The sequence below is a fragment of the Streptomyces typhae genome, from assembly GCF_009755605.1.
GTDB classification, from domain to species: domain Bacteria; phylum Actinomycetota; class Actinomycetes; order Streptomycetales; family Streptomycetaceae; genus Streptomyces; species Streptomyces typhae.
This window is the reverse complement of record NZ_WPNZ01000018.1, coordinates 115,344-173,014: the sequence shown is the minus strand read 5'-3', so window position 1 is coordinate 173,014 and position 57,671 is coordinate 115,344. Positions and strand designations below refer to the sequence as shown.

Sequence of the window (57,671 nt, the reverse complement as noted above, 5' to 3'; positions counted from 1 at the left end):
ACCGCTCCAGCAGGCGGGCGGCTCGCTGTGCCCCGTCACCCGGCGCCCACGCGGCCCAGCGACCGCCGGGGCGGCGCGCCGTCCGGTCGAGCAGGTCCTGCCACTCCCGCGGCGCGGGCCAGGACATCCGTACCGTCGCGAGACCGGCGGTGGCCAGGGCCCGCGCGGTGGCCCGCTGCTCGCCGTGCGGACGGTCCTGCGGGATGACGAGGGCGGGTGTGCGGGCCGCGGCGCACTCGGCGACGGCGTTCTGCCCGGCGTGGGTGATGACGGCGTCGGCCCCGCAGAGCAGCGGCCACGGATCGTCGACCCACCGCCCGTGCGGGCCGCCCAGGAACGTCCAGGCCCACCCGGTGGTGCTCGCCGCGGCCTCACGGAGTGCGGCGGCGTCGACGTCCGCGCCGCCTCCGCCGAGCAGGACGACGACTTCCCGGCGGCCGGGGACGCGGTCGCCCGCGCCGGGACGTGGCCGGCCGTCGTAGCGCGAGAAGGCGCCGGTGTACACCGTCTTGGCCCGCCAGCGCTGGGGCCAGTCCGGCTCGGGGACGGCCTCCGGCCAGGGAGCCAGCAGCGCGTCGGCGATGTCGTACCCCAGCCGGTGGGCACGGTCGAAGCGGTCGCCGCGCATCGCGGCGACGACCACGGGGGTGCCCGTGAGGCGGGCGAGGAGCGCCACTTCCACGGAGACGTCGCTGACGAACAGGCGGGGCCGGGCCCGGTCGATCCAGCTGGTGATGGCCTCCATGCGGCCGCACAGGCCCGGGTGGTGGCGGGGAGCCCAGTGCAGTCTGCCGCCCGCGGTCGGGTCGTCCCCGTCCTCGGAGCGGCCCGCGGACGGAGCATTCCCGTCCCGGGGGGCGTCCGGGGCCTGGTCCGTGTCGAGCGGCAGCGGAATCCACTCGCCCCTCCAGCCCGCGGGCCGGGGCAGGGAGGAGAGGCCCACGACGGGAACGCGGAGCCTGCGGGCCACGCACACGGCCCGGTGGAGATGTCCACGCCCCTGGTGGTGCACGTAGTAGCCGATCACGCGGCCACCTCCCGGTGCAGGGAGGCGTAGCTGTCGGCCATGGCGTCCAGGGAGCAGAAGCGTTCGGCGCGCTCCCGGGCCGCGCGGCGGTCGAGGCGCGTGACCGGGCCGATGAGGTCGGCGAGTGCGCCGACGTCGTCCCGCGGAGCCAGGGCACCGCACTCCGGGGTGAGTATCTCGCCGAGGGCACCGCGGTCCAGGCCGCACACCGGGGTGCCGCAGGCCAGCGCCTCCGCGACCACCAGGCCGTACGGCTCGTCCCAGCAGGGGGTGACCAGGGCGGCGGCGGCACCGCCGACGAGAGCGGCGAGGTCGCGGCAGCCGAGGTGGCCGACGTAGACGATGTCCCCGCCGAGCAGCGGTGCCACACGCTCCGCGAAGTAGCGCTCGTCGCCGACGGGTCCTGCCAGGCGCAGCGGCCATCCGGCCTCGCGGGCCGCCGCGATCGCCAGATGCGGCCCCTTCTCCGCCACGATCCGCCCGAACCAGACCAGGTGCCGCCCGCCGGGCCCCGCGGGCCACCGCTCGGTGTCGACCCCGTTATGGATCACGCGGGCGGCGGGGACGAGGGGACGCCAGGCGGACGCGGTGTGCTCACTGACGGCGGTGAACGTCACCGGGCAGCGCTCGCCCGCCTGGATGGCCGACTCCAGCCAGGGCGTGGGCGGTGTGTGCAGCGTCGTGACGACCGGGGCGCGGACGGCCGAGGCCATGGCGATCGGCAGGTAGTGCAGGCTGTTGTTGTGGACCACGTCGTAGCGGTCGCCCGCGCCGCCGGCCAGGTCCAGCATCAGCCGCAGGTACGCGTGGTGCTCCTGCATCCAGGTGGCGTCCGGCATGCTGACGTCCGACCGGGCGGCGCGGCTCAGCGACGTGCGGTGCACCGGCAGTTCCACGACGTCCAGAGCCGGGTCGGAACCCGGGGCGGCGAAGAGCTCCACCTGGTGGCCCCGCGCGCGCAGCGCACGGGCGAGCGACCAGGTGTGCGCTTCGAGCCCGCCCGTGAACGGCTCCCTGACGGGGAAGCGGGCCGAGGCGATGAGGGCGATGCGCAGGGGTGCGCTCATGCGAGGAGCTCACGGTAGGCCGCCCGGTGCGCCGCGGCCACCCGCGCGCGTTCGGCGGTGCGCACGGCCGCGGACGCGCGCCAGCGCGGTCGGGTGCGGTACGCCTCACGGACCGCCGCGGCCAGGGAGACCTCGTCCAGGCCGTCCTCCTCGGTGTGGCCGTAGGACAGACACGGGCGCTGCTCGGCGTAGTAGCCGCAGGACGGCGCCGCGACAGCGGTGCCCAGGTCGTGGCAGGCCTCCAGCCAGCCGGAGTGCGTGCCGAAGGTGTACGGCAGGACGGACAGGTCGAGGCCGGTGAGGTAGTCCCACAGCTGGTCGTCGTCGAAGTAGTCGTGCACGTGCAGCCGCAGTACGCCGCTGCCGGCGAGGGCCCGCAGTCCGGCGAGCACATCAGGAGCGTGGGCAGGCGCGCCCGGGTCGCCCACCTCACGGTGGATGTTCACGTGCAGCTCCGCGTCGGGGAGATCCGCGGCGGCCCCGGCGAGGGCCCGCACCACCGGCAGCAGGGACATGTTGGGCCGCAGGCTCTTGGCGTGCACACCGATACGGAAGACGGTGCGCTCCGGGCGGGGTCGGGCGAGGCGGGAGAGGCCCACGACATGGGGGTGGGGCAGGACCCTGGCCCCGCGGTCCCAGCGCCGCCGGATCTCGCGGGCCGCTCCGGGAGTGAGCGTGATGAGGTGGTCGGCCGCCGGTATCAGCACATCCAGGGCCGCGTCGTGGAGCCGGGCGTCGGGCTGATGGGGGTTGCGCAGGTCGTGCACGGTGTAGACGAGCGGCTTGCCGTGCCGCCGCAGGGCGGCCACCAGCGACGACAGCTCCGCGGGGGTCTGGGCGTCGAATCCGAAGTGCAGATGGAACACGTCGAAGTCCGTGTGGTGTGCGCGCACCCAGTCCGGGTCGAGCATGACCGGCGGCCACCATCGCTGAGAGGTGCTCGGTGCCCCGTTGGGGCGGGGGTCCCTGAGCCGTACGACGCCGTCCGCGTTCCGCTCGTCGGCGCAGTGCCGTACGTAGACGTGCCCGGCGGGCACCGACGCGATCCGCACCGGGTCGGCGGACGGGGGCGCGGCCCGGGGGCGGGGCGCGGAAAGGGCAGCCGGGTCATCCATGGCCATGGTGCTCCTGTATCGCTGCAAGTGGCTACAGGTGCCGCTCCTGGCCTGACGGCGCCTCCTTGGTCCCTCCCGTCTCCCCCGAGTATGTGGTGCCAACCGTGAACACGCATGACGGAGCGAACGTGGGGGGTGGAAAGCCGAGGGGTTGGGCACGCCACCGCGGGCAACCCGCAAGGCATGGCAGGCACAGACAAGCAGGAACGCGGCTTCACAGAGCCGGAGACGGTACGCGGAGAGCCGGGGGCGGGCGCCGGGCCGGGGCCCGAGGTGGAACGGAACGCGCCGGAGGGGCCCACGCAGGTGCCTGCCCGTGCCTGGGGGCAGGTGCTGCGGCGCACGGGCAAGGAGTTCATGGAGGACGAACTGCCCGACCGAGCGGCGGCGTTGACGTACTACGGGGTGCTGTCCCTCTTCCCCGCCCTGCTCGTCCTTGTCGCCCTCCTCGGCGTGGCCGGGCAGGAGGCGACCCGCAACATCGTGGACAACCTCCAGCAGCTGGCCCCCGGAGCCGTCCGCGACATCATCAAGGACGCGGTGCGGCAGCTCCAGCGCAGCAGCGCCACCGGCGGTGTGCTCGCCATCGTCGGCCTGGTCGGGGCGCTGTGGTCCGCCTCGGGGTACGTCGCCGCGTTCATCCGCAGCGCCAACGCCGTGTACGACCTCCGCGAGGGCCGGCCGGTGTGGAAGCTGACGCCGCTGCGGCTCGGGCTCACCGTCGTACTGATGCTGCTGGTGGCTGCCAGCGCGGTGATCGTGGTGTTCACCGGGCCCGTGGCGAAGCGTGCGGGCGATGTGCTGGGCGTGGGGGACGTGGCCCTGACCGTGTGGGCCGTCGCCAAGTGGCCGGTGCTGGTGCTCCTGGTGGTCCTGATGATCGCCCTGCTCTTCTGGGCCGCACCGAACGTCCGCGGCAGGGGGTTTCGTTGGGTGAGTCCCGGAAGTGTCCTCGCGGTGCTGCTGTGGCTGGCCGCCTCGGCCGGGTTCGCTCTGTACGTGGCGAACTTCGGCTCGTACAACAAGACATACGGAGCCCTTGCGGGCGCCATCGTCTTCCTGGTCTGGCTGTGGGTGTCGAACCTGGCGATCCTGCTCGGCCTGGAGTTCGACGCCGAACTGGCCCGTGAACGGTCCATCGAGGGCGGCCAACCCGAGGGGGAGGAGCCCTACGTGGAGCCGCGCGACACCCGCACCTGGCCGCAGGAACAGACCGGCTGAGAGCCGGGAGGCGAGGGCGCTGCCACCGACCCGCCCGAGCGACCTCGGCCGGGGCAGTCAGGCCCCGCCCGACGTGCCACGTTACGGTGGAGAGGTGCGGACGAACAGCGAGGGCGATTCCCCCGGAGGATGTGCTGCCGTGCTGGTGGCCGCCTCCGCCGGAGGCCATGAAGGCCTCAGGAAGCTGCTCGGCGGCCTGGACGCCGCCCTGCCCGTGCCGGTGCTCGTGGTCCAGCACCTCAATCGCAACCGCGAGACACTCATCGTGCGCGTGCTCTCGCCCCATACCCCCTTGAAGGTCAAGCTCGCGGAGGACGGAGAGCAGGCACAGCCGGGGACCGTCCACATCGCCCCGCCCGACTGGCACCTGTGTGTGCGAGCGTTCGGCATGTTGTCCCTCACCCAGGAGGACCGGGTCAACTTCGCCCGCCCGGCCGCTGACCCCCTCTTCGAGTCGGCAGCGCAGACGTACGGATCCCGGATCGTCGCCTGCGTTCTCACCGGCACCGACGGGGACGGTTCCCGGGGCGTGCGGGCCGTCAAGGCCCGCGGGGGCACGGTGATCGTTCAGGATCCCGAGACGGCCGAGTTCAAGGGCATGCCCAAATCCGCCATCGAGACGGGGCAGGTGGACCTCGTCCTGCATCTCGAAGCCATCGGGCGGGTCATCGACCGTCTCGTCCAGCGCGCCTGAACCGCGCTCCCGGGCAGCGGGTGCGGGGCAGGCGCGCGCCGGTTGGCTTGACCCAAGGCTTGTCGCCGCGTGACGAACCGGTCTACGCTCCGTGACAGACCAGGCGTCACTGCCTTGGCCGGATCTCCCGGACCTCGAGATCTCCGAGCGTCACAGCACGCACACCAGACTGGTCGGAGACCCGCGCCGCAGCGGACACACGCGGCTCCGGCCCCGCCCTTCCCGGTCCGACGCGCCAGGGGACACTCCCGCTGTTCCCGGCCTCCCAGGAAGGGCGGACCACGCCGGGGCGGTGAAAGGGGAGGTCCTGCTCCGGCACCGGCGGCCGTCGCCGGTTCTCGGGTTCTCACGGCGGCGGCCGCATCCCTCGGCTTCACCGAGGACGAGCACGCGCCGGGACGCGACGGCTCACGGCGAGGGGCCCGCGAGTTGCTCGGCGGGGTTCTGGATCACTTCGAGAGCCAGCGCGGTCAGGCGCTGCCGCCGGTGCCGGGCGTGCCGCCGCAGCCGGTCGAAGGCCTCGTCCATACTGAGCCCCGTGCGGGCGGCGAGGGCGCCCTTGGCCTGTTCGATGACGATCCGGCTGTCGAGGGCGGTCTGCAACTGCTCGGTCACGAGGCGCTGGTCGTGCAGGGTGCGCTGGGTGAGGATGGCGATGGCCGCCGCGTCCGCGAGCGCCTGCGCGAGGCGCAGATCGACGAAGGGCATGGCCCGGCTGTGCCGGTGGAAGAGGTTGAGGGCACCGACGGTCTGGCCGCGCAGCCGCATCGGCAGCGCGACGATCCCGCTGAACCCCTGGGCGAGCGCGAGCGGGGTGAAGTCCGGCCACCGCCGACGCGTCGCGTCGCTGTCCAGGAAGGTGTCGAGGACGGGGGCGCCGGACTGGACGCAGTCCCAGCACGGGCCCTGCTCCAGTTCGATCTGGGAGAGTTCCAGGCGCCGCGCGGACTCGCCGGACGCGGTGGCCTGCACGACGTGGCCCTGCGCGCCGATGAGCATGGCGCCGCAGTCGGCGAGGTCGAGGAGTGCGACCGCGTGATCGGCGAGGCGGTGCAGGAACTCCATGATGTCGAAGTCTTCGGTCAGGATGTCGGCAAGGTCGACGAACGCGGCGACCAACCGCTCCTCACGAGTCGTGCCCATGATCGGGCCACCTTCGATAGGGGGTGCTGCCCGACGCCGGAAGGCTCGCGCCGTCCTGTGCGCCGTGGCCATCCTTCCGTGCCGGCCCGCCGTTGGGAAGACGGCCATGAGCCGGTCCCGGGAGCCGTCGGTCCGGTACGGCCGGGCCCGTGCCGTCCGTCGCACGGACCCGGCCCGAGCAGGCGCCGCCCGCGGGGCCCGAATCCGTCAGTGCGCGAGGGTCGCCAGGAGTTCCTCGCGGGCCGAGACGCCGAACTTGCGGTAGAGGGCCTTGAGATGGTCGTTGACCGTGTGCGGGGAGACGTCGAGGCGGCGGGCGATCTGTTTGGCGGGGAGGCCTTCGACGGCCTGATGCAGGACTGCGGCCTCGCGGGGGGTGACGCCGTACCAGGCGGTGAGCGCGGGCAGCAGGGTGCGGGTGGTGGCGGGCTGGATGGTGAGGGCCACCTCGCCCGTGCCCGTTCCCGCGAGGAGCTGCGCCCGGGTCTCGATCCAGCCGTCGGGGTGCGGCACGCGGTTGACCACGGGACCTCTGCGGCTGCGGGCCATGAACGTGCTGTGCCAGTACGCGACGGGCAGGACGTCATCCGATCCCAGGAAGCCGGGCAGGCAGGCCCGGAGCCAGTAGGGGCTGTCCGGGGTCGCGGCCCGGATGCGGTCGGCGCCGTCGACGACGATGACCGCGGGCGGCCGGACGGAGCGCAGCGGACGGGGGGTCCCCCGGGCCACGAACCGCCGCAGCGCCCGCGCGAGCGGCGTCACCAGGCACTGCGCGTGCACGGCCTCCGCGGCGGTGAAGCAGGCCCGGCCCCGCTCGCGCACCAGCGCCAGCGTCCCCCACAGCGGCCCGCCGCCGACCAGCGCGAGACGCATCTCGCTGCCGAACCCCTGCGGCACCATGACCTCGTGGAGACGCAGGCTGCGCCGCTCCTCCCGTACGCCGGAGCCGAGCACGCCCACCTGTGCGGCGCCGTACCACAGCTCCTTGAACGGATGGCGGTCGCTCGCCGTGAACTCGCCGAGCAGGACGTGCCGCAACGACGGGTAGCTGTAGGTGTGTTCGCCGCTGAGAAAGCAGCTGACCTGGGAGAGCGGGTCGAGTCCGGAGAGCATGAAACCGTCGTGCGGAATCAGGCGGCCCAGCGCGCGGGAGAGCCCGTGCCCCAACTCGTGCACGTCGGCGGCCTCGCCCGCCGCTGCCGCGATCCCGCCGACGGCCCGCTCCACCCCGAACGCCATGAAAGGAGTATGGCAAGGAGCGGCGCACGGTGCCCGAGAATTCAGCAGGACGCGTCACGAGGCCTGACGGTGTGTGACGACCCGGCGGGCGCCTGTGCTTGTGCGCCCCTGAACTGCGGCGACGGCACACGGCCAGATTGACTTTACGTGTCCTTTACTGTTGTCTGCCGCCATGAACAGACCCATTCGCACTGCTGTGTGCACCCTCGCCGCCGCCGGACTCGCGCTGACCCTCGGCGCCTGCTCCGAGGCCGAGGAGAAGGCTGTCGACGCGGTCGACAAAGCCGTCAACGAGAAGTACGAGGTGACCTACGAGGTCTCCGGCAAGAACGTCGACGAGATCGAGTTCTCCGCCGGCGAGGGCTCCGCGGCCAATCCGAAGCTGGAGAAGGAGACTTCGCCGGAGCTGCCGTGGAAGAAGACGGTGACACTGCGCGGCATCATGCCGCCCACCGTCGTCCCCGTGTCGACGGACCCGACCGGCGCCGACCTCACCTGCAAGGTGATCTACAAGGGCAAGGTCATCAAGGAGGCCTCCGGCGAGCACGTCGTCGCGGGCTGCATCGCGATCTCCCCGATCGGCGAGTAGACCGCGGGACGCACCGTCAGGGGCGGCCCCGCGCTCGCGGGGCGCTATCGGAACCGCACGCGGTCGCCCTTGCGTTGAAGTGGACTCCAGCTCGTACAGTCGCCGCATCCAAGAGGACGGCGTCCAAGGAGAGTTGCATGCGCCACCGTGTTCTGGGCGGCACCGGCATCGAGGTCAGCCCCTACTGCCTCGGCACGATGATGTTCGGGGCCGTCGGCAACACCGATCACGACGACTGCGTACGGATCGTCCACGCCGCGCTCGACGAGGGGATCAACTTCGTCGACACCGCCGACATGTACTCCGCCGGGGAGTCGGAGACGATCGTCGGCAAGGCCCTCAAGGGCCGCCGCGACGACGTGGTGCTCGCGACCAAGGTGCACTTCCCGATGGGCGAGGGTCCGGGCCGCGGCGGCAACTCGCGGCGCTGGATCGTCCGCGCGGTCGAGGACAGCCTGCGGCGCCTCGACACCGACTGGATCGACCTCTATCAGGTGCACCGCCCCGACCACACGACCGACGTCGAGGAGACGCTGTCCGCCCTGACCGACCTCGTGCGGCAGGGCAAGATCAGGGCGTTCGGCTGCTCCACGTTCCCCGCGGACCAGATCGTCGAGGCCCACCACGTCGCCGACCGCCGCGGGCTCCAGCGGTTCCGCACCGAGCAGCCGCCCTACTCGCTGCTCGCCCGCGGCGTCGAGCGGCATGTCCTGCCGGTGGCGCAGCGCCTCGGCATGGGTGTCCTCACCTGGTCGCCGCTGGCCTCGGGATTCCTGACCGGCCGCTACCGCAAGGGCCGCACCCTCGATCTGAGCAGCGGACGCCCCACCCTGAACCCGGCCCGCTTCGACCCGGCGGCCCCGCTCACCACCGCGAAGCTCGACGCCGTCGAGCAGTTCGTCACCCTGGCCGGGGAAGTGGGCTGCTCACTGCCGGAACTGGCGATCGCCTTCCCGCTCGCCCACCCCGCCGTCACCTCGGTGATCATCGGCCCGCGCACGATGGAGCAGCTGCGGGACACGCTCAAGGGCGCCTCGGTGGTCCTCGACGACGCGGCCCTCGACCGGATCGACGCGATCGTGCCGCCCGGCACCGACGTCTATCCGCCGGACGGCGTGTGGTCCCCGCCGGCACTCACCACCCCCGCGCTGCGGCGCCGCACGACCGGCAGCAGGGCCGCCACCGCCTGACCGCACCCCCGCGACCGCACCTGGCGCCTTCGCCTCCGCCGCCGCACAGCCCGTCACGGCCGACGTGGGCGACATCGGGGTACGTCCCACGGCGCACGCCTGGGACCCGTCGCCGGGGCCCGCCCCGGTCAGCCCCCGAAGCAGACGTACGCGGCCCAGTCCGCCGGGTCGACGGGACGGCCGGGCGGCAGGTGCCGCACCGCGTCCGCCGCCCCCGCGCGCAGGTCCGACGGCAGGCCGCGGTGCGAGTCCAGCATCCACATCTGGGCCGTGCGCAGCGCGGTCGCGGGTGAGGTGCCCCGGGTGCGCAGGAAGTGATGGGTCAGGGCGAGGAGCGCGGAGGTCGCGCTGTCGCGCACGGGCCACAGGGGGGCGACCACCGTACGCGCCCCCGCCCACTGGAGCGCGGCCGACAGGCGCAGCGCGGCCTCGTCGTCGCGGACCAGGCCGTCGCCGCGGCAGTCGGTGACCAGGACGGTGGCGGGCTCGCCGCCGCGGCGCCGGTGCAGGGCCTCGGCGACGGACGTGAGGCGGAGCGGGCCCCCGGGCAGCGTCAGTTCGGGGCCGAGGCTGCCGTCGCGGTAGTGCGCGGGCCCGGCCAGCGTCAGGACACCACCGGCGGCCGGTCGCACGGCACGCAGATGGCGCAGCGCGTCCTGCGGTTCGTACGCCACCACCGGAGCCGCGTCCAGCGGGTCCCGGCCGCCCGGGGCGCGGTCGCCGCGCACCTCGTCGCACAGCGCCCGCGCGGACACCGCGTAGGTGAACTCGGCGTACTCGAGGGCGTACTGGCGCCGTTCGCCGCCGCTCGTGTCGTGCCGGGACGCGGCGTGCCAGGGCACGGCGCCGAGACGGCCGAGCGGGACGAGGACGAGCCGCGGCAGACCGCTGGGGCGTGCGTCCGCCAGCGCGGAGAGGACCGGGCTCATGGCGGCCCGCGCCGCCCATCCGCACAGGTCGGACAGCGACGACCGGTCGCGGAGGTAGGCGGGGAGCGGCCCGGTGTCGTCGATGAGGTCGGGCAGCGGAATCGCGTACGTCCCCCCTGCGGCGGTGACGACGAGGGCGAGTCCGGCGGCGGAGTCCGACGCCGGTACCAGATACACCAGCGCGTCCCGGCCGGACACGGTCAGGGCCCGGCCGATCTCCGCCGGTTCCGGTGGCGTGCCCGGCGGCGTGCCCGGCAGCGAGGCTGCGCGCCACAGCTCCAGCGCGTGGACTAGTTCGACGAGCGCGCCGTCCTCGTAGCACCAGGCGGCGACCTCGCGGGCGGCGGACGCCGGGCGGGCGGCGTCCAGCTGGTCCTCCGTCACACGGCTCGGACCCGGGCCGGGCGTCGGGGTGGCGACCACCATGGCACCGGCCGCCCTGAGTCCCGTGCGCAGGCTCGACGTGCGGTCCCTGCGGTACCCCGCGTCACGGGCGCGGTACGCGCGCGCCAGCGCGAAGGCGATGTCTCCCCAGTCGTGCCGGTCCGTGTCCTCGGCGATGACGGCTGCGCGCTCCAGGATCTCGATGCCGCCCGCCAGTTGCGCCTCCCGTGTCTGCCTGCCCGAGCCCGGCGTGATGTGGAAGCACTCGGCGGACCCCAGGTAGTAGGCGTAGCGCAAGAAGCCCTGGTGGTCGTCGTCGAGGACCTCGTACGCCTCCCGCAGCAGGCTCCTCGCCTCGGAGCGTCGGTTCTCGCCGCCGCTGAGCAGGAGGCTGACCCCGGCCTCGCCGAGCAGCCGGGTGCGCTCGTCACCGGAGAGACGGGCGACTCCGTGCCGGATCTGGGCCGGGGTCGGCGGTGGTACCGGGCGGGGCGTGGGGGAGTGGCCCGTACGGCGGGCGAGGGAGTCACGCAGGAGGTGTGTGCGGCTCAGGAGCATCCATGTCTCCAGGCGCGCCGGATGGTCGGAGTCGAGCGTGGCGTGGATTCCGGCGGCTTCGGCGAGGTAGTGGTCCGTCGTCGCCAGGTCGCCCCGGCCCATGCACGACCATGCTTCCCGCACGGCTTCGTGGGCCGCGGCGAGTTGGGCGCGGCCGGCTGTCTGCCGGCGGCCGTCGCCGGCGAGGTCGCCCTTGTGGCCGGGAATCCACGCCGTCATGACGGGGATCCACGCGCGCGCGTCGTCCGGCCGCCAGAGGGGATTCCTGCTGAGGCTCCCCACGTCGTCGCGGTCGCGCTCGACAGACACGCGCCGCCGGTGGGCGGACAGATGGCCGAGAGGGGGCCGCCCGGAGGTCAGCCTGGACAGGCCGTCGAGCCACGAGCGGCGTGCGGCGCCCGCAGGCGCGTCCGCCGCGGCGTGCTCGGGGTGCCCCAGGAGGGTGATCGCCAGGCTGAGCGCCGGGACGCTCCAGCCCCGCGCGCCGCGGTGGTGCAGAAGCCGTTCGAAGGTCTCCAAAGCGCCCCGCGGAAGTCGGCGCACGGCGTCGGGAGCTCGCAGAAGCGTGCCGATCAAGGCCTCGACCTCGGCGGCGGGGATCTCGTCCCGTGTCTCGCGCCAGATCAGCGCCTGCCCGTACGCGGTGGCCGCCAGGGTCTCCCAGGTGGTTCCCGACGAGCCGCCGCCGGAGCGCGCGGGGCCCGGCACCGGGCTCGTCGTCCCGCCGAGCAGCAGATGGCGTTCCAGATGCAGCCGCGCGAGCGTCTCGATGAGGGCGGCGGCCTCCGGGGTGCGCGGCCGCACGGCGTCCGTCGCCGTGACGTGGCGGGCCAGGGCCTCGTCGAGCAGTCCCGGAAGGTGCGTGGGACGCCGGTCCGAGCGTGCGAGGTGTGCCTCGTAGCGCCGCAGCGCGCAGTGGGCGAGGAGCAGCAGGGCGAGCGTGCGCAGGTCGTCGTCGCCCGCAGGCAGCTTCGTGAGGCCGGTGGTGAGCAACTGCACGGCTTCGTCGAGCGAGTCGAGCGAGTCGAGGGCGTCGAGGAAGTCGAGGGCGGGGGTGACGCCGGTCCTGCTCCGCGTCTCGTACCGCAGCACGAGCGCGTAACCGTGGAGGATGCGCCAGCGGTGCCAGGAAGGGGCGTCCCGGGGGGCGCCGCCGGGAACATTCGTGCGACCCCGGAAGGCCTCGCGGAACGCGGTGAGGGCCTGGCGGAGGTCCCCGGGCGCTCCCTCGCCGTGGACGTAGGAGTGGAGTCTCAGTTCCCCGAGACGGCCCAGGCGCAGAGGTGCTTCCTCGCGCGCCTCACTGCGGGGCGGGACGGGTTCGGCTCCGGCACTCTCGGCTCCGGCGCGTCCGGCTCCGGTGGCCTCGGTTCCGGCGCGTCCGGCTCCGGTGGCCTCGGTTCCGGCGCGTCCGGCTCCGGTGGCCTCGGTTCCGGCGCGTCCGGCTCCGGTGGCCTCGGCCTCGGTGGGTTCGCCCGCGTGCGCCGGGGGCGGCACGGACCCGGCGGTCTCGCGCAGCAGCGATCCCGCCCGCTCGGCGGCGGCCTCCATCAACGCCTCGGCGTTGTCCAGGCGTCGGAGGGACCCCGAGCCGACGGCGGCCTCGTACTCGGCGGTCGCGTGGGCAAGCGTCGCGGAGACCGCCTGCGGGTGCTCGGGGCCCATCAGGGCCGAGGCCTTCTGCGCCGCGATGGCGAGGACGTCCGCGGCCCGCTCCTGGCGCTCGCGGTCGCCCGCCGCACCGGCCGCCGCGGACTCCGCCGAGGCCAGGGTGACGAGGGCCGAGAGGGACGAGGGGTGGTCGCTGCCGCGCTCGCGCACCACGTCCCGCACGGCGGCGTCGAGGCCGGGCAGCAGGGCGTCGGCCGTGGCGTCGTCGCCCACCGCGCGGGCCGCGGCCGTGCGGACGGCCAGGGCGAGCAGCGTCACGTCGACACGGCTCTCGGGGACGGTGACCGCGGGGAGCGCTCGGAGAGCCTCGCCCGCGTGCAGCGCCGCCTCCGCGAAGTCACCGAGCCGCAGGGCGACGGCGGCCGTGTTGGCCAGGGCGCGGGCCCGCAGCGCGGAGTCCTCGGTGCCGCCGGGCGGGTACGCGGCCCGGTCGAGGAGGTGTGCCGCCGCCGTCAGCCGGCCGCGCCCGGCGAAGGTCACGGCGAGCTGGTTGCGGGACGCGTTGTCGCCGCTCACCTCCAAGGTGCCGCCGAGCACACCCGCGGCCAGGTCGTCGAGGAGCGCCTGGGCCATCGCGTGCAGGCCGAGCGCGTCCAGGTGCGCGGTCAGGGCGGCGAGGTCGCGGGCGGCGCCCGCCGGGCCGAGGACGGCGGGGGAGTGGCGCAGCACGGACAGGACGGCGGGGAGCCCGGCTCGGGCCTCGGGGTCGCCGGCCACCGCCGCCCGCGCCAGGGACAGGGCGGTGCGCCAGATCCGCTCGGCCCTGCGGTGAAGGGCCGGGCTCGGCCGGGCTGCCCGGCGCCGGCTGGTCACGGCGTACCGTCCTCGCCGAACGTGGCACGGATCTTGTGCTGCCAGACCTGGAAGCGCAGCTCCGCGATCTGGGCCGCGTCCATGACTCCCTCGGCGGCGGCCGCGTCGATCTCCTTCAGATAGGCGTCGGCCGTCGCGATCAGCGGGTTGGGCGGCGCGTCGGTCACCACGGCGGTGGCGGCCCGCGGGACCGGTGGTGGCTCGGCGCCCTCGGAGGCGGCGTGGGCGTCCGGGGGCGGGCGGAGCACGTCGACGAGGTGGGCCACGCCCAGGGAGTCGAACCGGCGCATCGCCTCCGCGATGGTGGCCGCGAACAGGACGTTGGCGGCGCGGTCGGCGGCGACCCGGTCCGGCGCCTGCTCCAGGAGGATGCCGACCACCATGGGGTGCTGCCCGTCCGCGGTGCGCTCGGGGGCGTGGCCGTCGCAGGACGTGGTGTCCTCCACGGGACCGCCCGAGTAGCCGGAGTAGTCGCCGAGGAACTGGTCGGCGGAGAGTTGCAGCGCCTCGATGGTGCCGCCGCCCTCGCACAGGTAGGAGGCCGCCCGGGTGTCGATGCGGCCGCTGAGTTCCACTTCGTCGGCGGCTGGGCGGTACGGGCCGCGCCAGCGGCCCCCGATGCGGGCGGGCCCCGAGTTGGGTATCCGGGGAATGGCGCGCTGCGGGGGCGTGATGCCGATCAGCGCCAGGTCCGCCGCCGGTTCGAGCCGGCTGACGCGGGCGGCGAGCAGGGCGCCGTCGGCGAGGACGACGTCGAGACGGTCGTCGACCTGTACCTGGCCGCGCAGACAGTGCAGCGCCGTGAGCACGAGCCAGTTGGTCAGCAGGAAGCCGCCGCCGAGCCGCTGTCCGGCCCGGTGCAGATCCACCCAGTACGGTCCGCAGCCGGTCACGGGGCGTCCGACGTCCGCTCCACGGTGAGGGTGACCTCGAAGGACGCCTCCGCGGAGGCTTTGGAGAGGATGACTCCGGCCTCGGCGGCGAGGGTCAGGCCGAAGGTGACCTGCATGCCGGACACCTGCCACCCGCCCCGCGCGGGCACCTGCGCGAGGGAGTCCTGGGCGATGGCCGACGCCTGCACGATGGCCTCCTCCAGCTCGGCGGAGCGGTCGTCGAGCAGGGTCGTCGCGCGGGTCCTGGAGGCGATCTGCCGGGTGCCGACGGCGTCGAGGGCGACGGTCTCGACTCTGATCTGGGCCATGGTTCTTCCCGCTTCCCCCGCGCCCCTGTGTGCGCCCCACGACGCGCCACACGTTCCCTGCGCAGCACAAGTCCGCCGTGTGCGGCGGGCGTTGACGGCGCACTGTCTCCCGGGCAGCGTATCGACGGGCGGGCGTGTGCGCGACGACTTCGACCATGCCGGTCGGGCATGCCGGAGGCGGGTGCCCGCCGGATCGGACCACTCCCGGTCGGGGCGGCACCTGCCCCCGGTCCGGGGGCGGCACCTGCCCCCGGTCGGGACTCGGCCGCCCGCGGCGGTTCACCTCGCGGTCGGCGCGCGGCCCGTGCGGAGCATGTGCAGGACGGCCTCCTCGGCGGGGCCCTGGGTCGCCGGGGTGCCGTACGTGCCCTCGGCACCGAGGCGCGGCAGGACCGCGGCCACGGTGACGTCCTCCTCGTACAGCTCGATGACCTTCGGATTGATGTACGAGGCGCGGCAGACGGGGGCGGTGTTGCCGAGGTAGGAGGCGACCTCGCGGACCGCCCGGCCGACGGCGCGGCGCCGGGAGGTCTCGCTGTGCGCGGCGCCGCGGGACACGGCGAGCGCCACGGCGGCCATGACCGTGGCGTGCCAGGTCCGGAAGTCCTTGGCGGTGACCGGGAGTCCGGCGAGCTCTTGCAGGTACGCGTTGACGTCCCCGCCGCCCAGTTCGTGCCACTGCCGCCCCTCCCAGTAGGCGAAGAGCCGGTCGCCCTCGGCGCGGCGGCGCAGCAGCGCGGTGACGGCCCGGCACGCCGGGGGGTCGACGGTCGCCTGGACCCGCTCGATGCCGCCCTTGGCGGGGTAGGAGAACAGCACTTCGCCGCCCCGGCAGGTGGTGTGCTCACGCAGCAGGGTGGTCAGACCGTAGGTGTTGTTGCGGTCGGCGTAGCGGTCGCTGCCGACGCGGAAGAAGCCGAGGTCGAGGAGGCGGACGGCGGTCGCGAGCACCCGCTGCCGGGTGAGTCCGCGGTCACCGAGGTGCGCCTCCACCGCCGTGCGCACCTCGGGCAGGCGCTCCGCCACGTCCAGGACGTGCTCGTGCTTGGCCTGCTCCTGCTCGGCGCGGAACTGCGGGTGGTAGAGGTACTGGCGGCGTCCCGCGTCGTCGGTGCCCACCGCCTGCAGATGGCCGTTGGCCTTGCGGCAGATCCAGACCTCCCGCCAGGCGGGCGGGATCACCAGGGCCTTGACGCGGTCCAGCTCGCCGGGGTCACGCAGGGGACGGCCGCGCTGATCGAGGTAGCGGAAGCCGCGCCCGTGCCGCTTGCGCAGATATCCCGGCTCGGTGGGCCGGCTGTGACAGAGGCGCAACCGGATCTCCTTCGCTCGACACAGGGCGCCCGGCGCACCCGCCGACGCTCAACCAGCCGCGTTGTCGACCCGCAGCCGCACCTGCTCCTCCAGCCGCTCCAGGCTGGTGTCCAGGGCGTCGTGCACGGCCTTCTCGCCCGGGTCGTGGCCCGCGTCGAAGAACGACAGGTGCACGGTCACCTCGCTGACGCCGCCGTCCATGCCCGCGACCTGGAGCCAGCCGGTGTAGCTGCCCCGGTCGCGGGTGCCCCATTCGAGCCGCATCTGCTCGCGCCGGGCGCGCAGCACGGCGTCGGTGTCCTCGTCGGTGCGGTCCTCGTGCACGGTGACGGCGGGCGGGTCCTCAGGCCGCACGTGCAGGGCCTCCGGCAGCCAGGTGTCGAGCTGGTCGACGTTGGCCGCCTGGTCGAAGACGTGCTCGGGCTGTGCGGGCATGGTGCGCGTGCGTTCGTACTCGGTCATCGGAGTACCGTCCTTTGCCGGGTGGGCGTCCTGCTGCGGCTCGGGTCGCTGTCCGAGCGTCCTGCGGGGGCGCGGGTCGCTATCCCAGACCGCCGCCGCCGAAGCTGCTGCCGCGGCCCTTCTTGTGGTCGTTCGGGTCCTGCGAGGCGCTGGGGTGCGTACTCGAACTGCCGTATCCCTCTTTCAGCTCATGGGGCAGGAGCCGATTTCCGTCCTGCGGCACTTCGTCCGGGTCGCGGTACTCCCGTACCTCTCTGACAGGGCCGCCCTCGGGCAGGTGCGGCTGCTCCTCCGGAAGCGGCTTCCGGGATTCCCGTGACTGCACGCGGCGGCCCCAGAAAAAGGCGCCGAGAAGAACCGCGACCACGACGAGACCGGCAATCCACATAAGCAGTTCCGCGCCGGCCGAAACAGCGAGTTCCATGGTCTTCATGTGGCGGTTGTACCCGCCCCCGATCGAAAGATAGCCCGTCATCTACGCCTCCCGGTCCCATCCATCCAGTTCTCATTGAAAGTTCCAGCAGCGGGAATGGAAAATTCCAGCAGCGAGAATTCCTTGCCGCGGGTACCCCGACCCGCGTGGTGAAGGCCGGTTTCCCGAGATTCGGTGGAGACCTCCTGCTCACCAAGGGCGACCGGACCGCGGTGCGGCCCCGGACGCGTGCCCTTCCACTGTCCGGGTAAACGGGCGGTCCCGCACCACGACCCGGTGCGGGACGGCGGGGGCGGGCCGGGGACTACTCCCACCAGGTGGCCCCCAGGTTTACCGACAGATGTTCGGGTACCCATGCGACGCAGGCCGAGCGGGCAGCCGTCGCGGCCGGCCGGCAGGGGACGTGACACCGGAGTCCGGAGGCCGGCGTGGGCCGCGGCTCACGCCACACTGAGCGTTGGGAAAGTGATGACTGAGAAGAACCCGATCGAGAAGGCGGCGCGGAAGGCCGCGGATGCCGTGACCGGAGGGAATCCGGCGCACGACATCCCCGGACGGCCCGGAGCGGAGCCGCCCTCCTTCGACGAACCGACGGAGCCCAGGCAGCCCCTGCCGCCCAAACCCGACCAGCGGGCCCCCGCGCCGGTGAGCCCGACGGGCCGTCCCACCGGAGCCGGCGAAGGCGTCCGGGCACAGAGCGGGGAACGCCTGACGACCGCCCAGGGCAACCGGCTGTACGAGACGGACCACTCCCTGAAGGCCGGGCCGCGGGGACCCGTCCTGCTCCAGGACCACCACCTGCGGGAGAAGATCACCCACTTCGACCACGAGCGGATCCCGGAGCGGGTGGTGCACGCCCGGGGCGCCGCCGCGCACGGAGTGTTCCAGGGCTACGGCACCGCGGCCTCCGTGACGAAGGCGGCCTTCCTCGGCAAGGACGTGGAGACGCCGGTCTTCGTACGGTTCTCCACCGTCCTCGGTTCGCGCGGATCGTCCGACACGGTGCGCGACACCCGCGGCTTCGCGACGAAGTTCTACACCGGCGAGGGCACCTTCGACCTGGTCGGCAACAACATCCCGGTCTTCTTCATCCAGGACGCGATCAAGTTCCCGGACATCATCCACGCGGGCAAGCCGCACCCGGACCGGGAGATCCCGCAGGCCCAGAGCGCCCACGACTCGTTCTGGGACTTCGTCACGCTGCACACCGAGGCCACCCACCACACCCTGTGGAACATGTCCGACCGGGGAATCCCCCGCTCGTACCGCATGATGGAGGGCTTCGGCGTCCACACCTTCCGGCTGGTGAACGCCGAGGGCGCCACCACCCTGGTGAAGTTCCACTGGAAGCCGAAGCTGGGCGTCCACTCGCTGGTGTGGGAGGAGGCGCAGCTCGTCAACGGCATCGACCCCGACTTCCACCGGCGCGACCTGGCGGACGCCATCGAGGCGGGGGCCCACCCGCAGTGGGAGCTGGGCATCCAGACGTTCCCCGACACCCCCGAGCAGACCTTCGAGGGCATCGACCTGCTCGACCCGACGAACATCGTCCCGGAGGAGCTGGCGCCGGTGCAGCCCATCGGTCTGATGACGCTGAACGCCAATCCCACCAACTACTTCGCCGAGACCGAGCAGGTCGCGTTCCACCCGGGCCACCTCGTCCCCGGCATCGACGTCACCGACGACCCGCTCCTCGCGGGCAGGCTCTTCTCGTACCTGGACACCCAGATCAGCCGGCTCGGCGGCCCCAACTTCGCCCAGATCCCGATCAACCGCCCGCACGCCCCCGTCAACGACATGCTGCGTGACGGCATGCACCAGACGGCCGTGCACACGGGCGTCGCGCCCTACCACCCCAACTCCCTCGACGGGGGCTGCCCGTTCCTCGCGGGCGCGGACACGGGCGCCTACATCGAGACGCCGGTGACGGTGCCGGAGTCGCAGAAGGTGCGCGAGGCCGCCGCGTCGTACGACGACCACTTCAGCCAGCCCCGGATCTTCTGGCGGAGCATGAGCGCGGTGGAGCGTGAGCACATCGTCGCCGCCTACACCTTCGAGTTGGGCAAGTGCTACGAACAGGCCATCAAGGAACGGGGGCTTCAGGTCCTGGCCAACATCGACCCGGACCTGTGCGGCCCCGTCGCGGAGGGGCTCGGCCTGCCCGCGCCGGGACCCACGGTGGCGATCGAGTCCGCCGAGGCCAGCCCCGCGCTGTCCCAGCTGGGCCGGACCTGGCCGACGGACGGCCGCGTGGTCGCCGTCGTCACCGGCGGACAGGGCGACCTGGACGGCGTACGGGCCGCCCGTGACGCCCTGTCGGCGGCGGGTCTGGTGCCGCTCGTGGTGGCGCCCACGGGTGGCAAGCTCGATGAGGGCGGCGACCCGATCACCGTCCAGCGGACCTACGCCACCGCCCGCTCGGTCGAGTTCGACGCCGTCCTCCTCGCGGGCGCGCCGGGTCCTGGCAACGACGCGTACGGGGCCAGGGACGCCAAGGCGGGCGAGCCGGGCGCCACGGGCGTGGTGGACCCGCGGGTGCTCCTGATGATCGCTGAGGCCTACCGGCACGGCAAGGCGATCGGCGGCTGGGCCGACGCCGGTGACGCGCTCACGGCCGCCGGTGTGCCCGCGGACGACCCGGGCGTGGTGGTCACCGGCGCCGCCTCCGACACCCTGGACCAGGTCACCGGGTTGCTGGGGGAGCACCGGGTGTGGGAGCGGTTCGCGCCGCCGGCCTGAGCCGGCGGCCGGGCGGCAGCCCGAGGAAGCGGCACATGTGCCGCCCCTGATACGTGGAGGGCGGGCCTGGGACGGCCCGCCCTCCACTTTTTTGCCGCGACCACACCCCTGATCCACTTCGATGCAGATAAGGTTAGGCTTACCTTGCGATGTGGGGGCGGGGGTGCCGTGCTGCCAACTGCCCTTCGGTAGCCGTGGGTTGGGTGCGTGCGCCCACCCTCGGCACACGGCTGATTGGGGAGAGTCGCAAGATGCGGGTGGTCGTGTTCGGTGACCTGGCGTGGGGGCAGCGCACGCAAGGGGTGACAGCCCGGTGACCAGGACCGCGGCGCTCGCCCCCGCCCCGAAGCCCGGCCGGACGGAGGAGGAGGCCGGCACCGCCCGCAAGGTCCTGCGGGGCTCAGGACTGCTCGTCCTCGCCGGCGTCCTGCTGCTGCTCGTCGTCCTCAGTACGTGGATCGGCGCCAAGGACACCAGCCTCGCCGAGGTGTGGTCCGCGCTGTGGCACGACGACGGCTCCTACACCACCGACGTCGTACGCGAACTGCGCCTGCCCCGCACCCTGGTGGGCCTGATGGTCGGTGCGGGACTCGGGGTCGCGGGCGCGGTCATGCAGGCGACGACCCGCAATCCGCTCGCCGACCCCGGACTGCTCGGGGTGAACGCGGGCGCGTCCGCAGCGGTCGTCTTCGGCATCGGCGTCGTCGGCCTCTCCGGCTTCACCTCCCTGGTGTGGTTCGCCTTCCTGGGGGCCGCGGTGGCCACGGTGCTCGTCTATGTGCTCGGCGCCTCGGGCCGCGCCGGGCCGACCCCGGTCCGTCTCGCCCTGGCGGGCGCGGCGGTGAGCGCGAGCCTCGGCGGCCTCATCGGCGGCCTCACGGTCTTCAACGCGGCCAGCTACGACTACATGCGCTTCTGGATGGTCGGCTCCCTCGCGGGCCGCAGCTCCGGCCTGGTGTGGGACCTGCTGCCGTTCGTGGCGGCGGGCCTCGCCGTGGCCCTGCTCATCGCCCGGCCCCTCAACGCCCTGGCCCTCGGCGACGAACTGGGCAAGGCCCTCGGGACCCGGGTCGCCAGGACCCGGCTCGCCGCGGTCGTCGCGGTGACCCTGCTGTGCGGCGCCGCGACCGCGGCCGCCGGGCCCATCGGGTTCGTCGGGCTCGTCGTCCCGCTGGTGGCACGCTGGTTCACCGGGCCCGACCTGCGGTGGGTGCTGCCGTACTCCATGCTCATGGCGCCGATCCTGCTGCTCCTCTCGGACATCATCGGCCGTGTGGTCCTGCCCGACGGGGAGTTGGAGGTGGGGGCCGTGACCGCGCTCGTCGGCGGTCCCGTGTTCATCGCGATGGTGCGCCGCCGCCGGGAGGTCTCGCTGTGACCGGCACCGACACCCGCACCGGCCCCGCCGCCACGGCCCCGCCCCGGGAACTCCCCGTGGGCGCCGCCGGATGGCGGGTGCGCCTGTGGTCCGGGCGGCTCAGCCTCCGGCTGCACCGGCGGACGACCGTGGTGTGCGCCCTCGCCCTGCTGTGCGCGGCGCTGACCCTCCTCGTCAGTCTCTGTGTCGGGGCCTATCCGATCGCGCCGGGGGAGGTGGCCCGCGCGCTGTTCTACGGCACGGGCGACCGGCTCGCCGTGCACTTCGTGAACCAGGAGCGGCTCCCGCAGGCACTGCTCGCGATCCTGGCGGGCGGTGCGCTCGGCGTCAGCGGCGCGGTCTTCCAGAGCATCTCCCGCAATCCGCTGGCCAGTCCGGACGTCATCGGCTTCAACAGCGGCGCCGCGACCGGCGCCATCCTGGTCATCGTGACGCTGGGCAGCGGAGCGGGGGCCGTGGCGACCGGGGCGGTGTGCGGCGGGCTCGGGGCGGCGTTCGTGGTGTTCCTGCTCGCCAGCAGGGGCGGTGTGCACGGCGTGCGCCTCGTGCTCGTCGGTCTCGGGGTGACCGCGATGCTCGGCTCGGTGAACTCCTATCTGCTCACCCGCTCCCACCTCAACAACGCCCAGAGCGCTCACGTCTGGCTCGTCGGCACCCTCAACGGCCGCGGCTGGAGCTCGGTACGGATGATGGCGCTCGCGCTGCTCGTGCTGCTGCCCGCCGCCCTGCTGCTCGGCCGGCTCCTGCGGATGCTCGAACTGGGGGACGAGCTGGCGAGCGGGCTCGGCGTCCCGGTGGACCGCGCCAGGATCGCCCTGATCGTGCTCGGCGTCGGTCTGTGCGGGGTCGCGGTGGCCAGCGCGGGACCCATCCCGTTCGTGGCCCTTGCCGCGCCGCAGATCGCCGCCATGCTGACCCGTGCGCCGGGCGTCAGCGTGCTGTCCGCCGGTGCCGTCGGTGCCGCGCTGCTCGGAGCGGCGCATCTGGTGTCCGGTCAGTTCTTCACCGCACTCGCATGGGTGGGCGACCGGGTCGGCTGGCTGACCCTGGTGGACGAGTCGCAGCGCAACAACCAGCTCCCCGTGGGTGTCACCACGGCGGTTCTCGGAGGCGTGTATCTGGCGTGGGTGCTCTTCAAACGGCGTGGGACCGGACGCGCCTGACTTGGCGTGAAGTCGTCGCGACGCGGGCGCAGTTGATGCGGCTTTAGTTGAAGAGATTTCCGCTGGGGGTTGTTCCCCACAGATCACTAAGGTTAGCCTTACCTAACAACGAGGAGGATCTTGTGAGCAATCCGTTCGATGACGAGGACGGCACCTTCCTGGTGCTGGTCAACGACGAGGGCCAGCACTCGCTGTGGCCCTCCTTCGCCGCGGTTCCCGCCGGCTGGACCACCGTCCACCCGGAGGACACCCGGCAGGCGTGCCTGGAGTACGTGGAGCGGAACTGGACAGACCTGCGCCCCAAGAGCCTCGTGGAAAGCATGGCGACCGACCCGTCATGAGACCTGTGAACCGACTGGGCGACCGGCTCGCGCGCCGCGGGTTCCTCGTGGGGGCGGGCGTCGCCACCACCGGAGCCGCCCTCGGCGCCGGAGCCGTCCTCACCGGCGGGGGCACGGCCCGAGCGGCCGTGCCCCCGCGTCCCGACCTGATGACCGCGGCCCTCGGCACACCGCTGGAGGAACTGCCCGAAGCCGTGCGGCAGGCCCGAGCACGCGGCGACCGCGCGGATCCCGCCGCCGCCCGCGCGACGCGGGCGGCGAAGGAGCTGAAGCCGTTCCGGGACCCGCTCCCGGTCCCCCGCGTCCTGCGCGGGCGCGGGGGAGCCCTGACGGTCTCGATGCGGGAGGCACGGCTCAAGCTGCACGCGCAGCTTCCGCCCACCCGCCTGTGGACCTACGAGGGCAGCCACGTGGGCCCCACCGTCGAGGCCCGCCGCGGCCGTCGGCTCCGCATCGCCTGGGAGAACGACCTCAAGGGCGACTTCCCGGTCCCCGCGGTCCGGGTGCCCTTCGCCTACGACCCGGACCTGCCCCTGATGTGGGACCGGCCAGGGCGCGAGGGCGCGAAGGCCCGCGAGGACGTCGCCGCGCTCCCGCCGTGGACGGTGGTCCACCTGCACGGCGCGGTGACCGGCGGCGGCAACGACGGCTGGGCGGAGAACGCGCTGCTGCCCGGCGCCGCACAGCTCTCCGAATACCCCAACCGGCAGTCCGCGGCCGGACTCTGGTACCACGACCACGCCATGCACATCACGCACCTGAACGTGATGGCGGGCCTCGGCTCTGGCGCGTACCTCATCAGGGACGACGAGGAGGAGCGGCTGCGGCTGCCCGCCGGCGAGCGGGAGGTCCCGCTGGTCGTCTTCGACCGCAACCTCGACGTCGACAGCCGCGGCGAGTTCACCGGCGACCTGCTGTACAAGGGCATCGTCGTCGCCGACGACCCCTATGAGCTGGTACGGCCCTTCACCGGCCCGTTCAGCATGGTCAACGGTGTGATCTGGCCGTACCTGGACGTCGCCGCGGGCTGGTACCGCTTCCGCGCCCTGAACGCCGCCAACAACCGGCCCTACCTCCTGAAGATCCTCGACGAGGACGGCAGGGAACTGCCGCCCGAGGCGTTCGTGGTCATCGGCACCGACTCGGGGCTGCTGCCGAAGCCGGATCCGGTCACGGCGGGCGTGCCGCTCACCCCGGGCGAACGCGCCGACCTGCTCGTCGACTTCTCCCGCGTGCGCGGGCAGAGGCTCCGGCTCGTCAACGCCCACCCCGAACCGGGCGCCCGCGCCGACCTGATGCAGTTCCGGGTCGCGTCCAGGGCCGACCACGGCGGCTTCGTACCGCCCGAGCGGCCCTCGCCGTCCTTCACCCCCGTCCCCCTGCCCGCAGGCGCCCCCGAACGCCTGGTGGTCGTCACGCCCGTCTACCCCAAGGACCCCGAACTCTGGGAGATGGAGGAGGTCGCCGCGCCCGAGGGCGAGATGCCCATCGACGGCATCGTCCAGATCGAGGACGCGGGCGGCACCGTCCGTACGTTCAAGCGCGTCGCGGCCACCTTCGAGGACCCGGTGCGGTTCACCGTCGCCGCGGGCGCCACCGAACGCTGGAGCTTCCTCAGCCTGGAGAAGTCCGCGGGCGCCTACCCGCATCCCATGCACCTGCACGCGGTCGCCTTCCAGGGGCTCAGCCGCGACCTGTACGACGTCAGCGGCTTCACGTTCTTCGAGAAGGACGGCGGCGGCTACGGCGCGGGCACCGGCAAACCGCTCAAGCGGATCAAGGCGGGCGAGCTCACCGCGGCGGAACGCGGCCGCAAGGACGTCATCAGCCTGGCACCCGCCGAACTCGTCACCGTCGCCGCCCGGTTCGAAGGACCCGCGGGGCGCTTCATGCACCACTGCCACATCTACGAGCACGAAGACATGATGATGATGCGGCCCTTCGTCGTTCAGCCGAAGGCCGTCATGGACCTCGCTCCGCACGGCCCGAACGGCGGCCACGGAGCGCACTAGCGCACCGCGCCACCTCCCCAACTCCCACCCCCCTGCGGCCCCGGTCGCGGGCGCCACCGCGACCGGCACAGCGGGCCGGTCGCTCTGTCGCGCGCCCGCCTGCCGCCGTGCCACCACGCCGAGGAGATTCGCATGGCCACCAGCCCCGACCGACTGCCGCTCACCGCAGCACAGCTGGGACTGTGGTCCGCGCAACGCCTCGACCCGGCCAACCCGGTCCACCTCGCCGCCGAGTACGTGGAACTGACCGGGCCCCTGGACGAGGCCCTCTTCGCCGGGGCGCTGCGGCAGGCGGTGGGGGAGACGGAGGCCCTCGGCGTCGCCTTCGCCGCCGACGGGGACCGGGTGTGGCAGACCCCGGGCGCCGTGCCCCCGGCCGCGCCCGTCCTGCTCGACCTGCGGGGCGCGGCGGACGCCCGCGCCGAGGCCCTCGCCTGGATGGACCGGGACCGGTCGGTGCCGGTGGCCCTGGAGGGCGGCGAACTCTACCGGCACGCCCTGCTGCGCGTCGGCGAGCGGACCTGGCTCTGGTACCACCGCTGCCACCACATCCTCCTCGACGCCTACGGCTTCCTGCGGTTCGCCGAACGCGTCGCCGAGATCTACCGGGCGCGCGCGGCGAAGGAGGAGCCGCCCCCGTGCGGCTTCCGCCCCCTCGGGGAAGCCGTCGCCTTCGACCAGGAGTACACGGGGTCGCAGGCGGAGGCCGCCGACGCGGAGTTCTGGCACCAGCACCTCGCGGACCTGCCCCGCCCCGCCACCCTCGCCGCCGCCGAACCCCCCGGCGCGGCCCATCACTTCACCCGGCACCGGCTGACCCTGCCCGCCGGGGAAGCGGCGGCCCTGAACGCGTTCGCCGAGCAGTCCAGGGCGACCTGGCCCGAAGTCGTCATCGCCGCCTGGTCGCTGTATCTGACCCGGCTGACGGGCAGCGCCGAAGCCGTCGTCGGGCTGCCCGTGATGAACCGCATGGGCAGCGTCCTGTCCCAGGTCCCCACCACCGTCGTCAACGTCGTGCCGCTGCGCGTCCCGGTCCCCGCGCGCGACCCCTTCGGCACGCTGGTCAGGTCCGTCGTCCGGGGGCTGCGCCGACAGCGCCGCCACCAGCGCTACCGCGGTGAACAACTCCGCCGCGACCTCGGCCTGTTCGGGCAGGGCCGCCGCCTGGTCGGACCCCAGCTCAACCTCAAGCCCTTCCCTGCCGAACTGTCCTTCGGTGCCTGCGCGGGCACCACCCACTACCTGGCAGCCGGAGCCGTCGACGACCTCACCGTCACCGTCAGCGGCCAGACCGGGGCCCGCGGCCTCGACATCACCTTCGACGCCCACCCCGACCTGTACGACGCCGCCGACGTCGCCGCCCACGCGCGGCGCTTCACCTCGCTCCTGGAACGGCTCCCGTCCTTGGGCACCGGCCTCCCCACCGGCCGGGTCCGCGTCCTGGAACCCGCCGAGGAACAGCGGGTCCTCGACGACTTCAACGCGGCGGCCGACGCCGGGACGGACCACGCCCCCGACCTCTCCGCCGCGTTCGACGCACAGGCCGCCCTGACCCCGGGGGCCGTGGCGGTGCAGAGCGGCGACCGCCTGCTGACGTACGGCGAACTCCGCACGCGCGTCGACGCGTTGAGCGCGGTGCTGCGCGCCCGGGGGGCCCGCCGCGGCACCCTCGTGGCCGTCGCCCTGCCCCGCACGGAAGCCCTCCCGGTCACCCTGCTCGCCGTCGCCAGGACCGGCGCGGGCTATGTGCCGCTCGACCCCGACTATCCCGCCGACCGTATCCGGCACATGCTGGACGACAGCGCGCCGGTGCTCCTCGTCTCCGACCGGGCGGACCGCGCCGAGCCCTGGCGCACGGACGTGGCCACGGTGACGGTGGACGCCACCGGGGTGGCGGACCCGGCCGGGGTGGCGGACCCGGCCGAGGTGGCGGACCCGGCCGAGGTGGCGGACCCGGCCGAGGTGGCGGACCCGACCGGGGTGGCGGACCCCGCAGGGACGGCGACCGAGCCCCCCGCCCACCAGGAGCCCGCCGACGCGCGGGAAGCGGCCCCGGCGCCGCACCCCGCCGACACCGCGTACGTCATCTACACCTCCGGGTCCACCGGGCGCCCCAAGGGCGTCGTCGTCCCGCGCGGTGCCCTCGCCAACTTCCTCGCGGCCATGGCCGACCGGGTCCGGCTCACCCCGCGCGACCGGCTGCTCGCCGTCACGACGGTGTCCTTCGACATCGCGGCCCTGGAACTCTTCGTGCCGCTGCTCAGCGGTGCCCGCGTCGTGCTCGCCGGGACCGGCGACGTACGCGACCCCTTCGCGCTGCGCGACCTGATCGAGGTCTCGGCCCCGACGGTCATGCAGGCCACCCCCTCCCTGTGGCGGGTGCTCAGCGAGGCCGCCCCGCAGTCCCTCACCGGCGTGCGCACGCTCAGCGGCGGCGAGCCCCTGCCGCCCGACCTCGCCGCGAGGCTGCGGGAGCTGGGGGCGGGCCTGACCAATCTGTACGGGCCGACCGAGACGACGATCTGGTCCACGGCCGGCGCCCCGGCCGCGGGCGATGCCCCGCACGTCGGGTCCCCGGTGCGCCGGACCCGCGCCTACGTCCTCGACGCCACCCTGAACCCGGCCCCCGTGGGCCGCACGGGAGAGCTGTACCTGGCCGGGTACGGCGTCGCCGACGGCTATCTGCACCGGACCGCCCTGACCGCCGAACGTTTCCCCGCCGACCCCTACGGGCCGCCGGGTACCCGCATGTACCGCACCGGCGACCTCGCCCGCTGGCGCCACGACGGCGTCCTCGTCCTCGCGGGCCGCGCCGACGAACAGCTCAAGATCCGCGGCCACCGGGTGGAGCCGGGCGAGATCGAGGCCGCCCTCCTCGCCCACCCCGGCGTCCGGGAGGCCGCGGTGGTCGCACGCCCGGTGCCGGAGGGCGGGACGGCGCTGGTCGCCTACTACGTGGAAGCAGGTGCCGCGGGCGCCCCAGGGGCGGAGGGCGCGGACCCGTCCGCCGACGCGGCGGGTGCCCTCGGGACGGAGGAGGCGGGCGGGTCGGCCGCCCCGTCCGCCGATGCGTACGCCGACGCGGCGGGGCTCCGCGCCTGGCTCGCGCGGGGCCTGCCCGAGCACATGGTGCCCGGCCTCTTCGTCGCCCTGCCCGCGCTGCCCCGCACGCCCAACGGCAAGACCGACCGCGGGGCGCTCCCCGCGCCCGCCGCGGGGCCGGGCGCGGCGGGCCGGGCGCCGCGCGCGGGTGCCGAGGCGCTGCTGTGCGCGCTGTTCGCCCGTGTGCTCGGACTCCCCGAAGCCGGCGTCGACGACGACTTCTTCGCCCTCGGCGGGCACTCGCTTTCCGGCGCCCGCCTCGTCACCGCGGTACGGGCGGAGGCGGGCGTGGAACTGCCCGTCCGGGCCCTGTTCGACCACCCGACCCCCGCCGCGCTGAGCGCCCTCATGGATAAGGCCGCCGCGTCCACGGAACCGCTGCGGCCGCAGCCCAGACCCGGGCGCCTCCCGCTCTCCTTCGGCCAGCGGCGGCTCTGGTTCCTGTACGCGGCCGAGGGCCCGGACGCCGCGTACAACATCCCCCTCGCCGTACGGCTCACCGGCCGCCCCGACCTCGGCGCGCTGCGGCAGGCCGCGGGTGACCTGGCGCGCCGGCACGACGTGCTGCGCACCGTGTACCCCGCCACCGCGGGCGAGCCGTACCAGCAGGTCCTGCACGGGCCCGACGCGGACCCCGAAGTCACCGCCCACCGGGTGACCGAGGAGGAACTGGAGCGGCGGCTCACCGCGGAGGCCGCGCGGCCCTTCGCCATCGACCGTGAAGTGCCCCTGCGCATCGTGCTGTTCAGCACCGAAGGCGGCACCGGAGGCGGCGTCGCCGACGGCACCGGAGACAGCACCGGAGGCGAAGAGCACACCCTGCTCCTGGTGCTGCACCACATCGCGGGCGACGAGGCGTCCCTCGCCCCGCTCCTGAAGGACCTGGCCCTGGCCCACGCGGCCCGCAGCGAGGGCCGCGCCCCGGCCCTGACACCCCCCGCGGTCGACTACGCCGACTACACCCTCTGGCAGCGGCGCGTCGTCGCCAGGGACGACACCCGACACGCCGACCATTGGCGTGACCAACTGAACGCCGCACCCGCCCAGCTGACCCTCCCGTGGGCGAGGCCCCGCCCCACCCGGGCCGGAGGACCCGCCGCGACCCACGACTTCACCCTCGACGCAGGACTCCTCGCGCGGGTACGCGACCTGGCCCTGACCTCCCGTACCAGCACCTTCATGGTGCTGCACGCCGCCTTCGCCGCCACCCTGTCCCAGCTGGGCTGCGGCGAGGACATCGTGCTCGGCACCCCGGTCGCGGGCAGGGACGACGAGGCGCTGCGCGACGCGGTGGGCCTGTTCATCAACACCGTCGTGCTCCGCGCGGACCTCACCGGGGCACCGGACTTCAGGCAGCTCCTGGAGCGGGTCAGGGAGACCGACCTGGCCGCCATCGACCACCGGACGCTGCCGTTCGAGCGCGTCGTCGAGGCCGTCAACCCGCCGCGCGAGCCCGGCCTGAGCCCGCTCTTCCAGACACTGTTCGCGGTCCGCGAGGAGTTCTCCGCGGAGCCCGTGTTCCCCGGCCAGAGCGGCCGTCCGCGCCTCGTCGACACCGGCCTCGCCAAGTTCGACCTCCAGTTCACCGTCAGCGAGGACACCGCGCGCGGCACCGCCCGCGGACAGCTCGAGTACCGCCGCGACCTCCTCGACGCCCCCGCGGCCGTCCGCGTCGCCGACGCGTTCGTCCACCTCCTCGACCAGGTGACCGCCGCCCCCGACCGCCCGCTGCCCACGGTCGACGTCCTGCCCGCCGCCGAACGCGCCGGGCTCCTGGCGGCCGCGGACACCACCGAACGGGCCGTGCCCGCCGTCGGCCTCGGCAGGCTCTGCGCCGAACAGGCCGCGCGCACCCCCGACAGGACCGCCCTCGTCAGCGGCGCGGAACAGCTCTCGTACCGGGACCTAGACGACCGCTCGGCGCGCCTCGCCAGCCTCCTCACCCGCCACGGCGCCGCACCCGGCACCCTCGTCGGCGTCAGCCTGCCCCGCGGCACCGGCCTCCTGGTCACCCTCCTCGCCGTGGCCCGGACCGGAGCCGCCTATCTGCCCGTCGACCCCGACTTCCCCGCGGAGCGCGTCCGACGGCTGCTCGCCGACGCCGCCCCCGCGCTCCTCGTCACCGACGGCGCCACCGCGGCGGCCCTCCACCCCGCGCCCCGCACCGGTGACACAGCCCCGGAGCGGGACCTCCTGCTCCTCGACGACGAGCGGGTGCGCGACGAGCTCACCCGGTGCGAACCGCTGCCGCCCGCCACCCCCCTCCACGGCGACCAGCCCGCCTACGTCATCCACACCTCGGGCTCCACCGGCCACCCCAAGGGCGTCGTCGTCACCGAGCGGGCCGTCACCAACCTGCTGCTCTGCCTGGCCGAGACGCTGGATTTCGACGGCACCGAGCGGCTCCTCGCGGTGACCACCGTCGGCTTCGACATCGCCGTGCTCGAACTGTTCCTGCCCCTGGTCACCGGCGGCACCGTGATCCTCGCCGACCGCGACCAGGTCCGCGATCCCGCCCTGCTCGCCGCACTCCTCGGGGACCGCGACGCCACCGTCATGCAGGCGACGCCCTCCCTGTGGCGTGCGCTCCTCGACGCCGAGCCGCAGGCCGTGCGGGGGCGGCGCGTCCTGACCGGCGGCGAGGCCCTCACCGCCGAACTCGCCCGCGGACTCACCTCGTACGGCGCCGAGGTGGTGAACCTGTACGGCCCCACCGAGACCACCGTCTGGTCCACTCTCGCCGCCCTGTCCGCGGACGCGGCCGACGAGCCGCACGTCGGCAACCCGCTGTGGAACACCCGCGCCCACGTCCTCGGGCGCGGCCTCAGGCCGGTGCCCGACGGGATCACGGGAGAGCTCTACCTGGCCGGTGACGGACTCGCCCAGGGATACCTGGGCCGGCCCGGCGCGACCGCCGAACGCTTCACCGCCGACCCCTACGGGCCGCCCGGAAGCAGGATGTACCGCACCGGCGACCTCGCCCGGCGCCGCCCCGACGGCACCCTCACCGTCGTCGGCAGGGCCGACCACCAGGTGAAGATCCGGGGCCACCGCGTGGAGCCCGGCGAGGTCGCGGCGGCACTGCGCACCGATCCGCGCGTCAAGGACGCCGCCGTCGTCGCGCACACCGGACCGCGGCACCCGGCTCCGGTGCTCGTCGCCTACGTGGTGGGTCCCCGCGACGAGGCGCAGGCACAGCAGGTCCGCGAGGCCCTGAAGGACCGTCTGCCGGACTACCTGGTGCCCGCCGTGTGCGTCCCGGTGGACGCCCTGCCGCTGACACCGAACGGCAAGCTCGACCGTGCCGCGCTGCCCGAGCCGCGGCTGCGCGCCGGTGCCGGGCGGGCGCCGCGCGGACAGCGCGAGGAACTGCTCGCCGGACTGTTCGCCGAGGTGCTCGGCGTGCCGCACGTCGGAGCCGACGACGACTTCTTCCAGCTCGGCGGCCACTCGCTGCTCGCCGCCCGGCTCGCGGGCCGGGCCGCCGCCGCGCTCGGCCCCTCCGGGCCGACCGTCCGGCACGTCTTCGAGACGCCCACCGTCGCGGGGCTCGCCGAGAGGGCGCGGGCCGCTTCCGCCGCGGGCGCCGGGGCGGACATCGCGGACGCCGGAGCAGGCGCGGAGGCGGGCGCGGGTGCGCGAGCGGGCGTCGCGGGCGCGGGCCCCGTGTCCGGTGGCGTGCCGCGGCCCGTCCTCGCCCGGGTGCGACAGCGACCTGAACGTCCGCCGTTGTCGCCCGCCCAGGCCAGGCTCTGGTTCCTCAGCGGGCTCGAAGGCCAGGACACCGCCTACCACCTGCCGTTCCTGCTCACCCTCGAAGGGGACGTCGACCACACCGCGCTGCGCACCGCGATCCTCGACCTGGTCGAGCGCCACGAGGTGCTGCGCACCGTCTTCCCCGCCGCCGACGGCACCCCCCACCAGCAACTCCTCGACCCCACCGTGCCGTTCGAAGAGCGCACCGTCGCCGACGCCGACGCGCGCGAGGCCGCCCTCGACGACCTCTGCCTGCGCCCGTTCGACCTCGCCACCCGGCCGCCGCTGCGCGTCACCGTGCTGCGCGAACCCACCCGTACGACGGTGCTGCTGCTCCTGCACCACATCGCGGGCGACGAAGGGTCGGTGGAGCCGCTCCTCACCGACCTGTCCACCGCCTACGCCGCACGGTGCGCGGGGAAGCAGCCCGACTGGCCCGCCCTTGAGATCGGTTACGCCGACTACGCGCTGTGGCAGCGGGACCTCCTCGCGGGCCCGCACCACCGGGAGCACCTGGGCTTCTGGCGCGGCGCCCTTGCCGGTGCCCCGCGCGTCCTGGAACTGCCCACCGACCGGCAGCGCCCCGCCCGGCCCAGCGGCCGCGGCGGCTTCGTTCCCGTCGACGTTCCCGACGAGGTGGCGGCGGCGGTACGGCGGCTGGCGCGGGAAGCCGGAGTCACCCCGTTCATGGTGGTCCAGGCCGCGGTGGCGGCGCTCCTGCGCGCGGTGGGCGCGGGTGACGACATCCCCCTCGGCGTGCCCACGGCGGGCCGCGGCGAGCGCGCCACCGAGGCCCTCGTCGGCTTCTTCGTCAACACGCTGGTGCTGCGCACCGACCTGTCGGGACGCCCCACGTTCCGGGCCCTGCTCGACCGTGTGCGGGCCACGACCCTGGACGCCTTCGACCACGCGGACGTGCCGTTCGAGCGGGTGGTGGAGGACCTCAACCCGCAGCGCTCGGCCGCCAACCCGCTGTTCCAGGTGATGCTGACCTACCAGAGCCGCACCGCGCCCCCGTTCACGGCACCCGGCGTCGACGCCGCGTTCCGGCTGCGCGAGACACCCACCGCCAAGTTCGACCTGACCTTCGGCTTCACCGACCACCTGGACTCCGGGCGGCTCGAAGGCGCCGTCAACTACAGCGCCGACCTCTTCGACCCCGCCACCGTCGAACGCCTCGCCCGCTGCCTGGTCACCCTGCTCGGTGCCGCCACCGCCACCCCCGACGAACCCCTGGACCGCCTGCCCGTCCTCACCCCCGACGAGCACGCCGCCCTCCTGGACGCGGGGAACCCCGGCGCGGTCCTCGACGGTCCGGTCCACGACGGCGCACCGGACGTGGCCGCGCGCTTCGCCGCCGCCGCGGCAGCCCACCCGGACGCCGTGGCCGTACGCCACCAGGGGCACTCCCTCACGTACCGGGAACTCGACCGGCGCACCAACGCCACCGCCCGGCTCCTGATGGCCCGCGGCGCCGGACCGGAGCAGCGTGTGGCGCTGCTCCTGCCGCGCTCCCTCACCCTGGTCGAGGCCGTCGTCGCCGTCGCCAAGACCGGCGCCGCCTACGTCCCGCTCGACCCCGGCCACCCCGCCGACCGCCGCACCTGGACGCTCACCGACGCCGCCCCCGCCCTCGTCCTCACCGACGCCACCACCACGCACCTGCTCCCCGCGGGCCCGCACGCCTGGGACGCCCTCGACCTGGACGACCCGGCGACCACCGCGGCCCGGGACGCCCTGCCCGACGGTCCCGTCCACGACGGCGAGCGCCCCGCGCCGCTCGACCCCGAACACGCCGCGTACCTGATCTACACCTCCGGCTCCACCGGCCGCCCCAAGGGCGTCGTGGTCACCCGCCGCAACCTCGCCCGGCTCTTCGACGCCACCCGGGACCGCTTCGCGTTCGGGCCCGCCGACGTGTGGACGCTGTTCCACTCCTACGCCTTCGACTTCTCCGTCTGGGAGATGTGGGGCGCGCTCCTGCACGGCGGACGCCTCGTCGTCGTGCCCGCGGACGTCACCCGGTCCGCCCCCGACTTCCTGCGGCTGCTGCACGACGAGGGCGTCACCGTCCTCAACCAGACCCCGTCCGCCTGCTACCAGCTCACGGAGGCCCTGACCGCCGGCGAAGGCCCGCGCCCCGCCGCCCTGCGCTGGATCGTGTTCGGCGGCGAGGCCCTCGACCCGGGGCGCGTGGCCCTCTGGACGGCGCTGCCCGACGCGCCCCGGCTCCTCAACATGTACGGGATCACCGAGACCACCGTGCACGTCACCCAGTACGAACTGACCGGGCAGCGGATCCGCGACGCCGCCGCGCGCGGCGCGAGCCCCGTCGGCCGCGCCATCGACGACCTGCGCCTGTACGTCCTCGACGGGGCGCTGCGCCCGGTGCCGCCGGGCGTCACCGGTGAACTGTACGTCGCGGGCGGCGGCCTGGCCCGCGGCTACCGCGGCCGGTCCGCACTCACCGCGGACCGCTTCGTCGCCGACCCCTACGGCGCGCCCGGCACCCGCATGTACCGCAGCGGCGACCTGGCCCGCAGGACCGCCGACGGAGAGCTGCACTACCTCGGCAGGGCCGACCGGCAGATCGCCCTGCGCGGCTTCCGGGTGGAGACCGCGGAGATCGAAGCTGTCCTGTGCGGCCGCGGCGGCGCCCCCTCGGCCGCCGTCGTCCTGCGCACCGACCTGCCCACAGGGCCCGGCCTCGTCGCCTACACCACCGGCGGCATCGACCCACGGACCCTGCGGGCGGCGTGCGCGGAGACACTCCCCGAGTACATGGCCCCCACCGCCTTCGTCGCCGTCGGCGCACTGCCGCTGACCGCCAACGGCAAACTGGACACGGCCGCCCTGCCGCTGCCCGAGCAGCCCCGCGCCGAGGGCGGCAGGGCCCCGCGCACCGAGCGGGAACGGCTGCTCGCCGACCAGTTCCGGGCCGTCCTTGGCTGCGGCCCCGTCGGCCTGGACGACGACTTCTTCGTGCTCGGCGGCCACTCGCTGCTCGTGACCCGGCTCGCGGGCCGCATCCGCGACGCGCTGGGCGTCACCCTGCCCGTCCGCACCCTCTTCGAACGCCGGACCGTCGCCGAACTCGCCGCACACCCCGACCTCGCGGACACCCCGGATCCGACACCCGCGGCGACCGGCCCGGGGCACGCGACGGCATCGGCGCCGACCGGTCCGGGCCACGCACCCGCGCCGAGGCCGAGGGCGGCACGCCCCGAGCACCTCCCGCTCTCCCCGGCCCAGGCCCGCCTGTGGTTCCTGCACCGGCTCGCCGGGTCGGCCACCACGTACACCGTGCCGCTGCTCCTGCGCCCGCGCGGCGCCCTCGACACCGACGCCCTGACCCGCGCCCTCACGGCGCTGACCCGCCGTCACGAGATCCTGCGCACCGTCTACCCCGAGCACGAGGGCCGCCCCGTGCAGCAGGTCCTGCCCACCGCCGCCCCGGCGCTCGCGCCCGCCGCCGTCGCCCCCGACGACACCGTCGAGGACACCGCGCGGCGCCTGGCCGCCGTCGAGTTCGACCTGGAGCAGGAGCCGCCGCTCCGCGCCCACCTGCTCACCGCCCCGGACGGCACCCGGGCCCTGCTGCTCGTCCTGCACCACATCGCCTTCGACGAGCGGTCCACCGCACCCCTCACCCGCGACCTCGCCGCGCTGTACGCGAGCGCGCTGCACGGCACACCCGAGCCGCCCGCACCGCGCATGCAGTACGCCGACTACACACTCGCGCAGGTGGACGCCCTCGCCGCGCGCGAGGAGCGGCTGCTCGCCCACTGGCGCACGGCCCTCGCGGACGCACCCGCCGAGATCCGGCTGCCCCTCGACCGGCCGCGCGCCGCCGAGGTCGACCAGCGCGGCGACTCCGCCGAGTTCACCGTCCCCGCAGCCGTCCACCGCGCCGCGGCACAGCTCGCCGCCGACAGCGGGACCACCCTCTTCATGACCCTCCAGGCGACGCTCGCCGCGCTGCTCACCGCGCACGGCGCGGGCACCGACCTGCCCCTCGGCACCGTCCTCAGCGGCCGCGACGACGAACGCCTCCAGGACCTGCCGGGCCTGGTCGCCAACACCGTGGTGCTGCGCACCGACACCTCCGGCGACCCCTCGTTCCGCGACCTGCTCGCCCGCGTACGGGACACCGACCTGACCGCGTTCGAACACGGCGAGCTGCCCTTCGAACGACTGGTGGACGAGCTCGCCCCCGAACGGTCCCTCTCCCGGCACCCGCTCTTCCAGGTCGCCGTCATCCACCAGAACGCGCCCGCGCACACCGTGGACTTCGCCGCCGTGCCCACCGAGGTGCAGCTCGTGGAGACCCGCGGCGCCAAGTTCGACCTGACGCTCGCCGTGGTCGAGCGGCACGGCAGGGACGGCCTGCGGGCCGCGTTCAACTACCGCACCGCGCTGTTCGACCGGCGGACGGCCGCCGCCCTCGGCCGCCGGTTCACCGCACTCCTCGACTGGCTGTGCCGCCACCCCGACCGGCCGATCGGCGAGGCCCCCGTCACCGACGCGGAGGAGCGCCGGGCCCTCGCCCGCCGGACCGCCGAGGCACGGCACGACGTACCCGCCACGACGCTGCCCGCACTCGTGCGCCGCCAGTGCGCCCGCACCCCGGCGGCGGAGGCACTGCGCGACGGCGCCCGCCGCTGGACGTACGCCGAGTTCGACACCGAGGCCGACCGGATGGCCGGGCTGCTCGCCGAGCGCGGCGTGGGCCGCGGCGACGTGGTGGCCGTCGCGCTGCCGCGCTCCGCCGAACTCGTGCTCGCCCTGCACGCCGTGCAGCGGGCCGGCGCCGCCTACCTGCCGGTCGACCCCGACTGGCCCGCCGCCCGCGTCAGGTCGCTGCTCACCGACGCCGGGGCCGTGCTCCTGGTCGCCGCGTCGACGGCCCCCGGCCTCGGCTGCGCGCCCGTGCCCGAACCCGGCACGGACGGGGAACTCCCGCCCCTCGCCCCGCGCGACGGGCTGCCGCCACTGCTCGACCTCACCGCGCAGGCCGTGCCCGGCCGCAGCGCGAAGCCACGGGCCGCGGAGCCCGGCGACCCCGCGTACCTGATCTTCACCTCCGGCTCGACGGGCCGCCCCAAGGGCGTCGTCGTCCCGCAGTCGGCCGTCGTCAACCGGCTCCTGTGGGCCCAGGACACCTACCGCCTCACCGCCGACGACCGGGTGCTCCTGAAGACACCGGCCACCTTCGACGTGTCCGTGTGGGAGCTGTTCTGGCCGCTGCTCGCCGGAGCCGGCCTGGTGGTCGCGGGGCCCGACGACCACCGCGACCCGGCCCGCGTCGCCCGGCTGCTGCGCGAGCACGCCATCACCACGGTGCACTTCGTGCCGTCCATGCTGGCCGCCTTCACCGCCGCCGCCGAACCCGGCGACTGCGCCGCGCTGCGCCGCGTCCTCGCCAGCGGCGAGGCCCTGACCGCCGCGGTCGTCGCCGACACGCTGCGGCTCGCTCCGCACACCGCCGTGCACAACCTGTACGGACCCACCGAAGCGGCCGTCGACGTCACCGCCCGGCACGTCACCCCGCACGACGTCACCTCGGGCCGCATCCCCATCGGCCGCCCCGTGTGGAACACCGAGGCTCTCGTCCTCGACGACCGCCTGCGCCACCTGCCGCCCGGAGCCACCGGTGAGCTCTACCTCGCCGGCGCCCAGCTCGCCCACGGCTACCGGGGCCGCGCGGCCCTCACCGCCGAACGGTTCGTCGCCCACCCCTACGGCCCGCCCGGCGCCCGGCTCTACCGCACCGGCGACCTGGCCCGCCGCCGCCACGACGGCGAACTCGAACACCTGGGCCGCACCGACGACCAGCTGAAGCTGCGCGGCCAGCGCGTCGAACCCGGCGAGATCCAGACGGCCCTGGAGACCCATCCGCGGGTCGCCCACGCCGCGGTCGCCGCCCGCACCGACACCCGGACCGGCACGACGCACCTCATCGGGTACGTGGTCCCGCGCCCGGCGGACGCCCCCGAGGACCTGCTCGCCGCACTCAGGGCACATCTCACCGCCCGCCTGCCCGCGCACCTCGTCCCCACCGCCCTCGTCGAGCTCGATGCCCTGCCGGTCACGCCCAACGGCAAACTGGACCGCGAGGCGCTGCCCGAACCGGAGTTCACGTCCGGCGAGACCTGGGCGGAGCCGCGGACCGCGGCCGAACGGACCCTCGCCGGTGTCTTCGCCGACCTGCTGCACGTCGAGCGCGTCGGCCTCGACGACAGCTTCTTCGCCCTGGGCGGCGACAGCATCCTGTCCATCCAGCTCGTCGGCGCGGCCCGCAAGGAAGGGCTCCGCCTCACTCCCCAGGACGTCTTCCGGCAGCGGACGGTGCGCGGACTGCTGTCCGTCGCGGGGCAGGACGCGGCGGGCGCGGACGCGCTGGACACCTCGGCCCCGGACCCGGCCTCGGGCTCGGTGGCGCTGGTCCCCGGCGCCGACTGGCCGGTGACGCCGCTCCAGGAGGGACTGCTCTTCCTGTCGCAGTACGACGCGCAGTCCGGCCCGACGCACGACGCGCAGTCCGCTACGCACTCCGCCCCGCAGTCCGCTACGCGGTCCGGCTCGCGGGGCGACGCCGCCTCCGACACCCTCGACCCGTACCACGTACAGGTCGTGATCAGGCTGACCGGAGCCGTCGACCTGGCGCGGCTGCGCGCCGCCCTCGACATGGTGACGGAGCGGCACGTCCCGCTGCGCACGGCCTTCACCGGCGTCGACGGCACCTGGACGCAGCGCGCCGAGAGCAGTGTCCAGGCCGATCTGACCGAACTCGACCTGCGGCGCCGCCGCCCCAAGGAACGCGACCGGCGCGCCCGGCGGCGCGTCGAGGACGAGCGGATCCGCCGCTTCGACCTCGCCGCCGCGCCCCTGCTGCGCTGCGTCCTGATCCGCCACGACGACACCACCAGCGATCTCGTGCTCACCGCGCACCACCTCGTCGTCGACGGCTGGTCCGTGCCGCTCCTGGTGCGCGAGGTCCTGCACGGCTACGGCGGCACCGCCCTCGCCGACGCCCCGCACTACCCCGACCACCTCCGCTGGCTCGCCGCCCAGGACCGCGCGGGTGCCCGCGAGGCCTGGCGGGACGCGCTCGACGGGATCACCGGGCCGACCCTCCTGGCACCCGGACACTCCGGCGGCGACCTGCCCGAGGAGCACACCCTGCGCCTCGACGCCGAACTCACCGGCCGCCTCGGCGCGTTCGTGAGGTCCCGGGACCTCACCCTCAGCACCCTGCTCCAGACCGCCTGGGGACTGGTCCTCGGCGCCCACACCGGCCGCCGCGACGTGGTGTTCGGGACGGTGGTCGCCGGGCGCCCGCCGGAGGTGCCCGGGGCGACCGAGATGATCGGTCTGTTCGTCAACACCGTTCCCGTACGCGTCCGTACGCGCCCCGAGGAGACCGTGGAGGCGCTGCTCGCCCGGGTGCGGGACGAGTTCACGGCCCTGCTGCCGCACCACCACCTGGGTCTTGCCGACATCCAGCGCACCACCGGGCACGGCACGCTCTTCGACACGCTCACCGCCCTGGAGAACTACCCCGCCGACGAACTGTCCGCCCTGGGCGCCGCCGCGGGGCTCGGAGTCGACGACGTACGCGGCCACGACGCCACCCACTATCCGCTGACCTTCGTCGCCGTCCCCGGCCGCGAACTCACCCTGCGCTTCTCGCACAGGACCGGCGCCGTGCCCCGGGAGCGGGTCGTCGCCCTCGCCGGGCGCGTACGGCAGGTCCTGCACACCCTGGTGACGGCGCCAGGGACCCGGGTCCACACCCTCGACCTGCTCCTGGACGACGAGCGCACGGCACTCGCGGCAGCCCTGGCGGGGCCGCCCGCCGCACCCGTGCGCACCTGGGCGCGGCTCGTCGCCGAACAGGTGGCGGCGCGCCCCGGCGCGACGGCCGTGGACGCCCCCGACGGGGAGCTGAGCTACGCGCGGCTCGACGCGCGCGCCCGGCAGCTGGCGGCACGGCTCGCCAACGCGGGCGTCCGCCCCGGCGACGTCGTCGCCGTCGTGCTGCCGCGCTCCACCGAACTCGTCGTGGCGCAGCTCGCCGTGCAACAAGCGGGCGCCGCCCACCTGCCCGTCGACCCGGACTACCCCGACGAGCGGATCCGCCACATGCTGACCGACGCGGCACCCCGCCTGGTCCTCACCCACCGCGAGCTCGGCGCGCGCTTCACGGACGGGCTGTTCGTGGACGACGACGGCGACACGGCCGAGGACCATCCTGCGGGCTCCTTCCGGGACGTGCCGGTCACCGCCGGGCATGCCGCGTACGTCATCTACACCTCGGGCTCCACCGGCCGGCCCAAGGGCGTGGTCACCACGCACCGCGGGCTCGCGTCGCTGGCCGCCGCGCAGGCCGAGCGGCTGGCTCTCGACCCCACGAGCCGGGTGCTGCAACTCGCCTCGCCGTCGTTCGACGCCTCGGTGATGGAAACCCTCATGGCGCTGGCCACGGGCGCCACCCTGGTCGTCCCCGAACCCGGTCCGCTCGCGGGCGAACCCCTCGGCGAGACACTGGCGGCGCGGCGCGTCAGCCACGCACTGATCCCGCCGACCGCGCTCACCGGGCTCGCCCCGGACGGCCTCGACTCGCTGCGCACCCTGGTGGTCGGCGGCGAGGCCTGCGCCCCGTCCCTCGCCGCCCGCTGGGCGCCGGGCCGCCGCATGGTCAACGCCTACGGCCCGACCGAGGCCACCGCCTGCGTCTCCATGAGCGCCCCGCTCGACCCCGCGGCCCCGCCGCCCATCGGCACCCCCATGACCGGGGTGCGCCTGCACGTGCTCGACGGCATGCTGCGGCCGGTTCCGCCGCACGTGGTGGGCGAGTTGTACGCGGCTGGGCCCGGTGTGGCCGAGGGCTACCTGGGCCGCCCCGCACTCACCGCCGAGCGCTTCGTCGCCGAGCCGGGCGGCGCGCCGGGCAGCCGCATGTACCGCACCGGCGACCTGGTCTCCCGCGACGGGCACGGCGTCCTGCACCACCACGGCCGCGCCGACGACCAGATCAAGATCCGCGGCTTCCGGGTCGAGCCCGGGGAGATCGTGGCCGCGCTGCACGCCGCCGTTCCGCTGCGCGCGGCGGCGGTGACGGTGCACCAGGACGCGGCGGGCGGGCCGCGCAGGCTCGTCGGCTACTTGGTTCCGGCGGGGGAGCCTTCACCGGGGGAGTCCGCAGCGGGGCGGAACTCTGCGGGACCGGGGGACGGGGGAGCCGCCCTCGGTACCGACGAGGTACCGGGAGACGGGGGAGCCGCCCTCGGTACCGGCGAGGACTTCGGTGCCGGTACCGACGGGGGCTTCGGTGCCGACGTCCTGCGTGCCGCCCTCGCCCGGACCCTGCCCGACCACATGGTGCCGAGCGCCTTCGTCACCGTGCCCGCGCTCCCCGTCACCCCGAACGGCAAGCTGGACCGGGCCGCGCTGCCCGCGCCGGACTTCGCGTCGGCGGTCGGTGGTGCCGTGTGCGAGGGGCCCGAGGAGGAGGCCCTCGCGGCCGCCTTCGCCGAGGTGCTCGGGCTGCCGTCCGTCGGCGCCGAGGACGACTTCTTCGCCCTCGGCGGGGACAGCATCCTCTCCCTCCAGCTCGTCGCCCGCGCCCGCGCGGCAGGGCTGCGCGTCACCCCGCGGGAGATCTTCGAGCATCCCACCGTGCGCCGCCTCGCCGCGCTCCTGACGGCCCGTGGAGCCGCCCTCGCGCCGACGCGGACCGGCCCCGCCGTACCGGACATGCCCGGGACCGGCGCCGTCCCGCTGACGCCGATCATGCACTGGCTCGCCGGACGCGGGGGCCCCGTCGGCAGGTTCAGCCAGTCGATGCTCCTGACGCTCCCCGCGGGGATCACGCGGGACCGTCTCGGTGAGCTCCTCGCGGCGGTCCTGCGACGGCACGAGGTGCTGCGGGCCAGGGTGGACCTGACCGCCGGGACGTTCGAGGTGCCGCCGGTGGGCGACGGCGAGCACGTTGCGGCGGAGCGCGACACGGGGACGGCGGTCCTCGAACTGCGCACGTGCGACTGCCGGCTGAGTCCGGAGCAGCTGGACGCGGAGGTGTCCGAACTGGCCGACGGCCTAGACCCGGAGGCCGGGCGGATGGTGCGGGCTCGGGCCTACCTCCCCGCGGAGGGCGACGGCCGCCCCGGACACGCCGGTCGCGGCAGGCTGCTCCTCGTCGTCCATCACCTCGTCGTGGACGGTGTCTCCTGGCGCATCCTCCAGGAGGACCTCGCCCAGGCCTGGGCGGACATGGACGCGGGACGGCTCCCCGAACCCGCCCCCGTACCGACGTCCTTCCGCATGTGGAGCCACGCCCTGCGCCGGCAGGCGGCCCTGCGCGGCGGCGAACTCGCCCTGTGGCGCGACGTCCTGGACGCCCCCGGCTCGCTCCCGGGCGTCGCCGCGGGCCCGCTCGGCACGGTGGGCGACGCCCGGCACACCACCGTCACCCTCGCCCCCGAGCACACCCGGCCGCTGCTGACCCGGGCCGCGGAGGCGTACGGCGCCCGCGTCCAGGACGTCCTGCTCGCCGCGCTCGCCACCGCCGTGCGCGCCTGGAGCGGCGAGGACACGGTGCGCTTCCTCGCCCATGTCGAGGGGCACGGCCGCGAGGAGCACATCGAGGACGGCCTCGACCTGTCCCGTACGGTCGGCTGGTTCACCAGCCTCTACCCGGTGCGCCTGGAGGCCGCCGCCGACGAGCCGCCGGGGCGGACGGTCGCGCGCACCAGAGACCTGCTGGGGCGCCTGCCCGACAGCGGCATCGGCCACGGCCTGCTGCGCCACCTGGCACCGGAGCACACCGCCGGACTCGCCGCGCTGCCCACGCCGTCGCTCGCCTTCAACTACCTCGGCCGGTTCGGCGCGGGCACCGCGGCCGCCGAGCGGGCCTGGACCACGGCGCCGGAAGCGGGCGTCCTCGGCGGTGCCGTGGACGACGCGCTGCCGATGGCGCACGCGGTGGAGGTCAACGCCGTCACGCGGGACACCCCCGCGGGCCCCGCACTGCACACCCGGTTCACCTGGGCGCCGGGTGCGCTCGCCGACGCGGACGCCGCCGGACTCGCCCGGCACTGGATGACGGCCCTGGAGACCCTCGCGGCCCCCGGAGCGTCCGGTGCCCCCGGCGCGCGAGCGCAGTCGCTCTCCCCGCTCAGCCCTGAAGAGACAGCACAGCTCGACGCCCGTTGGAGGAACCGGTGAGTGCGGAGTACGGCATCCATGGCACGGACGCGGACGCGGACAGGGACCCGGCCACGGAAACGGGCCGAGGCAGCGGCGGCGGGCTGGAGGACGTCCTGCCGCTCTCGCCCCTCCAGGAAGGCCTGCTGTTCCACGCGGACCTCGCCACCGGGTCCCTGGACGTCTACACGCTGCGCCTGGTGTTCCGGCTCCGCGGCGATCTCGACACCGGCGCGCTGCGGGCCGCCGTCGACACCGTGCTGCGCCGCCACCCCAACCTGCGCGCCGCGTTCCTCCAGGACGGCCTGGAGCGCCCGGTGCAGGCCGTCCCCGCCGACTGGACGGTGCCGTGGCGGGAGCGCGACCTGCGGGACGCGTCCGCGCACGACCGGACGGCCGAGGAGGAGCGGGTGCTGGAGGAGGAGCGCGCCCACCGCTTCGACCTGACCCGCCCGCCGCTGCTGCGGGTGACGCTGCTCAGGACCGGCGACGCCGCGTACACGCTGGTGCTGACCGCACATCACATCGTGCTCGACGGCTGGTCGATGCCGCTGTTCGGCAAGGAACTGTTCGAGGCGTACGCGCGCCGGCGCGACCCCGCCGCGCCCGGCCTGCCCACGCCCCGCCCCTACCGGGACTTCCTCGCCTGGCTCGCACGCCAGGACCGGGCCGCGGCCGAGCACGCCTGGCGCGAGGCACTCGCGGGGCTCGCCGAACCCACTCTCCTCGCGCCCGCCCCCACCGGCGCGGTCGTCCCCGCGCCCCCGCGGGAACGCGAACTGCGGCTCGCCCCGGGGACCGCCGAACGCCTCGCGACCCTCGGCGCCCGGCACGGGCTCACCCCGGCAAGCGTCCACCAGACCGCGTGGGGCGCCGCGCTCGCCCGCGTCACCGGGCGCTCCGACGTCGTTTTCGGCACCACCGTCTCGGGCCGCCCCGCGGACCTGGACGGCGCCGAGGCGATGATCGGCCTGTTCATCAACACCCTGCCCGTCGCCGTGCACGCCCCGCCGTGGCGCGGACTCGGCGCGACCGCGCGCGCCCTCCAGGGGCAGCAGGCCGCGCTCCTCGACCACCAGCACCTCGGCCTCGCCCGCATCCAGCAACTGGCGGGCCTGGGAGAGCTGTTCGACACACTCCTGGTCGTCGAGAACTTCGGCGTCGACTCCGAGGGACTCGCCCGGGTGCAGGCCGCCGCCGGTCTCACCGTCGATTCCGTGACCGGCGAGGACGCCACCCACTACGCGGTGACGCTGGTGGTCCACCCCGGCCCCCGCCCCCGGATCGTCCTGCGCCACCGGCCCGACCTGATCACCGCGGACCGCGCGGCGGCCCTGGGCGCCGCCTTCGTCCGCGTCCTTGACGCCCTGGCCGCCGACCCCGAACAGGCCCTCGGAGCGGTCGAACTCCTCTCGGCACCCGAGCGCCGCAGGGTCCTGGAGGACGGCGACGCCCTCCTGGAGGAACCGTTCCCGGACGCCGCGGACGACGGGCGCGGGGTCACCGGCGGCAGCATCACCGAGCGGTTCGCTGCCGTGTCCGCCCGGCACGCCGGGCGCGTCGCCGTCACCGACGGAGCCACCCACCTCACGTACGCCGAACTCGACGAGCGGTCCAACCGCGTCGCGCACCTGCTGCGGCAGCGCGGCGCGGGCCCCGGCACCCTGATCGCCCTGTCCCTGCCGCCGTCCGCCACGCAGCTCTGCGCGATCCTCGGCGTCCTCAAGTCCGGCGCCGGATACCTCCCGCTCGCCCCGGACGCGCCCGCCGACCGCGTCGCCGGTCAACTGGACACCGCGCGCCCGCTGCTCGGCCTCACCCTCGGCGACGGCACGCGTCCGCCCGGCACCGACTGGATCGCCCTCGACGCCCCGGACACCGCCCGCGACCTCGCCGCGCAAGCCGCCACCGCGCCGGACGTCACCGGCGACCCGCGGGCCGTCGCATACGTCATCCACACCTCGGGCTCCACCGGCCGCCCCAAGGGCGTGGTCGTCGAGCACCGCAACGTCCTGCGGCTCCTGGACGTCACCGACGAGGAGTTCGGCTTCGACCACACCGACGTCTGGACGCTGTTCCACTCGTACGCCTTCGACTTCTCCGTCTGGGAGATCTTCGGCGCGCTCCTGTACGGCGGCAGGCTCGTCGTCGTGCCCCGCGCGGTGACCCGGGCGCCCGAGGAGTTCGCCGCCCTGCTCCGCCGGGAACGCGTGACCGTCCTGAACCAGACGCCCTCGGCCTTCCACCAGCTCGCCGAAGCCGTGCTCGGCGCCACCGAGGGGCTGCCCGACCTGCGGACCGTCGTGTTCGGCGGCGAGGCACTGGACCCGGCACGGCTCGACGCCTGGCGCGCGCGGCACGGCGCCGACGGCCCCGACCTCGTCAACATGTACGGCATCACCGAGACGACCGTGCACGTCACCCACCACCTGCTCGACGACGCGGCGGAGGACGGCACGCCTCAGGACGGCACGCCTCAGGCCGACAGGGGGAGCGAGGCGCCTCTCAGCCCCGTCGGCCGGCCCCTGGACGACCTCTCCGTACGGCTGCTCGACTCCGCGCTGCGGCCCGTCGCCCCCGGCGCGATCGGCGAACTGTACGTCGCCGGGCCGGGCCTGGCCCGCGGCTACCTCGGCGCGACCGCGCTCACCGCCACCCGGTTCGTCGCCCACCCCTTCGGCCCGCCCGGTGACCGCATGTACCGCACCGGCGACCTGGCCCGGTGGACGGCCGACGGCGAACTCGACCATCTGGGGCGCGCCGACGAGCAGGTGCAGATCCGCGGGTTCCGGGTGGAGCCCGGCGAGGCCCGCGCCGCCCTGGCCGCACTCGACGGGGTCGCCGACGCCGTCGTCGTCGCCCGCCCCGCCCCCGACGGCGGCACCCGCCTCATCGGCTACGTCACCGCCGCCGGACCCGAACCCCTCGACCCGGCCGCGCTGCGCGCCGCGCTCGGTACGCGCCTGCCCGACTACCTCGTACCCGCCGCCGTGATCCCGGTGGACCACTGGCCCCTGACCGGCAACGGCAAGCTCGACCGCGCCGCGCTGCCCGCACCCGAGGAGCGGACCGAGGACGGCGGCAGGGCCCCCGCGACACCGCAGGAGGAGATCATCGCCGGGCTCTTCGCCGACGTGCTCGGGCGGCCCGACGTCAGCGCGGACGCCGACTTCTTCACCCTCGGCGGGCACTCGCTCCTCGCCACCCGCCTCGCCTCCCGCGTCCGCGGCGCCCTCGACGTCGAGATCTCGGTGCGGGACGTCTTCGAGGCGCCGAGCGTCGCCGCGCTCGCCGCCCGCCTCCGCACGGCCACCGCGGCCGGCACCCCGCTGCGGGCCGCCCGCACCCGCCCGCCGGAACTGCCCCTCTCGGCGGCACAGCGACGGCTGTGGTTCCTGCACCACCTGCACGGCGCCGACGCCACCTACACCATCCCCTTCGTGGCCCGGCTCACCGGACCGCTGGACGTCACCGCGCTGCGCGCCGCCGTCGTCGACGTCCTGACCCGCCACGAGAGCCTGCGCACCGTCTTCCCCGCCACCGACGGCCAGCCGTACCAGCACGTCCGCACGCCGGACGAAGTGCCCCCGCAGCTGCCCGTGGTGGACACCGCGGACGGCGAACTCGCCGCGCGGGTCGAGGAACTGACACGCACGGTCTTCGACATCGAACAAGACATCCCGCTGCGCGCGACACTCCTTCGGCTCGCGCCCGAGCAGCACGTCGTCGTCCTCGTCGTCCACCACATCGCCGCCGACCAGTGGTCGGCGCGGCCCCTCCTCACCGACCTCGCGACCGCGTACGAGGCGCGCTGCGCGGGCCGGCCGCCCCATCTGCCGCCGCTTCCCGTGCAGTACGCCGACTACGCCCTGTGGCAGCGCGAGACCCTGGGCGAACAGGGCCCCGAGGAGCAGGTTGCCTACTGGCGGCGGCAGCTCGCGGGCCTTCCGCAGGAGCTGACGCTGCCCGCCGACCGCGGCCGTCCCGCCGTGCCGAGCCACCGCGGCGGCTTCGCCCGCTTCACCGTGCCCGCCGCCGCGCACCGCCGGATGCGGGAACTCGCCAGGTCCCGGGCGAGCTCGCTGTTCATGGTCGCGCACACCGCGCTCGCCGCCCTGCTCAGCAAGGTCGGCGCCGGACACGACGTGGTGATCGGCACGCCCGTCGCGGGCCGCGCCGACACCGCGCTCGACGACCTCGTCGGCTTCTTCGTCAACAACCTCGTGCTGCGCACCGACGTCAGCGGCGACCCCACCTTCCAGGAACTGCTCGGCCGGGTGCGGGAGACCGACCTGGCCGCGTACGCCCACGCCGACGTGCCCTTCGAGCACCTGGTGGACGTGGTCGGCGAGGAGCGCTCCCTGGCCCGGCATCCGCTGTTCCAGGTGATGCTCGCGCACGAGAACCACGCGGGCGAGGAGATCGGGCTGCCCGGCGTCACCACCACGACGGTCCCCGCGACCGGCGGCGCCGCCAAGTTCGACCTGACGTTCACCCTCGCTGAGCGGGACGGCGCCGACGGCATCGACGGCGTCGTCGAATACGCGCGGGACCTCTTCGACGCCGCCACCGCCGAGGCGCTCGCCCGCCGCTTCGTCCGCCTCGTCGAAGCCGCGTGCGCGGACCCGGACGCGCCGCTGCACCGCCTCGACGTCCTCGACCCCGCCGAACGCGCGGCCCTCCTCGCCCCCGCCCCGGCCCCGGCGCCCGCCGCGCCCGCGGGCGCCGCCACCCTGCCCGGACTCTTCGCGGCCCAGGCCGCGGCGCACCCGGACGCCCCCGCCCTGGCCGGCGAGTCCGCCCTCGGCACCGGCGGCACCGAACTGACCTACGCCCGGCTCGACTCCGCGGCCGACCGCCTCGCCGAACGGCTCGTCGCGCACGGCGTGCGCCCCGAGGACCGCGTCGCCGTCGTGCTGCCCCGCACCGTCGAAGCGATCGTCGCGCTGCTCGCGGTCACCAAGGCGGGCGCGGTCTACCTGCCCGTCGACCCCGCCTACCCGGCCGAGCGCATCGCGTACATGCTCGACGACGCGGCACCCGTGCTCGCCGTCGTCGCGCCCGGGACCGACCACCCCGGCCTGAAGGGCCTGCCGCTCCTGACCCCGGACGCCGCCACGGCCGCGGAACCCGGCAAGGACCCCGGGGTCTGGCGCGAGCTGCGGCCCGACGCCGCCGCGTACGTCATCTACACCTCGGGTTCCACGGGTCGCCCCAAGGGCGTCGTCGTCACCCACGGCGGTCTGCCCGCCCTCGCGCGCACGGTGACCGACGCGTTCGGCACCGGACCCGGCTCCCGGGTCCTGCAGTTCGCCTCGCTCAGCTTCGACACCTCGGTGTGGGAGATCGTCATGGCGCTGCTCTCCGGCGCCGCCCTGGAGATCGTGCCCGCCGAACGCCGCCTCGGCGCGCCGCTCGCCGCGTTCCTCGCCGAACGCCGCGTCACGCACCTGACCGTGCCGCCCGCCGTCCTCGCCGCGCTGCCCGGCGACGCCGTGCCCGCGGGCGCCACGCTGATCGTCGCCGGCGAGGCCTGCACCCCCGAGCTGGTCCGCGAACGGGCGCACGGCACCCGCATGTTCAACTCCTACGGCCCCACCGAGACCACCGTCGACGCCACCCTGTGGACCTGCGACCCCGACGCGCTGCGCGAAGGCCCCGTACCCGTGGGCCGCCCCGTCGCCGAGACCGGCGTCCACCTCCTGGACGCGGCTCTCCAGCCGGTGCCGCCCGGCACACCGGGAGAGCTGTACGTCACGGGCTCCGGGCTCGCCCGCGGCTACCACCGCCGCCCGGGGCTGACCTCCGAGCGCTTCCTCGCCGACCCCTACGGTCCCGCGGGCACCCGCATGTACCGCACCGGCGACCTCGCCCGCCGGAACCCGGACGGCGACCTCGAATACCTCGGCCGGGCCGACGGCCAGGTCAAGGTGCGCGGCTTCCGCGTCGAACCGGGGGAGATCGAGGCGGCGCTCACCGCCCGTGCGGGCGTCGCGCAGGCCGTCGTGGTCGTCCGCACGGACCGGCCGGGGCAGCAGCTCCTGACCGGGTACGTGGTGCCCGCCCCGGGCGCCGCCATCGACCCGGACGCCCTCCGCGCCGACCTCGCCCGCGAACTGCCCGACTACCTCGTGCCCGCCGTCCTGGTGGAGCTGCCCGCGCTGCCGCTGAGCCCGCACGGCAAGGTGGACCGCGCCGCACTTCCCGTGCCGCTGTCCGGCACGGCCGACGACGCCCCGCCGACCGGGACGGCCGGGCGGATCGCGGAGCTGTTCGCGCAGGTGCTGCGGATCGGCTCCGTCGGCGGACACGACTCCTTCTTCGCCCTCGGCGGCGACAGCATCTCCTCCATCCAGCTCGTCGCCCGCGCCCGGCAGGCCGGGCTCGCCCTCACCGCCCGGCTCGTCTTCGAGCACCGCACCCCCGCCGCCCTCGCCGCCGTCGTCACCCCGGCCGACGCCCCGCGGGACGCCGACGACGGCACACAGTCCGGTCCCGCCCCGCTGACCCCCCTCATGCGGTGGCTGGCCCGGCACCCCGGCCACTGGCGCGGATTCCACCAGTCGGTCCTGGTCTCCGTACCGGCGGACCTCGAAGAGGAGCGGTTGCGCGCCGCCCTCGACGGGCTGCTCGCCGCGCACGCGATGCTGCGTGCGCGCGCGGTCACCGCCCCGGACGGGACGGTGACGCTCGATGCCGGGGTGCGGGACGGCGCCGCGGTGCGGGACGGCGCCGTTGTGCGGGACGGCGCCGTTGTGCGGGACGGCGCCGTTGTGCGGGACGGCGCCGCTGTACGGGACGACGCCCTACGGGACGACGACGCCCTACGGGACGGCGCGGGCGCTGCCCTGGCCCCTTCCGCCCCGACTGCCCCGACCGCCCCTTCCGCCCCGACTGCCCCGACCGCCCCTTCCGCCCCGACTGCCCTGACCGCCCTCACCGTCCTTGACGCCACCGACGCCGGCGCGGCGAGGCTGCGGGAGCTGATCGCCAGGGAGTCGGAGCGCGCGGCCGCCGCTCTGGACCCGGACGCGGGGCGCATGCTGCGGGCCGTCTGGTTCCGGCGCGGCAGCGGCGACGGACGGCTGCTGCTCACCGTCCACCACCTCGCCGTGGACGGCGTGTCCTGGCGCGTCCTGCTGTCCGACCTCGCCGAAGCCGTCACCACGGGCCGCGCCCCGGCCCGCCCCACGACCTCCTTCGCCCACTGGTCCCGCCGACTGGCGGCCACCGCCGACGCGTACGAGGAGGAGCGGCCGTACTGGCGGACGGTGCTCGCCGCCGCGCCCGATCCCCTGGCAGTCTCCGACGGCGCGGCGACGACGGTGGACGGCGGCGCGGGCGAGTTCCTGACCCGTCTCCCCGCCGACCTCACCGCCACCCTCCTCACCGACGTCGCCACCGCCTTCCACGCCCGGCACGAGGAGATCCTGCTCGCCGCGCTGGCCCGCGCGGTCGGCGGCGGCGAGGACGGCCTGCTCGTCGACGTGGAGTCGCACGGGCGGCACGAGGAACTCGTCGACGGGGCCGAACTGTCGCGCACCGTCGGCTGGTTCACCACCCAGTACCCGGTGCGGATCGGGGCCGGGCCCGGTGACCTCGGCACCTGCGTCAAGCGGGTCAAGGAGCGGCTGCGGGCCGTGCCCCGCCACGGCACCGGATACGGGCTCCTGCACGACCAGGCGGCCAGCGGCGCCCGGATCGCCTTCAACTACCTGGGCCGGTTCGGCGCGGACACCCCCGACGGCCACTGGAGCCCCGCCCCGGAGTCCGACGCCGTGCACCCCGGCGACCTGCCCGTCCTCCTCGACGGCCACGTCCTGGACATCAACGCCTCCACCCTCGACGGCGCGCACGGCCCGGAGATGACGATCCGCTGGACGTACGCCCGCGACCGCGTCGGCCACGAGCGGATCGCGGACCTCGCGGAACGCTTCACCGGCGCCCTGACCGAACTCGCCGCCCGGCACGCCGAACCCGGCTTCGCCGGCCACACCCCGAGCGACTTCCCGCTGCTCGCCCCCGCCCCGGACGACCTCGCCGCACTGGAGCGGCTGCACCCCGGCCTCACCGACGCCCTGCCGCTGTCCCCGCTCCAGCAGGGCCTCGCCTTCCACGCCCTCGCCGAGCCCGACGCGCCCGACGTGTACGTGGTGCAGCTGGAACTGGAGATCACCGGTGCCCTGGACCCGGCGCGCCTGCGGGACGCGGCACGGACCGTCGTCGCCCTGCGGCCCGCACTCGGCGCCGCGTTCCGCCAACTCCCGGACGGAACCCTGGCGCAGGTCGTCACCGCGGACGGAACGGCACCGGAGTGGCGGGAGCACGATCTCCGAACGGGATATGAGGGGGCGGGCGCGGCGGGCGAGGCCTTGACCCTGGCGCGCAATGGGGCGGAGGTGGCTGGTGACGCCTTGGTGCGTAGTGGGGCGGACGTGGCTGGTGACGCCTTGGTGCGTAGCGGCTCGGACGCGGTCGGCCAGGCCTCGATACGCGGCGGCTTGGACGCGGCTGCTGACGCCCCTGCTCGCAGCGGATCGGACACGGCCGGCGAGGCCTTGGCAAGCAGCAGGTCGGACGTGTCCGGTGCGGCCTTGGCCGTGGCTCGCGGCGGCTTGGACGTGGCTGCTGACGCCCTGGCGCACAGCGGGCCGGACGCCGTAGGCGAAGCCCCGGCGCACAGCGGCCCGGACGCCGCCGGTGAGGCCCCGGCCCGCAGTGGCCCGGATGCCGTAGGCGAGGCCCCAGCGCGCAGTGGCCCGGACGCCGCCGGTGAGGCCCCGGCCCGCAGTGGCCCGGACGCCGCCGGTGAGGCCCCAGCGCGCAGCGGCCCGGACGCCGTAGGCGAAGCCCCGGCGCACTGCGGCCCGGACGCCGTTGGCGAAGCCCCGGCCCGCAGTGGCCCGGACGCCGCCGGCGAGGCCCTGGCGCGCATCGCCGAACAGGACCGTACCCGGCGCTTCGACCTGACCAGGCCGCCGCTTCTGCGCCTCACCCTCGCCCGCCTCGCCGACGACCGCCACCGCCTGCTCCTCACCAGCCACCACCTGCTGCTCGACGGCTGGTCGGCGCCCCTGCTGCTCACCGACCTGTTCACCGCGTACGCGGGCGGAACACCGGTGCACCGGCGCCCCTTCGCCGACTACCTCGGCTGGCTGGCCGAGCGCGACCAGGACGCGGCCCGCGACGCCTGGCGCCGGGCGCTCGACGGGGTGCGCGAACCGACCCTGGTCGCGCCGGACGCGCGGGACACCCCGCCGGGCCTGCCCGCCGAGGCCGAACTCGTCGTCGACCAGGGGCGCACGGCGGCCCTCGAAGAGGCCGCCCGCACCGCGGGCACCACCCTCAACACGCTCGTGCAGACCGGCTGGGGGCTCGTGCTCGGCCGCCTCACGGGCCGCGACGACGTGGTCTTCGGCAGCGCGGTCTCCGGCCGCCCCGCCGAACTCGACGGCGTCGAGGCCATGATCGGCCTGTTCGTCAACACCCTGCCCACCCGGGTGCGCTGCGCGCCCGGCACCTCGATCGGCGCGATCGCCGCCGACCTGCACGCACGCCAACTGACCCTCCTGGACCACCAGTACGTGGGCCTCGCCGACATCCAGCGCGCCGTAGGGCTGCCCGCGCTCTTCGACACGATGACGGTGTTCGAGAACTACCCCTTCGACGAGGAGACCCTCTCCGACAGCGAACGCTCCGCCGGGCTCCAGGTCCGCGGCGTCGGCGGCCGTGACGCCAGCCACTACCCGCTCACCCTCGCCGTGACCCTGCGCGAGGGCCGCCTGCGGCTCGTGCTCAAGCACCGCCCCGACGTCTGGCCCACCGCGGACGCCGACCACGTCCTGCACCTCCTGGCCGGAGCACTCGAAGCCCTCGCCCACCGCCCCGACACCCCCGCAGGCGCCCTCGACCTGACCGTCGGCGACCCGTCCCTGCTCCACGCCGGGCCCCACGAGCCCCCCGAAGGACCGGGCATCGCCGCCACCGTCGCCGCGACCGCCGCGGCCCGGCCGGACGCCGTCGCCCTGCGCCCCCTGGCGGGCGGCCCGCCCGTCACGTACGCCGAACTCACCGCACGCGCAGCCGGCCTGGCCGCCCGTCTGCGCGCCGCGGGGGCCGGACCCGAGCGGGTCGTCGGCGTCCTGCTGCCCCGCTCCACCGACCTGGTGACCGCCCTCCTGGGCACCCTGTGGGCGGGCGCCGCGTTCCTGCCGCTGCACCCGGACTGGCCCGCCGCCCGCAGCAGGACCGTGCTCGCGGACGCCGGAGCGGTGGCCCTCGTCGGGGACGCGGACACCCGCTCCCCACTGGACGGCCTGCCCGTCGTCCCCGTCGTCCCTGTCGTCCCTGTCGCCCCCGTCGTCCCTGTCGTTCCCGTGGCCCCCGTCCGCCCCGTGGCCTCCGTGGCCCCAGCCCTCCCCGTCGACTCCGCAGCCCCGCTTGCCCCTGTCGACCGCGGCGCGGCCCGGCCCGACCCCGGGCCCCTCGGAACCCCCGCCCCGGAGTCCGTGGCCCCGCCCGCCGCCGTCGGGCCCGACCACCTCGCCTACGTCATGTACACCTCGGGCTCGACCGGCGTCCCCAAGGGCGTCGCCGTGACCCAGGCCGACGTCCTCGCGCTCGCCGCCGACCGCCGCTACGACGGCGCGGCGCACCGCTCGGTCCTGATGCACTCGCCGCACTCCTTCGACGCCACCACCTACGAGCTGTGGGTGACCCTGCTGCGCGGCGGGGAGATCGTGCTCGCGCCCGACGAGGCCCTCGACCCCGCGCGCTGGCGCGAACTCCTCGACGGCGCGGAGGCCGGCGCGGCCTGGTTCACCGCGGGTCTCTTCGCGCTCCTCGCAGAGCAGGCGCCGGAGGCCTTCGCGGGGCTGCGCGAGGTGTGGACGGGCGGCGACGTCGTGCCGCCCGCCGCCGTCCGCGCGGCCCTCGCCGCCGCACCCGGCCTGCGCGTCGTCAACGGCTACGGCCCCACCGAGACCACCACCTTCGCCACGGCGGGCCCCGTCGACCCGCGAGCGGCGTCCGACGGCACCCCCCTGCCCATCGGCACACCCCTGGACGGCGTCGGCGCGCGGGTCCTCGACGGCGCGCTGCGGCCGGTGCCACGCGGCACCGCGGGGGAGCTGTACCTCGGCGGCGGCGCACCGGCCCGCGGCTACCTGGGCCGCCCCGGACTGACGGCGGAACGATTCGTCGCCGACCCGTGGGGCGGCCCCGGAGCACGCATGTACCGCACCGGCGACCTGGTGCGGCTCCGCCCCGACGGCTCCCTCGACTTCCTGGGCCGCGCGGACGACCAGATCAAGCTGCGCGGCCACCGCGTCGAGCCCGGCGAGACCGAGGCCGCCCTGCGGGCCCTGCCCGGCATCGCGCACGCAGCCGTCCAGGCGCGCGCCGATCTGCCCGGCGGCCCCGGCCTGCTCGCCCACGTGGTCCCCGGGACCGGGGCCCTGCTCCAGCCGGATGCCATCCGGAAGGAGTTGCTCCGTACCCTGCCCGCCTACCAGGTGCCGTCCGCGGTCCTCACCGTGGACGAGATCCCCCTCACCGCCCACGGCAAGGTCGACCGCGCGGCGCTCCCCGCCCCCGCCGCCCCCGCCGTGCCCGCGGAGGAAGCGTCCGCGGCACCGTCGGGCCAGCGCGAGGAGTTGCTGTGCCGCCTGTTCGCCGACGCCCTCGGCGTCACCCGGTGCGGGCCGCACGACGACTTCTTCGACCTCGGCGGGCACTCGCTCTCCGCCATGCGCCTGGTCGGCGCGGCCCGCGCCGCGCTCGACGCCGAACTGTCCGTACGGGATCTGTTCACCGCCCGCACCCCCGCGGCCACCGCGGCGCTGCTGCGCCCCGCGCACCGGCCCGCGCTGCGCCCGGTCCTGCGCTCCACGGACGCCGAACTGCCCCTGTCCCCGGCCCAGCAGCGGCTGTGGTTCCTCGACCGGCTGGCCGACGAGCCCACCGCCGCCTACAACGTGCCCATCGCCCTGCGGGTCGCGGGCCGTCTCGACGCGGACGCGCTGCGCGCCGCGCTCGGCGACCTCGTCGCCCGCCAGTCCGCGCTGCGCACGGTCTTCCCCGACCGCGAGGGACGTGCCGTGCAGCAGGTACTCGCCCCCGCCGAGGTGGCCGTCGACCTGCGCGTCCTCGACGGCTGCGCGGCGGGCGCGGACGAGGAGCTGGGCCGGGCGGCCCGGCGGCCCTTCGCCCTCGACCGGGAGATCCCGCTGCGGGCGACGCTGCTGCGCGAGCGCGAGGGCCACGACGTCCTCCTGCTGCTCCTGCACCACATCGCCGCCGACGAATGGTCGGTGCGGCCCCTGCTGACGGACCTAGCCACCGCCTACGCCGCCCGCCGCGAGGGCACCGCCCCGCGCTGGGACGCCCTGCCGGTCACCTACGCCGACTACACGCTGTGGCAGCGGGAGACGCTCGGCGGGGGAGAGGCGGGACCGGAGGGCCCGGCCGGGGAGACCGGGGAGACCGGGGAGACCGGAAAGAGGGGAGACGGGGCCCAGGCGTCGGGATCCGGGACCGAGGTGCCGGAAGGCGGGCCCGAGGTGTTGGGCGCCGGGCCCGGGGAGCCGGAAGGCGGGCCCGGGGCGGCCGGGGAGCCCGGTGAGTCCGGGGAGCCGGGGGCGGCCGGGAGTCAGATCGCCTACTGGCAGCGGCAGTTGGCCGGGATCCCCGCGGAGCTGCCGCTGCCGCTGGACCGCCCCCGTACCGCCGACACAGGCACGGACGGCGACGTCGTCGAGTTCGCCGTGCCCGACGCGGTCCGCGAGGGCATCGCGCGGCTCGCCCGGCGCGCCGGTGCCACGCCCTTCATGGTCGCCCACGCCGCGCTCGCCGCGCTCCTGCGGCGCATCGGCTGCGGCACCGACCTGCCCGTGGGCACGCTCGTCGCGGGCCGGGACGAAGCCGCCCTGCACGACCTGGTGGGCTTCTTCGTGAACACGCTAGTGCTGCGCACCGACGCCGGCGGCGACCCGACGCCCGCCGAACTCGTCGCGCGCGCCAAGGCCGTGGACCTGGCCGCGTTCGACCACGCCGACGTGCCCTTCGAGCGGCTCGTGGACGTCCTGGAGGTGCCGAGGTCGCTCGCCCGGCACCCGCTGTTCCAGGTGATGCTCAACCACCAGACCCGCACCCCGGAGGGCCCGCGCCTCGGTGGGCTCGCCACCGCACCCGTGCCCGTGCACACGCGCACCGCCAAGTTCGACCTGACCTTCACGCTGGTCCAGGACCCCGGCCCGGACGGCGCCCTGAGCGGCGGCATCACCTACCGCACCGGCCTGTTCGACGCCGCGACGGTACGGGACCTCGCCGACCGCTTCCTGCGGGTGCTCGCCACGTTCGCCACCGCGCCGGACGCGCCCCTGAGCAGCCAGGACCTCCTGGACCCCGCCGAACGGCACCGCGTCCTCACCCAGTGGAACGCGGCCGAGGAGCCCGTCGAGGCCCCGGACCTGCCCGCCGCGTTCGCCGCGCAGGCCGCCCGCACCCCGGACGCCCCCGCCGTCATCGGCGAGGACCGGACCCTCAGCTACGGCGAACTCCTCGCGCGGGCCGACGCCCTGGCCACCCTGCTGCGGCGGCGGGGAGTGCGCGGCGGCGACCTCGTCGCGGTGCTCCTGCCGCGCTCGGTGGACCTGGTCGTCGCCGCGCACGCCGTGCACCGCGCCGACGCGGTCTACCTGCCCCTGGACCCGGACCACCCCGCGCCCTGGCTGACCGCCGCCCTCGACCGCAACCCGCCCCGCGCGGTCCTCGCCTGCACCGCCACGGGACGGCTCCTGCCGGACGCGGCACCCTGGCCCGTCCTGCTGCTCGACGCCGACGCCGCCCCCGACGCGGGCCGGGCGGAACCTCACGACCGCGCCGCCCACCCGGACACGCCCGCACCCGATCCCGTACCCGCAACCGGTCTCGTACCCGCACCCGGTCTCGTACCCGCACCCGGTCCCGTACCCGCCCCCGACCGCCCCGCCTACGTCCTGCACACCTCCGGCTCCACCGGCACCCCCAAGCCCGTCGTCGTCCCGCACGGCGCGCTCGCCAACCGGCTCGCCTGGACCGCGCGCCGCTTCCCGCTCGGGCCCGGCCGGCGCATGCTGATGAAGGCGTCGCCCGGCTTCGACGTGTCGGTGTGGGAGATCTTCGGGCCGCTCCTGACCGGCGCCGCCGTGGTCGTCGTCGGAGCCGACGGCCATCGCGACCCCGCCCGCGTCGCGCGGCTGATCCGCGCCCACCGGGTCGACGCCGTGCACTTCGTGCCGTCGATGCTCGCCCTGTTCGCGGCCGAACCGGAAGCGGCCCGCTGCACCGGTCTGCGCTGGGTGTTCAGCGGTGGCGAGGCGCTGACGGACGCCCTGGTGACGGAGTGCGCCCGGGTGCTGCCCGCGGCCGTCGTCAACCAGTACGGGCCCACCGAAGCGGCCGTGGACGTCACCGCCCGGCAAGCCGTGCCCGGAGAGCAGCCGCTCGTGCCGCTGGGCGCCCCGGGCGCGGGCACCCGCGCGTACGTCCTCGACGACCTGCTGCGGCCCGTACCCCCGGGAGTGACCGGGGAGCTCTACCTCGGCGGCGCCCAACTCGCCCTCGGCTACCTCGGGCAGAGCGCCCGCACCGCCGAGCGCTTCGTCGCCGACCCCTGGGGCCCCGCGGGCGCCCGCCTCTACCGCACCGGCGACCTGGCCCGCTGGAACCGCTCCGGCGAGCTGGAGTTCGTGGGCCGCGCCGACGACCAGGTGAAGCTCGGCGGCGTACGCGTCGAGCCCGAGGAGGTGCGGGCGGCGCTCGCCCACCACCCGGAGGTGCGGGACGCCGCCGTCCTGGTCCGGGACGACCTGCCCGGGGCCGACGGGGGACGCCTCGTCGGCTACGTCACGAGCGCGCGGGCGGAACTCGACCCGGCCCTCG

General features: G+C 75.2%; 22 protein-coding genes (2 of these 22 cut by a window edge). 11 read left to right on the top strand and 11 right to left on the bottom strand.

The window, feature by feature from the left end; all coding sequences use genetic code 11:
* The 3 genes in view from GPA10_RS43820 to GPA10_RS28905 are tightly spaced (each overlapping or abutting the next) and all read right to left on the bottom strand, a layout consistent with a single transcriptional unit that may run on beyond the window.
* A protein-coding gene (locus tag GPA10_RS43820; protein WP_198351733.1) for a glycosyltransferase crosses the window boundary here: on the bottom strand, window positions 1–1,027 show its 5' portion. 98 nt of this gene lie to the left of the window's left edge; only the first 1,027 of its 1,125 coding nucleotides appear in the window; its start codon is at window positions 1,025–1,027; its stop codon lies off the left edge, out of view.
* A complete protein-coding gene (locus GPA10_RS28910; RefSeq protein WP_058850909.1) occupies window positions 1,024–2,094 on the bottom strand; it encodes a glycosyltransferase in 1,071 nt (356 codons plus the stop codon). The genes GPA10_RS43820 and GPA10_RS28910 overlap by 4 nt, the downstream gene beginning before the upstream one ends.
* A complete protein-coding gene (locus tag GPA10_RS28905) occupies window positions 2,091–3,209 on the bottom strand; it encodes a glycosyltransferase (protein ID WP_157168053.1) in 1,119 nt (372 codons plus the stop codon). Before GPA10_RS28905 ends, GPA10_RS28910 begins: the two co-directional genes overlap by 4 nt.
* A gap of 183 nt (window positions 3,210–3,392) precedes the next feature.
* Here GPA10_RS28905 and GPA10_RS28900 point away from each other — a divergent pair, with 183 nt between their 5' ends.
* Complete coding sequence (locus GPA10_RS28900) at window positions 3,393–4,430, top strand: YihY/virulence factor BrkB family protein (RefSeq protein WP_079086808.1); 1,038 nt, start codon at window positions 3,393–3,395, stop codon at window positions 4,428–4,430.
* A 139-nt stretch (window positions 4,431–4,569) separates the two neighbouring features.
* Window positions 4,570–5,124 (top strand): chemotaxis protein CheB, encoded by a 555-nt coding sequence (locus GPA10_RS28895; protein ID WP_343041428.1) that lies wholly within the window; start codon window positions 4,570–4,572, stop codon window positions 5,122–5,124.
* Between the two features lie 408 nt (window positions 5,125–5,532).
* Here GPA10_RS28895 and GPA10_RS28890 read toward each other — a convergent pair whose 3' ends face one another.
* Both GPA10_RS28890 and GPA10_RS42850 read right to left on the bottom strand, forming a co-directional pair.
* Window positions 5,533–6,267 (bottom strand): GAF and ANTAR domain-containing protein, encoded by a 735-nt coding sequence (locus tag GPA10_RS28890; protein ID WP_157168052.1) that lies wholly within the window; start codon window positions 6,265–6,267, stop codon window positions 5,533–5,535.
* Between the two features lie 207 nt (window positions 6,268–6,474).
* Window positions 6,475–7,506, bottom strand: a complete 1,032-nt coding sequence (locus GPA10_RS42850; protein WP_157168051.1) for a helix-turn-helix transcriptional regulator — start codon at window positions 7,504–7,506, stop codon at window positions 6,475–6,477.
* A gap of 172 nt (window positions 7,507–7,678) precedes the next feature.
* Here GPA10_RS42850 and GPA10_RS28880 point away from each other — a divergent pair, with 172 nt between their 5' ends.
* Together GPA10_RS28880 and GPA10_RS28875 are read left to right on the top strand one after the other, a co-directional pair.
* Window positions 7,679–8,095, top strand: a complete 417-nt coding sequence (locus GPA10_RS28880) for a hypothetical protein (protein ID WP_157168050.1) — start codon at window positions 7,679–7,681, stop codon at window positions 8,093–8,095.
* A 137-nt stretch (window positions 8,096–8,232) separates the two neighbouring features.
* Window positions 8,233–9,285, top strand: coding sequence for an aldo/keto reductase (locus GPA10_RS28875; RefSeq protein WP_157168049.1), 1,053 nt, complete (start codon window positions 8,233–8,235; stop codon window positions 9,283–9,285).
* 128 nt (window positions 9,286–9,413) lie between these two features.
* On the opposite strand, the gene GPA10_RS43815 is transcribed toward GPA10_RS28875, so the two are convergent.
* The 6 genes from GPA10_RS43815 to GPA10_RS28845 form a co-directional block, all read right to left on the bottom strand.
* The gene (locus tag GPA10_RS43815; protein WP_157168048.1) at window positions 9,414–13,640 is read right to left on the bottom strand and encodes a CHAT domain-containing protein; all 4,227 of its coding nucleotides are present in this window, start codon (window positions 13,638–13,640) and stop codon (window positions 9,414–9,416) included.
* Window positions 13,637–14,533 carry a S1 family peptidase gene (locus tag GPA10_RS28865; protein WP_058850917.1) on the bottom strand — a complete coding sequence of 299 codons (897 nt, stop codon included), beginning with the start codon at window positions 14,531–14,533 and terminating at the stop codon, window positions 13,637–13,639. Before GPA10_RS28865 ends, GPA10_RS43815 begins: the two co-directional genes overlap by 4 nt.
* Entirely contained in the window at window positions 14,530–14,841 is a 312-nt protein-coding gene (locus GPA10_RS28860; RefSeq protein ID WP_058850918.1) for a CU044_2847 family protein, read from the bottom strand. Before GPA10_RS28860 ends, GPA10_RS28865 begins: the two co-directional genes overlap by 4 nt.
* Window positions 14,842–15,120: 279 nt before the next feature.
* A complete protein-coding gene (locus GPA10_RS28855; RefSeq protein WP_157168047.1) occupies window positions 15,121–16,155 on the bottom strand; it encodes a DNA topoisomerase IB in 1,035 nt (344 codons plus the stop codon).
* A gap of 48 nt (window positions 16,156–16,203) precedes the next feature.
* Window positions 16,204–16,617 (bottom strand): SRPBCC family protein, encoded by a 414-nt coding sequence (locus tag GPA10_RS28850; RefSeq protein ID WP_157168046.1) that lies wholly within the window; start codon window positions 16,615–16,617, stop codon window positions 16,204–16,206.
* A 79-nt stretch (window positions 16,618–16,696) separates the two neighbouring features.
* On the bottom strand, window positions 16,697–17,050 hold the full coding sequence (locus tag GPA10_RS28845; RefSeq protein WP_157168045.1) for a DUF6479 family protein: 354 nt from the start codon (window positions 17,048–17,050) through the stop codon (window positions 16,697–16,699).
* Between the two features lie 468 nt (window positions 17,051–17,518).
* Here GPA10_RS28845 and GPA10_RS28840 point away from each other — a divergent pair, with 468 nt between their 5' ends.
* From GPA10_RS28840 to GPA10_RS41870, 7 genes are all read left to right on the top strand, one after another.
* Complete coding sequence (locus GPA10_RS28840) at window positions 17,519–19,789, top strand: catalase (protein ID WP_157168044.1); 2,271 nt, start codon at window positions 17,519–17,521, stop codon at window positions 19,787–19,789.
* Window positions 19,790–20,102: 313 nt separating this feature from the next.
* Entirely contained in the window at window positions 20,103–21,167 is a 1,065-nt protein-coding gene (locus GPA10_RS28835; RefSeq protein ID WP_058850922.1) for a FecCD family ABC transporter permease, read from the top strand.
* Complete coding sequence (locus tag GPA10_RS28830; protein ID WP_425505826.1) at window positions 21,164–22,330, top strand: FecCD family ABC transporter permease; 1,167 nt, start codon at window positions 21,164–21,166, stop codon at window positions 22,328–22,330. Before GPA10_RS28835 ends, GPA10_RS28830 begins: the two co-directional genes overlap by 4 nt.
* Window positions 22,331–22,452: 122 nt before the next feature.
* Window positions 22,453–22,671, top strand: coding sequence for an MbtH family protein (locus GPA10_RS28825; protein ID WP_058850923.1), 219 nt, complete (start codon window positions 22,453–22,455; stop codon window positions 22,669–22,671).
* A complete protein-coding gene (locus tag GPA10_RS28820; protein WP_157168043.1) occupies window positions 22,668–24,683 on the top strand; it encodes a multicopper oxidase family protein in 2,016 nt (671 codons plus the stop codon). Before GPA10_RS28825 ends, GPA10_RS28820 begins: the two co-directional genes overlap by 4 nt.
* A 132-nt stretch (window positions 24,684–24,815) precedes the next feature.
* Window positions 24,816–42,770 carry a non-ribosomal peptide synthetase gene (locus GPA10_RS28815; RefSeq protein WP_157168042.1) on the top strand — a complete coding sequence of 5,985 codons (17,955 nt, stop codon included), beginning with the start codon at window positions 24,816–24,818 and terminating at the stop codon, window positions 42,768–42,770.
* Window positions 42,767–57,671, top strand: the 5' portion of a protein-coding gene (locus GPA10_RS41870; RefSeq protein ID WP_343041427.1) for a non-ribosomal peptide synthetase. It continues 2,051 nt past the right edge of the window; the window shows 14,905 of its 16,956 coding nt (coding positions 1–14,905); it begins with the start codon at window positions 42,767–42,769; the stop codon falls past the right edge of the window. The genes GPA10_RS28815 and GPA10_RS41870 overlap by 4 nt, the downstream gene beginning before the upstream one ends.

Coding starts and splice junctions, on each gene's coding strand:
- GPA10_RS28910 (WP_058850909.1), bottom strand. CDS start 2,094: ATGAGCGCACCCCTGCGCATCGCCCTCATCGCCTCGGCCCGCTTCCCC.
- GPA10_RS28905 (WP_157168053.1), bottom strand. CDS start 3,209: ATGGATGACCCGGCTGCCCTTTCCGCGCCCCGCCCCCGGGCCGCGCCC.
- GPA10_RS28900 (WP_079086808.1), top strand. CDS start 3,393: ATGGCAGGCACAGACAAGCAGGAACGCGGCTTCACAGAGCCGGAGACG.
- GPA10_RS28890 (WP_157168052.1), bottom strand. CDS start 6,267: ATGGGCACGACTCGTGAGGAGCGGTTGGTCGCCGCGTTCGTCGACCTT.
- GPA10_RS42850 (WP_157168051.1), bottom strand. CDS start 7,506: ATGGCGTTCGGGGTGGAGCGGGCCGTCGGCGGGATCGCGGCAGCGGCG.
- GPA10_RS28880 (WP_157168050.1), top strand. CDS start 7,679: ATGAACAGACCCATTCGCACTGCTGTGTGCACCCTCGCCGCCGCCGGA.
- GPA10_RS28875 (WP_157168049.1), top strand. CDS start 8,233: ATGCGCCACCGTGTTCTGGGCGGCACCGGCATCGAGGTCAGCCCCTAC.
- GPA10_RS28860 (WP_058850918.1), bottom strand. CDS start 14,841: ATGGCCCAGATCAGAGTCGAGACCGTCGCCCTCGACGCCGTCGGCACC.
- GPA10_RS28850 (WP_157168046.1), bottom strand. CDS start 16,617: ATGACCGAGTACGAACGCACGCGCACCATGCCCGCACAGCCCGAGCAC.
- GPA10_RS28845 (WP_157168045.1), bottom strand. CDS start 17,050: ATGAAGACCATGGAACTCGCTGTTTCGGCCGGCGCGGAACTGCTTATG.
- GPA10_RS28840 (WP_157168044.1), top strand. CDS start 17,519: ATGACTGAGAAGAACCCGATCGAGAAGGCGGCGCGGAAGGCCGCGGAT.
- GPA10_RS28820 (WP_157168043.1), top strand. CDS start 22,668: ATGAGACCTGTGAACCGACTGGGCGACCGGCTCGCGCGCCGCGGGTTC.
- GPA10_RS28815 (WP_157168042.1), top strand. CDS start 24,816: ATGGCCACCAGCCCCGACCGACTGCCGCTCACCGCAGCACAGCTGGGA.